Consider the following 57,671-nt stretch of genomic DNA (forward strand, 5'->3'; position numbering starts at 1 on the left):
TCACAGGGGTACTTAATTGAAATTCTAATCAATGCAGCGGATTCTCTGGTCAGACCTTGGATACGGGGGCTGGAAACCCTTCTCTCCTCAGAGCAAGTCGCCATTAATTTGGGCAAAACTTAGGTAAGTATCCATGGCAATTACCCTATCGCCAATTTTGGCCTGGTTCAAACTCCAGAAATGGAAACCCTTACCCTTTCAAAAAGAAACCTGGGAAGCTTACCTGACAGGCAAAAGTGGTCTGATTCAAGTACCTACTGGCTCCGGTAAAACCTATGCAGCCGTCATGGAACCCATTGCCGACATGCTGGTTAATCCTGGTTACGGCCTACAGCTACTCTACATCACACCCCTACGAGCTCTATCTCGCGACATTGAACAAGCCATCCAAAAGCCGATTACAGCAATGGGCTGGCCACTCCAGGTAGAGTCTCGCACTGGGAATACTAAAGAATCCCAGAAGGAGCGACAAAAGAAGAAACTGCATGAGATTTTGATTACTACACCTGAGTCTCTATCGGTGCCGCTGTCCTAAAAAGGGGCGCGTCAGCGATTTGGTAACTTACGGACCGTGATTTTGGATGAGTGGCATGAACTAAGGACAACATCTCTATGCATTCCCCTTTGAGGGAAGATTTGCTCATGAGGGCTTAGGATTTCTATGGACCCATCGTTTTGCCCAATATAAAAAAGCGACATTCACCGTCTTTGCCAATGATTACGGTTTTGAAATATTAGCTCCCAAAGGATATTCTTTTGAGTCTATCTTTCAAAACCACCAGGCTCATTTCTTTAACTTGAATAATATTGTTAAAGACATTCGAGCCAGTCTCAACATTTCAGAGTTGACCCAGCGACGCTTTCGCAGTATTGCTCAGGTGTCTAATCTGATCTTTCAAGGATATCCATCATCCCGTAAAACCGGTAGCCAACTCCAAGTCAGTGCTTCCTTAATTTACGAGGTTTTTTCTAAATACGAGGCAGATAACTTACTGCTACTCCAGGCAGAGAGGGAAGTCCTAGAACAACAACTAGAGATAGAACGTCTGAGTATAGCTTTGGCACGGCTACAGACGTTTAAGGTGGTGTGGAAAACTACACAACGACCTTCACCCTTAGCATTTCCTTTGTTAGTAGAGCATCTTAGCGCACGCCTATCTAATGAGAGTTTGCTTGAGCGTATAGAACGTTTGAAAGATCAACTTGCTAATAAATAACTATTTTTGAGAGTATGTAGTTTAGTGGATAAGCGTTAGACTTGAACCTAGAAAGTATGGTCGTGCTCGTAATCAATACATTCACCATCTCTCCACTCACGAAAGCTTGTCTCACATTGCTCTTGATCATATTTGAAAGGCACGACGGTAGGATGGATTACGTCTGATGATTTATTCAGACTAGATGCATTACGTTGATTATTGATAGCTAATATGCGTTGACTGTAAGCTAGACCAAAGATAGTTGCACAACCGAGAAGTGAAATAATAAGAAGAATAACTCTAGGGAGTACCTGAAAGTCTCTGTCAGCAAGCAGACGTTTTTTTGAACGGAGTTCTTTACCTGCAAAAAGAACAAGATAAATGCCTTTTCCAGGGAAAGGAATTGACAAACGTACATTGATGGCATGATTTCTTTTAGGTAAAGATAGAGCAGATCGATGAAGGGCTTCAATCTGATATTCGCTAAATAAGCATTGTTCTTCTGGTAATAACTGCTCTATAATTCGCTGCATCAGAGCATGTTTTTGCATTGTCATTTAAGTGTATATGATGATTAGCAAATGAAAATTGATGGGAGAAAACATTCGTTGATAGATAGCAACCTGATATATAGAAAGCTCTATAGCTGTGATTAAGCATAAACTAGAAAAAACGTAGATGCACTAACCTGAGTTTATTCATTGGTTCACTAAATAAGATATCTGTTTTGCCGAACATTGAGATGGGAAAAAACAACCAGATCTACAACAAATTGCTTACATGATTCCTCTTAACTTTTGTTGAATAACTAAGTGATCTCCCTAATAAATACAGAGAAATCTCTAGTGGATATATGCTGATTGACCAAGGTTTGATCCAGTATGGTTTGAAACGCACCACCAATATAAGGATAAGGAAATAATCTTTCAAGACTTCTTTTCTCATTCATGTCAGGAATAATAATAAGAGTAAAACCTCAGCTTAAATAATTACTGACAGAGGATTTCATGATGAACTGGGACTCATAAAAAATATAGACGTTTGATTAGATAACAGTAAGCAACAAAAAACATGAAAAAGTCTTGGGACTATTGATAAAGCATGTCTGTGCCCTTGATACTTGAGATAGTTGGCTAAGTGACTTTTCGAAATAGTGTGAATTTTGATATGAAACGATTTTAGGGGTTCTCAAAAAGGTTTGAAATGCTTGTTTAATAAAGCTGTGGATTAGTTTCGTCTCTCTTTTAATTCCGATACAGTCTAAAGGCTTAGAGTGCCCGAATTCGAAATGGCACTGCCTTAAAGTGAATTCAAACGATTACGCTGTTTGCCTGTTGCCTATGCAATTTACCTATGCAATTTGTTTTAGATAGTGTTATTTTAGTGACAGAGTATGAACAGAGAAATCCGAAAACATACGGTTTACTGTAATATTTTATTTTCTTTATAAGGTCTGGCCATTTATATAGCTTTTCAGTTCTTTTAGGCGTGATTTAGACTTGAAAACATCCGGAAATGATGATAAATCCGTATTTTCACTTCCTAAAATGTAAATACAACAGATTTTTGTGGCTTAGTTTACTGAATGACCCTTAGGTTAGTAAAACCACCATATCAATGGAGATTGCACGGACAAATATTTTTGTTAATCCTATCTACCTGTAGTAGTTTAGGATTAATACTGTTGCTGGCACCAGAATACTATGAAGTGTATTCAGTAGGTTGACTAAATATGTCAAATGACATGAAAATCGGGCATCAGGTAGATCTATTACAAGGAGAGACACTGGTATTGTTGGAACGGGCTTTGTATGTGCCTAAATATCATACTTTGCTACCATTCAGATGTGCATTTGGGTAAGGCAGAAACGTTTCAAATGGCCGGGATCCCAGTGGCGCAGCAGGTGAATGGCGAAACATTAAAGCGATTGAGATCGTACTGTAACAAAGTCTGCCCTGAACAATTTTTTGTACTCGGAGATCTATTCCACTCTCGTCAGGGCATGGTGACTGAAATAGAAATTGCCTGGTCTATATTCCTGGAAGAGGTGGATGCTAAAGTTACCCTAATTGTTGGTAATCATGACCGAATAGCGTTAAAGTCTGTTTTTAATATGAACTATATCATCCAGTTCCTCTAGGCAAGCTATTGCTCAGCCATGAGCCCGTTAGCCTGAAGCACCTACCCAAAGGCTACATGAATATTTGTGGCCATACACACCCGGTTGTGTAATTAAAATCTACTACTGATAGTCTGCGGCTGCCCTGCTTTTACCATGAGCATCAGTTCCAACGGCTAACGCTACCCTCTTTTGGTGCATTTACTGGAGGGCATGAGGTTGCTATCGGTAAAGGTCGGACAGCTTATCTAACTGTAGAAGGATGTCTGATTGTGTTAGATGTCCCAGCTTAAAGTTAATGCTTACGCATGTACTCATCAGTGTGTAAAAGATCATATTTTAGCTACCAACAGCAGCATCTAACTCTATTAGCCAGGGGCGCTTAATTGCCTTTATAGACTTGCTAGAGCCGCTTTAAAGTTGGAAAATGCTAAATTTAACTCATCAGATAGCTTTAGATCCACAACTTCCCTTTGTCTACCTGACTTTTCTAACGCTTGACATAGGTTTTGAAGAATTACACCACCCAAAGCTGCACTACTCGATTTTAATGCATGGGCATTTTGTTCTAGTTGTTCAGAATTGCCTGTTTTAATGGCTTGAATGATCTTATCGACTAATGTTGATGCTTCGGTGATAAAAAGTTGTCTAACGGAAGAAAATGCCTCTGACTCTACTCCACCTAATGCGCCTAATGTTGACTCAAGTCTTGTCATATCTAAGGCAAGAGCTTGGTGAGAGGTTTCTAAGGGTTGCACTTGTTTCAATGCCTTTACCAAATCTGGAACATGAATGGGTTTACTGATGTAGTTATTCATTCCAGCATTTAAACACCGCTCACGGTCACCTTTCATTGCATTGGCCGTTAAGGCAATAATATAAGGCCGTTTGTCGACAGACCATTGTTTACAAATTTCAGCGGTCGCTGTCAATCCATCCATCTCAGGCATATGGACATCCATTAGAACGACATCATAGGTTTGCCGTTTCAGGGCATCGATGGCTTCATAACCATTACCGACTAAATCAGGTCGGTAACCCATTTTGCCAAGCCATTGGCGGATCAGTTGCTGATTTACTAGATTGTCCTCTGCAACTAAAATTCGGAGAGGGTGTTTTTGGGCTAGCGTACTATCATATAAATCCGCCTCATTTGTCACCTCAGGTGTCTGTATCTTGACAGGCTGATCGACAAAAACCTGGTTGAGAACGTTATACAAATGAGATTGTTTAATGGGTTTATTGAGGAATGCCTGAAAGTTAGCTTTCTTCAAAGCATTTTCTGCAAGTTCTGGTTTTCCCACAGATGTTAACATTACTAGAGGGAGAGTTTTCCCATAAGGTTTAGTGCGAATCTCATTAGCAAGTGTCAGTCCATCCACTTCCGGCATTTGCATATCAAGAATAGCTACATCAAAGGAATCTTGATGACAACTTAGAATACCCAGGGCTTCATAAGCAGACTGGGCTACTGTTGATTGCATATCCCAAGATTGAGTTTGAAGAGCCAACATTTTACGATTGGTGGCATTATCATCCACAATTAGTACGCGTTTTCCTTTGAGTTGATGTGTTTCAGATTCTACGTCGAGTTCTAAGGAGGGCAGTACTTCAACAACAATCGAAAAAGAAAAGCAAGAACCTTCTCCCACAACACTCGTGACACTCATATTGCCACCCATTAGTTCACAAAGTTGTTTGCTAATAGCAAGTCCTAATCCTGTACCACCGTATTTTCGTGCAGTGGAAGAATCCACTTGACTGAAGGATTTGAAGAGACGGTTCATTTTGTCGGTAGGGATGCCAATACCTGTATCTTGCACATCAAAATGGATGGTTACATAATCCTTTTCGATATCTTGGTCTATATGTGTTTGTGAAGCAGTAGTAAAAGGCTTGGCATGAACTTTGACTAATATTTCTCCTTCGTGGGTAAACTTGATTGCGTTACCCACTAAGTTGACTAAAATTTGGCGTAATCGAGTGACATCACCCACTAGTCGGTCAGGTATACCTGGCTCTGCTAGATAAGCAAGTTCTAAGTTTTTTTCAGCTGCTTTAGTGGCAAGTAAATCTAACGATTCCTCAATACAAGTTCGAAGCTCAAATGGGCACTCTTCCATATCGAGCTTCCCTGACTCAATTTTAGAAAAATCGAGGATGTCATTAATAATAGTGATTAAGGAATTACAACAGTTCCAAATTGTTTCTGAAAAATTTCGTTGTTCCTGGGTGAGATCGGTGTCGAGTAATAGACCAGACATTCCAAGGATGCCATTCATGGGTGTACGGATTTCATGACTCATGTTAGCTAAGAAATCACTTTTTGATTGGGCAGCAGCCAATGCCTCATCACGTGCGATCGCAAGTCCAACTAAATTTTCCTGTAATTGATCAGCCATTTGATTAAGGGCTCGGCTGACCTGACCAATTTCATCCGGATATTTAATTTGAATGCGTTGTTCCAAATTCCCTTCTTCAAAGGATCGGGCAAATTTGTTTAATGCTCGAAGAGGGGTATGTACTTGCCGATGAAATAGTACTATCGTAAGTAGCCCCAATAGCAGACTTACCAATGCCGCTATTTTGACATGGAATAGGACTGCCAAGATGCTTTCTTGACGTAGTCTTTGATGTGAATAGCCCAAGCGAACTTCCCCTAAGGGCTGTTCAAGTGATTCAATGGGAATTTCTACCTGGCGTATTTGGGGTAGAGTACTGAGAGATTGTAAGACACTTAATGTATCACTAGCTTGAGTACCTGACTTATCTATTGTTGATTTGACTAAAGAATTCTTATGGTCGAGGGATTGTGTGATGATCTTGCCTTCTTGATTGATAATTACACTATAAACAATGTCGACATCTTCCGTAGTCTTTTGCATTAATGTCTCTAAGTACAAAAGATCGAGGCTCAAGATTGCTTCTGGAACAACATCGCTAAGAAAATCAGCTTTGCTTTCTACCTGATTACGTAAGCTAGTGATTTGTCGTGCTTGAGTTCGTTGGACTTGGATTAGCCCAAAAACCAGTTGCGTAGTGAGTGCACAAGACCCAGCTATGGTTAAGTAGCGTAATGCTAAACTTTGCCGAAACTGGCGCAAAAGTTTCTTTGCTACTCTTTTCATAATCTAGCAGTCCTTATAATAAAAAATTAGCGTCGCTTACTCTAGAAATAAGTTTTACTTTATGGAGCGGTAAAAAGACCTTTCTGTTGAAGTTTGAAATTAGATGCTGTAAACAGTAAATTACTGTAATGCTGCTAACGCTGTTTTAAACGTCATAAACGTTGAAGTTATTTGCTCAGTGTAACTAGTATCTATTGGGTCTTTGTAGCGACCAGTTTTTTCTAGAGTTTGGCACAACGTTTGAAGACTTACTCCACCAAGTGCTGCACTACTGGATTTTAAGGCGTGAGCAGTATGTTCTAGTTGTTCATGATTATTGGTTTGAATAGCCTCTACAATTTTTGAGACTAAGGCTGATGCTTCACTTATAAATAGTTCTTTAAAGTCTGAAAATGTATCAGACTCTAAACCTCCTAACGCTATTAAGGTGGGTTCCAGTAGGTTTCTGTCTAAGGTAGGAGCACAACTAGAGACTTCTAAAGGTATTACTTTTTTTAGTACAGCAATCAAGTCTGGAACATGAATTGGCTTACTGATGTAGTCATTCATGCCAGCAGCCATACATAGATCGCGATCACCTTTCATGGCGCTGGCGGTTAAGGCAACAATATGAGGCCGGTTAGCTGTAGACCACTGTTCACAAATTTCCTCTGTTGCAGTCAGTCCATCCATTTCAGGCATATGAACATCCATTAGAATGACATCGTAGGGCTGCCGTTTTAAGGCATCGATGGCTTCGTAACCATTGCCGACAATATCCGAACGGTAGCCTAATTTATCAAGCCATTGACGAATAAGTTGTTGATTGACCAGATTATCTTCTGCGACCAATATTCTGAGGGGGTGGCTTTGAGCCAAAGTACTATCTAGTCCAGATTGTTGATCAGATATAGACTTTTGTATTTTGATAGGCTGATCACTAAATACTTGGGCAAGCGCATCATAAAGATGAGATTGTTTAATGGGTTTGTTTAGAAAAGCACTAAATTTAGCTTGATCTAGGGCTTTAGGATCAACCTCAGGTCTACCTAAGGATGTGAGCATGATCAGAGGTAATTTCTTACCATAGGCCTGATCACGAATTTTATGAGCCAGGGTCAGGCCATCGACCTCTGGCATTTGCATATCAAGAATAGCCACATCAAAGGAAGGCTGACAACTTAAGATGCCTAAAGCTTCATAGGCTGACTGGGCAGTGGTGGGTTGCATTTCCCAGGACTGAGTTTGGAGGGTCAAAATCTCACGATTAGTAGCATTATCATCTACAATCAATACCCGTTTGTCTTTAAGTTGATGGGCGATATCAGAGACTTGCTCATTTTCTAGCGTGGGTAGAGCGTCTACTACTATCGAAAACGAGAAACACGATCCCTCTCCAACAACACTAGTTACCATCATTTTGCCACCCATTAGTTCACAGAGTTGTTTGCTAATGCTTAGCCCCAAGCCTGTACCACCATACTGACGAGTAGTAGATGCATCAACCTGACTAAATGATTTGAAAAGACGATCCATTTTATCGGTAGGAATGCCGATTCCTGTATCTTGAATATCAAAATGAAGGGTAACCAGGGATTCTTTACCCTGTGCATGACTGATGTCTTTTAGTTCGATATCTTCTATGGAAGATTGTTGGAGTGGCGTTGTGCGAACTTTAACTAATACTTCACCCTCATGGGTAAATTTCACTGCATTACCAATCAGGTTTACTAAAATCTGGCGTAGACGAGTGACATCCCCTAGGAATCTAGTAGGCGTGGAGGGGTCAGCAATATAGGCAAGTTCCAAACCCTTTTCAGCTGCTCTAGCGGCCAGTAGATCAAGGGACTCCTCAATACAGGTACGTAATTCAAAAGGGCATTCCTCTAGATCAAGCTTGCCGGACTCGATCTTGGAAAAGTCAAGAATATCGTTAATGATAGTAATCAACGAATTGCAACAATTCCAAATTGTTTCTGAAAAATTCCGCTGTTGCTGTGTGAGTTCAGTATCGAGAAGTAACCCGGACATGCCGAGAATCCCATTCATGGGCGTCCGGATCTCATGACTCATATTGGCCAAAAAATTGCTTTTAGATTCTACAGCAGCAAGGGCTTCATCTCGTGCGATCGCAATTTCTCGCTCTCGCCTTTCCAACATTTTTATTTCCAGATCTTTCAGCTGAATCACATGTTCTGAAGTTCGCTTTAACATAGCGTTAAAAGCCGTCATTACCTCTCCCAACTCATCGCGACGCTGTACAGAGAGAGAATAAAAACTAGCGTTTTTTTGCTCTAGCCCTATGCCTTGCTCAGCTGCCAACAGTAGATCATCCCGAAGACGTAAAATCGGTTGAATCACAGCTGGCCCCAAAGCCAACATGGTAGCAATTGTTACAAACAAACAAATTATCAGAACAAAAAAGACCATACGCCAAAAGTAATCTATGACTTCTGGCTGGATATTGGATGCATCCAATCTGGCGATGACAGTATACTCACCCCCTAGCCTATCGGCAGGCCACACTACATCATATCTTTGATCATTATTGCTACGTTGCTGTAGAGGAAGATTTGAGTCTATTTGGCCAAGTTCTAAAGCAGGTGCCTCTCCCACGTGCTTTAGAACTTGGCCATCAAGATCATAAAGAATAATTCCTTTGACCAAAGGGGGCAAAGCAAGATTCCCTTGAGGTATTGCTAAAGGTTGACTCTCACTATTAGCTGCATTGAACCTTGCCCAGGAATGTATAGCAACAAATCCTGTGTCCTCAAGCTGTTGTAGTAGCTCTTTCTCTTTTTTTTGCCAAGATGGAATGACAATCAAGGCTTCAATTAAGACAATACTACTAAATACCCACAAAGCAATGTGTCGGGAAAGACGTGCTTTGAAAGGACTAAGTAGTCTTTGAGGCAGAGATAGCATGGCTAAGCCTGTAGCTAGAGTTATTTTCTCAAGGTCAGCACCGTTTAAATTACCTATCTAAAAAATGAGCGTTTTCTATCTCCCATATTCCTTAAAGAGTGTGGAGTCTCAACTCACCTTAAGCAGCTAAAATCTTTGCTTCAAAGTCCTGTTGATCTATAAAAGTTTTAAATACTCGATCCATTTTTGTGAGTTCAAATAACATTTTGACCTGCTCTGTTAGCCCACAAAGATAAATTTGTTTGCCCCTAGCACGTACGATTTTTAACATAGCAACCATTGCTCCAATACCAGTGCTATTCATAAATGTCACCTGATTCATATCTAACAAAACAATGTCGATACCTTCGTGTAATAAGTCGGTGACTTGAAGCTTAAGCTCGTTAGTTGTAGCACCATCTAGGATGCCTGCGGGCTCAAGTGTTTTAAGATTTGTAGTCATGAGAATCTCCTAGAGATGATGATATAGTTCTAATCAAATTTGTCGAAGGTCGGATGTTGCTACTTGACTTATTCTGCTTTTACACAATAGCCAATGGTGTATTTTGTAAAACCATTGCAAGAACTAGAGCCTAGAAATAGATTAGGAACTTGTCTTAGGTTGCCAATAGGCTGCCCGAATGACGACCCATAATAACGCCAGGTGGTAACAACTCCACCCCACATTGACCAGGTATATTAGGGGATCTGGCCAATGACCCAAGACCAATTGGAGTAGTCCCCAGGCCATACCTGCAATAGTAAGGCCAAAAACAATTAATTGTATGCGTACAAGCTCCCAGAATACGCCAGATTGTCGTTGTTTAGGGGTGACCTTAAATGAGACGTTTTTGCCCGTTAAAACACTCCAGACGGCCTGGATTTGTAGCGGAAAAAGGGCAATGGCATATTGTTCATTACGCCATACTTCTTTTTTAGGGACTTTCCATGCTGCTGCCAACAAATTGAGGCGGTTAATTACATAGGTTGGCACAAAGTGTAATATAAACGCTGGGCCGTAGCTGCTAACAGGACTTAGACCCGTGAAAAATGAAATTATTGGACAGGCTAGAAAGACAATTACAAAGAAACCTGCAAAATAGCTGTACATCGTCTGAAAATATTGCATCCGTTGCCAGAATGTCAGGCCTGACTTGAATAGAGGATTATCTCGTACTAATACCTGTATTGTTCCTTGAGCCCAACGTAACTTTTGGGTTAAAGTTGAGCTAAGATCATCAGGTGCAAGTCCCTCTGCCAAAATTTCATGGTGATAAACGGACTGCCAACCCGCCGAGTGGAGGCGCATAGCTGTGTTCATGTCTTCTGTGATGCTAATGCTAGAGACTCCACCAATCAAATCAAATTCGTCTAAGCGACTTTCATCGGCTATAAAATCATTGGCAAAATGCTGTAAACCCATACTTACCAATGCTTCTCGTCGTAAGATCGCATTGGTTCCGGTATAAAATGCAGCATTCATCCCGTCCTTCCCTTGTTGAATAGGACCATAGAAAAAGTGAGCTTCATGGCCAAAGGGATCGCCTTTAGGTAGGTTGTAAAATGCTTGAGGTGTCTGTACAAAAGCGACTTTATTCAGCTCATAGCGCCCTTGCTCTAAGTTGAATCGGAAAAAATTAGGTAATACCCGCTGCAAAAGTTGTGGTTTAGGAATATGGTCAGCGTCTAGAGTGACAATAAAGTCACCCTGGGTTTCACCGCAGAAAATGGCATGGTTAATATTGCCTGCTTTAGCATGGTGTGGGCGATCTTTAGGTTTGTGTCGTGCGATGTAGCGGCAGCGTGCTAGATCACTTAATGCAGTGGTTTGTTTGTCAATTTGTCCTTCTAGCTTATGAACTTCAGCCTCAAACGTTGATGTGGTACTAGTGTATTCTGGCTGAGTCAGCAATAGAAGTTGTCGTGTGCTTTGTAGGTACCCTTGGCTTTGCCAATATTGATGATCTTGTATAGAACTTTGCGGTACAAATTGCTTGATCATGATCAGGCAGTTACGACCACTGGGTTCACGTACATAAGTCAGGTGATCTGCAAGCTGCTTTAAAATGCTAATGCCTCTTCCCCGTTCTGCATTTTGATCAATCTCATCAGGTAGTTTTTGTAAATGCTTCTCAAAATCAAAGGGGGCACCTTGATCCCAAATACGTATGATAATGTCGCCATTTAGAATAACAAGCTCTAAGTCAATGGGGGTGTCTGGGGGTAAATGTTTATGGGCATGGCTGACTACGTTATCAAACCCCTCACCTAATAAGGTTTGTGCTGCAAACCAATCCTTGTTGGGAATCATGGGCTGTTTCATGGTACTAAACCAATCCATGAGTGATTCCAATTCATTAAAATCGGTTTTTATTTGAATTCTCTGACAACTCAGGGTTTCTTCAATCGATTCTAAATCTTGTTGTAAATACTGTATTTGTTCTAGGCGACTACTTAAATAATAACGTTCAGCTTCTATTTGTTCAGCGGCGAGTTGTAACTTTGGTGATTGCAGATCCTGTATACAAAGTTGTTCTGCCATAGCTCGCATGTCTGGAGAATTACCGTCATCCAGTATGTAAACTCGGAGCTTATTGACAGGATAATCTATTTTTAGTGCTGCCTGTGCTGTTTCTTGAACAATATCAACAGGTTCGCTGTAGCACGTAATAAATATATCAACAGTTGGATAGTCTGTTTTTGATAACGTTGGTGTGAGTTGATCCAGGTTTTTGACCCGTCGCTCAATCGGTCGCCATAACCCAACTAAAAACAGTATGCCTCCCATAAACATATATATTTCAGCTAATACAAGGGGGACTGAAAACCAAAGGGCCTCTGTATTAAGGGATTGGGTTAAGCGCCATTGCAAATACCATGTCCCAACGATTAGATTCACTAAAACCAGGTAACGAAATAGCAAGGTGCGATCGCGCAAGCGCACTTGGATATTGTTCATCAATGGTTTCTGGTCCAGCTGACCAATTAAGCTACTCATCCGTCAATTAAAATAGTTGTAAGTGACTCTTGTTTCTCTAATCCAATTACCTTAGTATTTTCACTGAATCTCAATTTATTGAGTAAGAATAAGACTAATCCTAATCTTCTTGTCAATGGTGATAGAGTATGCTCGCTCAACTAGCAGAGATATTTGTCCTATTGAGTTTTCCCATTAACGAGACTAGATAAACAACATTACTTTGTTGGTACTTAAAACTGTTTTAGGAGCAGAACCATATTATTAGGTAAACTTAATGGATGTTAGATATGAATTGGTAAGTATCAAACCTCCGCACGTCTCATATTTAAGCATTTCCACTAATTAATAAACCAATCAACCCAATCAGCGAAGCATTATAGTCAATGGCATATTCATTGGTTGCATAGGACTTCTCATCATCCAAATAACTCAATATACCTAGACCTTTTGGTGCAATATTATCTTGGGCATCAGAATTGGGACCTCCAACAACTAAACCAGGAATCAGCAATCCTTTAGCCCGAGCAAAAAGATGATTTACATGACGTACAGGGTTTGCCCCAACTCCCGTCACAAACGTCTGATTAAAGGGGTTTCGCCCTAAGAGAAAATGAAGTTGATCCAAAGCAGCATATTGATAGCGTTGCTCCTGGCTGATTTGATACGCATAGGCTAAAGTAATACCTTCTTCTGCGGCCAGTTTATTTGAGCCCCAAATAAAGCGATGGTTGGCTAAACGGTAACCATTATTCTCTACCCTCGTTAGAATCTCATCTGCTTTTGTTAGTAGCTTTTGGTCAATGATTGCATTCAGTTCGGATGAGCTAGGCTGGCGTTTCTGCAGTCTGTAGTCTACTAAAGCTAACGGTGATAGATCTTTCCATTCAAATAGGGTGTAGGTGATTTCTAATAAATGGGTCTCTAAATATTGCTGATACTTTTTGTTGCCAGTGGAAATATATAACTCCACTGCTGCCCAGAAGCGATCATCAAGGTCAGTTTTAAGACTCTCTTCTCGATCAATATCTGAAGCTAAGTATTTCCCAGAACCACTATCATCACCTTCATACCAATCCACTTGCATGGTTGGTTGCCCTTCTAAATACTGCCAGGCTAGGTCTGCGGAAGCCTGATATTGATCGGCCAAGTTGACATCAAATGATTCAAAGACTCGGGCCGCCATGGCCATGGCACCAGCAAGCTTACCTGTTTCAGGGGTAGAAATGCCGTAGATATAGCGGGTTTGAGCATCTTCGTCAGGTGCCATCCCAATGGGCCATTCCGAGCCAGAAAGTTTGCGATAGACAGCCCCATCAGAACGCTGCATTCGTAGCATCCAATCTAGGCCAAATTTCATCTCATCTAAAACATCAGGAATGCCGTTACCGCTTTCTGGAATGGTTAGTTGACCATCCCAAAAGAGACTAGGGTGCTGTTCGTAAAGGCTAAGAATACGAGCGACTGTTGTGGCTGTTGTAGCAACATATTTGCCATAATCTCCTGCATCATGCCATCCTCCCGTAGCATTGATCTTGTCATTGACTTGGTGCAGCGTATCTGCATGAGCTAAGTTATGATCATGCAGGTGACAAGGCGCATGGTATAAACCCGTAATAGGGTCATCTAAAATTACACCACAACGCTGTAGGTAATATGATCTTAGCAGCGATATTAGCGTCGTTTGGTATGCGTTGTCAGAGATACTAAAGGGGGCTGATTCTGCTGAGCCCGCTCGAACTATGTATTTTCCAGGTTGTTGAATATGACTAAAATCAACAGGTTGTAAAACATCTCCACTGAGGCGCTCCGACTGTACTGGCTCAGAGGGATCTAACTCAACAACTTGTTGATTATCTAAGTTTATAAGCTGTATAGGAGTTCCTTTAAGAGGACTCGATATAAAGGCGACTTTAAGCCATTGTGGATAGTATCCCACTTGGTTAAGTAATACTTTCACGGAAGAGTCTGGAGCCTGAGTGTGTCCCTTAAATTGCGGGATACAAGTAGCTAGAAAGACAGCAATAGCTAATGATAGTAGAAGTCTAAAAGTTCGCTTCATAGCTTTTGTAGTAAACTACGTTACCGAGATAATCTTTATTTAAGAAACCTATATCAATCGGATGAAGATATTCATCTGATTTCATTGTCCACAGCCATCGCTATCCAAAGCTTTAGCCGATAATTCATGTGGTGGAAATGAGCACAAAGCTATAACTAAGTTCTTATGGAATCCATTGACTAAATGTTGTAGCTGCACTGCTATTAGATTCCCCAAAACAATTACTTTTTTATCGTTATCATTAATAGGAGTATTTTTAGACCTGAGAAGATTGAGATGCAATATTGTCGTTTTGATCGATGATAGCTTGAAGAAGCGTTATCCCCTCATTAAGAGCTATTTCAAGTTTGATTACAGAGCTGGCCAGGGCAATATTGCCAGCACGACTTTCATTTTCGATATATTGACACAACCGCTGAACTGTTACTAATCCTAATGCTGCACTACTTGACTTTAGGGTGTGGGCTGCATGTTGAATCTGCTGAGCATTTTGTTCATCAATAGCCTCTTTAAAGGCTTTGATTAACTGCGAACTTTCTTTCAGATATATATCGACAAATAATTTTAATTTTTCAGATGCCAAACCACCTAATGGAGCTAGTGTTTGTTCTAAGCGGACTCTATCTAGATCGGTCGTTTTTTCAGCAGTCGTTAGTTCGGCAGATGTTTTCAGAGAGTTATGAGCTAGTGGTTCTTTGATATGTGCAGCCGTACGTCTGTCAATGGGATACTCTTCTAAAGCTTTTATCAGGTTGTCAATATGAATAGGTTTACTGATATAATCATCCATCCCTGCCGCCAGAAACTTCTCTCGATCCCCTATCATAGCATTGGCTGTCACTGCAATAATGTAAGGCTGCTCATTTTCGGACCATGATTGTCGAATCATCTTTGTTGCAGCTAGGCCATCCATTTCTGGCATCTGAATATCCATCAAGATGACGTCGTATGTTTGGCGCTTTAGGCAGTCGAGAACTTCCAATCCATTACTAACCAAATCTGGACGGTATCCCAACTTGGCCAGCCATTGTTTGGCTAGTTGTTGGTTTACCATATTGTCTTCGGCTACTAAAATTCTGCATGGTAACCTTTGTGCCATTGTATTGTCTATCTTGTTATCCTTAGTCAAACCGGAGTGGTAAGTTACTTTACCCGTAATGCCATGGGTCAGGGCATTGTATAGATCATTCTGTCGGCATGGCTTATTTAAAAAAGCAACAATTCCCGCCCGTAAAGCCTTTTCCTTGAGGTCATGAGTACGAATAGATGTGAGCATTACCATTGGTAAGTTAGGACACTGAAGCTTCAGCTTTGGAGCCAACATTAAACCATCTATACCTGGCATTTGCATGTCTAGAATGGCCACATCAAAAGGCTGTTCTATTTGCCCAATTACGCCTAAGGCTTCGTAGCCTGATCGGGCAGGAAATACCTCCATTTTCCATTGCTCTGCTTGATGGGTAAGGATCTTGCGATTAGTGTCATTATCATCCACAAGCAATAACCGTTTACCTTTAAGTTCAACCTTGGGTAGTTCTAGATTATTCTCTGAAATGGACTGGGCTTTGATAGTAAAGAAGAATTTTGATCCCTTATTTAGCTCACTTTCAACCCAGATTTCTCCTCCCATAGCATGGCAAAGACGTTTGCTAATTGCCAGTCCTAGACCAGTGCCTCCATATTTACGTGTAGTGGATGAATCAACTTGCTGAAATGCATCAAAAAGAGACTCGACTCGATCTGCGGGAATTCCAATACCGGTGTCACTTACGCAACAGCGAATAAGATATAAGGGTTGATCAGATGAGTTCACATCTAATATAGGTTCCGCAATAACCCGAATAACAATTTCGCCTTCATGGGTAAATTTGACAGCATTGCCTAATAAATTCACTAGGATTTGGCGCAACCGGGTTACGTCCCCAACTAGGCTCACAGGCATATCCATGTCAATTTGGTAGGCCAATTCTAAGCGCTTTGTTGACGCCTTTGGTGCGACTAGGTCCAGACACTCTTCAATGCAAGATCTTAGATTAAAAGGGCATTCTTCTAAATCTAGCTTGCCAGATTCAATTTTAGAAAAATCAAGAATATCGTTGATAATACGAAGCAGACTATCACCGCTATGACGAATAGTAGAAACAAAACCAACTTGCTGATCATTCAGATCAGTATCTAGTAATAGTCCCGTCATACCAATCACCCCATTCATAGGCGTGCGAATTTCATGGCTCATGGTAGCCAGAAAATCACTTTTTGCCTGTGCAGCTTCTTCAGCCGTTTCCTTTGCTTGTTTGAGAGACTGCTCACGGGTAACTACTTCGTAAGCCATATGCTGAAAAGCACGGGCAAGTTCACCAGGTTCATCTGGTCGTTTAGCAATGGGGTTTAGACTAGTAAATTTCTGTTGCCAGTCGTCTAAAGTGGGAAATTCATTTCCACGAATTTGCTTTGCTAAATGAGTTAGTTTCTTGAGGGGGTGCACCACCTTCTGTTTTAGTAGGCGATTCATAAGGAATATGATGGTGGCCATCATGCCAATAATGACGGCCATGACCAGCTTCAGGTAATGGTAGCCTTGTTCTAGTAAGGTATTAGCAGGTACATAAATAGTTTGAGCAGCAACCACCTCGTTTATTTGCCAGTTATATCCTCGTTGATTACCATAGGTCGCTATCATGCTTTGGGGAGCATCTTCGACACGGCCATGACATTCTAAACAGCTACTTTTTTTTATCGCTAAAGGACGAGCAATATAAAAAAGCTTTTTACCGTCCTGTTCTCGATACCCACTGAGTTCGTCAGGGGCACTATCCTGACGGAAAGTGTTGACTATATCGGTTTCAAACTCATCAGCCTGGTCCCTAGGATTTGATGGATTTAATGTAGCCTCTTTATATAGGAAGTTACTGTACTCAGGAGATTCTCGAAAATGTTCAAATACTTCTCTAGCACCGTATGCAGGTACAGTTTCTCTAATAAACGAGCTAGATTGAGCCAACTGATCAGCTAGTTGAGGTTTGATGCTTTCGCTTGTATAGTTACGCACGGCATTCATGGTCTGAATCATCATGTGTGCTCGTGCTTTGATCTCGACTTTGGCCAGTTGTTGCATTGCATTAGAGAGTGCAATGCCGCTGATGACAGTTCCACCAATAAAAACAATCGTGAAAAAAAGTGTGAACTGTCTATTTAGCGTTTGATTTTTGGCCATTGGTTGACAAATAAGATTTTTATAAGTTCTGATAGATTTGTAATTCAGAGCGATCTTACCTATTGCATTGTTGTGAGGTTAAAGAGTTATGCATCACTTAAAGTAACTTCTTCTGGGGCTAGTAATATTTTCAATTTCACGACTGAAAATATTACTAGCTGTAGGCGAGACGATCTTAAATAATAATGAGTTATCTCCCAGGAGGTTGCCGTGACTATCTCGTAGAGCCACTATATATTCGTATCCACCTAAGGATCTGTTAAGAAACTACTTCATGGTTTAAACCGGAAAGGCTTGTTAAACCGTGATTTAAAGGATCAAAGCCATGATTTTAATTTTTAACAAGTCCTAAGTACAGTTTCGATTAGTCGTCCCCAAAGATAAGCCTGTGAATAAGACCATTAGTCACGTAAGATTTACATTATTCGATAAAAGCAGCAACTTAAGACTTTTTATAGACAATCACCTTTTCGTCTTTAGAACCTTCAGAAAAGTCATTTCTATCTATTTCTATGTATAAAAGTGAAAGAATCTTATCAGTTATAAAAATATAACTTGTTCATGTATGCTAAAGCTGGGTGGTTATTCCCAAATAACGGCAGACTTATAAGTAACATATTGTTTGGAGTGTTCAGTGGTTTAACGGGCCAACCGTAGAACAAATAGACGACAATAGTAATACTGAATGCATTCAGAAATTTGCTACGCATATAGTCATTTACCTCTAAGCCTTCTGGAGATTATCTATACCTTGAGCTATGCTATATCAAGCTATATTTATCAATCTATAGCGCAGGATTTATCATATAAAAAGTCTGCACTATAGATTTTCTATAGAAAATTAATCAACCACTATACAGCTACCGAATCAGCAATCTTGAAAAACTGATTAGATAGATTCAAGTCAGTTACATTTTCCACAATACCAATCAGTTCATTCTGTCCTGCTGTCTTCAGATAAATTCCAATACCTTGCTCTAAGTCCTCTGCAGTAGCTTCTAACAAATAGTCATCTAAAGACCCGTGTAGTTGGATTAAATCATTCTGTTTATAGTTGAAATCACTGATAAGGGCATAATCATATTCACCTAATGAAAGATTATCCCCATCATCGTAGAATGCGCTAGTTGTATCGCCTAAATAAAAGATATCAGCGCCTTCACCACCAGTCAGGATATCAATTTCATTGATACCAACCAAGGCTGTTCTAGTTGATGCATTGATATCAACGCCTATCAGGCTATCTCTCCCTTTATCACCAAATAGCTGATCGTTTCCTAGACCGCCCTGGAGATAATCATGGCCAAAATTTCCCTCTAAGAGATCATTACCTGCCCCACCATCAAGGTGGTCTTGTCCCAGTCCACCATCAAGCTCATCACCACCAGTGCCACCATTGAGGATGTCACGACCTCGATCACCAAAGAGATAGTCATCACCGTCTTCACCATTCAGCTGATCATGCCCCCACCCACCATCAAGCTTATCATCGCCAGCGCCACCATTGAGGATGTCACGACCTCGATCACCAAAGAGATAGTCATCACCGTCTTCACCATTCAGCTGATCATGCCCCCACCCACCATCAAGATGGTCATTACCTGTACCCCCATCAAGTTCGTCATGCCCTTTATAGCCAAAAAGCTGGTCATCACCAGTACCACCATCTAAGACATTCTTTCTCTCACCACCATTCAGGATGTCATTACCGTCTTCACCATATAAATTGCCTATTTTTGAGAGACTTAAGACATCGTCACCCGCTCCGCCATAAATATCGCCTCTAGTACGACTTAAGGTATCGTCACCTAGTCCACCATGTAAGATACCTCTTTTATTTTGATATACTCGGATGTAATCAATGTCATAGCTGCTAGGGAAAAGGGTTGTATGATCCGGATCTCCTGGCCAGGAACCACAAACGGCTAAATTTGCTAATAAGTACATGGCCTGTTGAGGAATGTTCCCAGTAATTGTGAAGGCTTTTTGGCCATCTACAAACCAAGTGATTCTTTCGGGAGTCCATTTCACTGCAAAGGTATGCTCTCCTTCCGAAAAATCTATTCCTGAGACAGAGTTACCTTCCATGGCATTACCGTTGGGAGCGTCAGGGTCTTGGTAATGCAGTGTCCCATAGACAGTATCTGTCTGGTGCCCTAAAAATTCCATAATGTCAATTTCAGGAGGCCATTCACCTGTGCTTGGCAACATCCAAAAGGCGGGCCAAAGGCCCTGTCCAACCGGTAGAGATGCCTTAATTTCCATATAGCCATAGGTAAAGGCAATCTTGTCATGCCCGGAAATCATTCCTGATGTATAGTCAAAGAACAAATCTTTGCCCTGCTGTGCCAGGAGATATTGATCAACCCCTTCAAAGGCCTCAAGGGGTTGATCTAATTTGTTAGCACTTATACTGAGCGTTCCATTTGCTACAGTCAGTGCTTCATCGACATAATACTGTGCTTCGTCATTAAAAGTGTTGGTGCGGCTACCATAGTAGTAGGTTGTATTCCAGTTATCCTGGTTGAGTTCTGAGCCGTCAAAGTTATCCTCAAAAACTAAATCCCAGTTGGTTAGGATAGATGGATGATTGACCACGATCGTTCTTCCTGAATGCCTTGTACTTAGAAAATGTATCTGTATGATCGATTGTGCACATAGCTGTTGCTATTTCTAGCTTTCAGCGATCACCGACGTTTTGAACCATGTGCGCCTATACGTTAACTGCACATTATTTAACCAGCCCTAATCGGGCAAGGATGCTGATAAAGAGTCAAGGAGAGCGGTGATTACAAGATTAGAAATGTTGGGGCAAATCTGATATCACCTTTCAACCTTCCTTGAGATGTCACGATTGTTGGGTGAAAATAGACATTCTTTAGGGTAGCAACTTATCGCTCCTCTATTGTTCCTTCACTCTGGGAGCAATTACCCTATGCTATGAATGAGAAACCGGTGTTAAAGTCATTAACCACTTGCTGATCTAGAACAGCAATTAACTCATCTTGGGCTGTCGCCGTTCGATACCATAGCTCAGTAGAGAAGCCATCAGACGAAACTCCTAGCTGATAATTTAAGGCATTACCAACCAACTGAATTTGATCATTCTGTGACAAGTTAAAGTCTGTAATCAACGCATAGTCAGACACACCATCCAGCAGCAGCTCACCATCATCATAAAAGACCTGACCCGCTTCACCCAGGACAAAGAGATCTGCACCACTACCACCAGTGAGGATGTCAATTTCTCCTAGACCTGCATTTACTATATCGGTGCCTGTGAGCCTATCATCGCCGCTACCGCCCAAAAGCGTATTATCTCCATAACCACCTTGCAAGACATCATTACCGGCTTCACCAGCAATGTGACCCAAGGCCTTTGAGAGAGTATCATTCTTAGACCCGCCATGAAGAGTTCCTTCTTTATCCTGATAAACGCGAATGTAGTCAATCTCAAAGGCGCTGGTTTCAGGAGTGGTCTCATCGGGACTGCCAGGCCAGTAACCACCTACAGCCATATTGGCTAATAGATACATGGAGACATCAGGAATGTCATGGTCAACACTGTACAAAGCTTGATCATCTACGAACCAGGTCAGTTCAGTGTCTGACCATTCCACACCAAATGTATGGAAGCCAGCAGAGAAGTCCATACCGCTAAAGGTTTGTTCTCCTTTCTCAGAGGCAATACTTCCATTATCGTCCGTGTAATGGAGACTGTTGAACACAGTGTCAGTACGGTGTCCCAGAGTTTCCATAATGTCGATCTCAGGGGGCCAACCGCCATGGGTAGGTAGCATCCAAAAAGCAGGCCATAAACCTTGCCCCGCAACAACTTGCGCCCGCATCTCCATATAGCCATAGGTAAAGGCATAGTTGTCGTCACTGTTTAGGATGCCGGAAGTATAGTCAAAGGTTTTAACTGGATCAAAGCCAGCAGCCGTGTCTTCAACATCAAGGGTCAGGGACTGATCAACCTTTTGACTAACGATACTCAAGACACCGTTGTTAAAATCAAAGGCATCATACTCTACGCCGTTAATAACCTCATTGTCTCCTACATAAGCCTGATGTTCACCGTTCCAGGGATTAGTGCGACCACCATAGACATTGTGACTATATTTGGTGCTCCACTTACTACTATCTAGGGTAGATAAATCAAATTCATCACTAAACACGAGTTCCCAATCACTATTGTTAGCAGGATGCCAGGGGGATTGATTAGGCTCATCGGTGTACTGGAAATAGGCAGCATCTAACACCAAGCTTTCAGGAGACAGATGCTCCACAACTGCAATCAGTTCATCCGTGTTATCCCAAGTTCCATTACCGTCAGTATCTTGATAGATACCGGCTACATTCATACCAGAAAAGGCAGCTTCCAGGCTGGATGGTAAATCCGCCATCACATAGTCACTGACCGTGCTATTTAGCTGAATCGTATCTTCGAAGCGGTTAAAGTCTTTGACCAGGGCATAGTCACTGGCTCCATTGGTGGTTGCATCGCCGTCATCGTAGAACACACCGTTTGCATCACCCAGAACAAACACATCATTACCGGCTCCTCCTACGTAGGTATCAATGCTGTTAGCGCCCATGGCACCATCGGTCTCAACCCCCACTAAGGTATCGTCACCATCTTCGCCGTATAGAATATCATTTCCTAGTCCACCGACAAGACTGTCATTTCCATTACCACCATCAAGGGTATCGTTCTCGCCACTTCCCCATAGATTGTCATCACCATCGTATCCATAGATATAGTCATTACCGGCATCACCATTAATGGTGTCGTTGCCGGTACCACCATTTAGATAATCATCTCCCTCATTACCGGAAATGGTGTCGTTATCAGCTTCACCAAAGACAGTGTCGTCACCGCTATTGCCTTCTAAGGTATCATCACCATCACCCCCAAAGATAGCGTCATTATGTTCATCTCCCTGGATAAAATCGTCACCACTATTGCCGTAGAGGGTGTCTTCATCTTCACCACCGGAGATTTCATCATTGTCGTTACCACCAAAGATGCGATCTCGACCACGACCACCCCTTAACTTATTGCGACCGCCTTCACCAAAGATTTCGTCATCACCATCATCGCCATCGATCTCATCGTCGCCATTACCACCAAAGAGTTTATCGTTACCCTTGCCACCCCGGATTCGATCACGACCATTGCCACCAAAGATTTCATCATCGCCATTATCACCGTCTATTTCATCATCACCATTGCCCCCAAAGAGTTTATCTTTGCCACGACCACCAAACAGCCTATCGTTGCCTAAACCACCATAAATCTCATCATCACCATCGTCCCCAAACAATGTGTCATTGCCGTTATAACCATAAAGTCTGTCATTTCCACCTTTACCGCGGACTTCATAGTCAACATTATCTTCCCATCCGCCCCAAACATCATCGTTATCAGTAAGATAAGAGATTATTTTTTTAATTCTGGCAGATATAGACATAGTAAGTCTTCTTTACTAATGAACATTTTAGGAACAAGTATTATTCACATACTAATAATGTAAAAAATTATACTTTCCTCTACAACACTCATTAAAAAAGGTCCTGAGCCAAATGTCTTGAGAGAGATCTTCTATATAGAAAGTTATCGATTGTTTTAAGAGTATAAACCTGCAAGTTTATACTAAACTATCTGCAAGAGACTCTAGGTGGTATTGTCTATTCGCTTGTAATTTTTCAGTTCATTCATGCCTTGCTTTCTTAAAATAACGCAGCGGCTAACTACACAGTATTCTAGACGTGATTTTCAGCGTTTCAGGCAAAATACATCAGCCTGAAGATGGTGAAAGTGAAATATAAGACCTAAAATAGATTCCTATGGGTTGGGGCTAGGATTCAACGATTTAGGGCTAATTTCATCGATTAGCCGAGGATCACTCCCTTGCTTTGAATACTTCTAGAAAGGAATTTTAAGGCTAGGACGATCAGGGAAAATACTCTATTTTTAGATTTTTTTGACATGGGATAAGCTTTTAAGCTTTCTCTAAGCAATTTAACCAAATTATTCCATCAGGTTGAACTAATATCAAAAATTGGGCACGCTAGAAGTGCTAACAAAAGTTGAATCATTTTGAAAAATGGGAATCATCTTAATATAGAATAAAGACTCTTATTTTTGAACTTGTCGCGAGGCTATTTTTAGATTTTAATTACTGTGAGTGTTAGATTTAGGCTGTCGTCTGAGAATCAGTGATTTAAAACTCACCTATTTTTGTTTGCAAGATTAAAAAGCAAGTTAATAGATTGTTTTTTCGATTACTTTGTGGATAAATAAGATTTGATGATTCTCACATTTATGTGGAGACATCATTTTATTGTTTTTAGTTCAATTATCGGTTGTCACATAGCTTAAGATGACAGAATCTTTACCACAAAAAATGTCTGGTGTTGAAGTCACTCAACTTAAAGGCATCGTTGATACAGCTAATAGCAGTACGATAAAGAATCAAATTACCGACATTGTTAATACGGGAGTCAGTACAATTTTAATTGATTGTAAAGACATAACCTTCATGAATAGTGCTGGTTTAAGCACGCTCGTAATGCTTTTAAAGTTGTCCAAACAAAAGGGAATACGTCTCTGTCTATGTAGCATTCAAGATCAAGTTGAATTACTTTTTAACTCGACAGGTATGGATCGTGTTTTCGAGATTTTTGAAGATACTCATGCCTTTTTCCAGACTCTCTAGCATCTTAGAGATTTCCCCTTCCGGGTGATAACTTGAGATTTTGAAAAGGTTACCAGTTAGTTTACTGAAGTTTATAACCCAGGTGTAATTAGTTACTACACAGCAGTCAGCATGGCATAGCTTATGCTAATTTACAAGCTATACCATGCTGCTTTTGATATATGACATGGATTTATTTTGAGATTGGTTGAATAACTATGATGTCACCGATAACGAACAAGCTGTTGATATAATCCGCAGAGACGCCTTATGAAAAGTCTAGACATCTAAAAATAAAATTCAACGAAAATCTCTTTCTAAGGAGGAGTAGACTTTTAAAAAGAGATTTTCACTATTGAGCAATCATCGGAAAAGTTATCGATATGATGATGTTGCTTTAGGTTATCTAATAGTTCAGCAACATTGTAAGCTATCTTTTTATTGTTAGTCAGTAACCAATTTTGAAAGTCTTCTACTTTCCAGATACTTCTATCATCTAGCTGTAGCTCATAAGCGCCATCACTGAATAGATATAATTCACTCATAGGCTCAATCAACTCTTTCTCACTATAATACGAGGCATCATCTATTATTCCTACTGGAAAGGTGCCCTTTTGACCGATAAGTTCTGCACTAGCACTTTCTTTACCATTGTGAGCAATTAAAATGGGAGATGGGTGTCCGGCATTAGCGTAAGTCAAGATTGAGGTTTTAGAATTATAAACGCCATACCACATAGTGAAAAAACGTGGATTGTCCAATTCCATCTGGAAAAGCTGATTTAAGGCCGTTAATACACTCTCAGGTTGGTAGAAATCTGCATTTGGTAACGCTTTAGATCTCAAAACATTATGGATTGAAACAGAGGGTAAAGCGGCACCAATACCATGGCCAGATACATCTAACAGATAGAACATAAAGTTCTCATTATCCAGCCAATAATAGTCATAAAAATCTCCACCCAAACGGCTGCAAGGCAATAAGCATGAATCAATTTCAAGCTTTCCTATACATTTTTTAGGCAATAAAGATTGTACATACGAAGCAGCCTGTGCTAATTCTTGATCAATAAAATCCTGTTGCTTCCTTAGTTTTTCAGAGTGCGCCTTTAGATCTTGTTTAGCCTGATAAAATCGTAATCCTGTTTTCATCTTTGCCTGAAGCTCAGTGGGTTCAAGAGGCTTAATCAAAACATCGTCAGCTCCGGCTTCCAGAGCTTTTATACGTTCTTCTATTCGAGCACGGACAAGCATAATAAAATGAGCATCTGAGAGTTTTTTATGCGCCTTAATATATCGACAAATTTCTGTTCCTGCTTGGTCTAGACCTGTTGATTCACAGATAATAAGCTCGGGATAATGCTCTTCTGCTAATGTGAGTGCTTCCTGGCTGCTAGAGGCAATAAATGTTTCATACCCCTGTTTCTCTAAGATAGCTCTCAGGATACATTGATTAATATGACTTTTTTCAATTAATAAAATTTTGTACGTCATGATGCCCTGATTTGCTTATGTAAAGAAGTCAAAAACCTTACTATCAAACAAGGGCTCCCATAAAATGACGGCCTAGGTTTTTAAGCATTCTTGATAGAGACACCCACACAGTGCGTTACCCCCTCTACCCCTAAGTCTACAGAGTTTTCCTGTTGGAGATACTCATATATTAAGAATGCCCGTGTATTAGTCTAAGCAACTAACTGATGGTTCATACGACTGAAATTAGAAGTTGAGCGTTGAAAATTTCGCATTTCCATAAGAACATCAAGCTCAACTGACGAAATTTTGACAAATTCTAGCCCCATTTCATAAACTGCATAGGAATGGTTTTCTGCATCGCTTACCCATACAACTTTTACAACAGGAGTAAATGTAATACAGTCAGAGACAAAAAACTGCAAATGAAAACAACTATCAATAGGTAATTTTTTATCCGCATATATCCTGACACCACCTTGACTAATATCAATCGTAGGCATCAGTCTGCTACTATAGCCTGGAAGTTGACAAAACATGGCTAACGGCTGCCGCGCAAATTGTCGACGGTTTGTGTTAGTTGTTGTTTCCAACATAATTTTAAAAGGTATGAGTGCTTGCTTATATTCCCTAAAAAGCTTCTGGGCGTTCGCCTTGAATGGCTGTTAGCCTAGGTTAACTGATTAGAAAGGAGAACGATTCTAGTGAACTGGTTACGATTATCTCTCAATAGTTTGAGAGATAATCGCATATTCAAATCTAACGACAGAAAATAATGTATCAACCTGGCATCATGCATTGTAGAAACTCAGCTAGTTTACCAAGCTCTACATGACAACTGTTTGCTGAATGATGAAGTCGAACAAGCATAATAGAGAAATAATTTAGGCTACGGCTAACAGTAGAAGATTGCTACCAACGTTTTTTATGTCGGAAATCAATTTCCGACATAAAAAACTGACGTTTTGGCTAACCAAAACTCTCAGCCTAAGCGATGATCTTTCTCTTAAATAAAATTATGAGAAATATTCCTTTTCAGGAATATTTCTCATAACGTATATAGTTGATGCTGTTGCAACATGCTTCTTTCTCAAGAACTCTCTTATAATTTTGGTTTTGGAATTCTTAGATGGCTTGATCCAGGCACTCTTAAAAATGAGACTCTTTGGGGACTCGCAATCGATATTAAGAGCTTTAGTGACATTGATCAAAAAGACTTAATCTTTCTCATATTTTCTGAAAGTTAGAGATTGGATAATGTTGGTAAATTCTCTAGTTATCCACATGACATCATAAAGAGCCAGTCTGGTTTTATTCTGCCTGTGAATATAATGCACCCATGTAAACCGATGAGCTCGGTCAGGCTATTGTATGTAGTGAGATGACTATAGTAACACCTTAGTTACTGCTAAACCCTGATAATAAATTGTCTAGCTACCGCTATCGCAAGTAGCGTAGATGCTAGGCAATTTGTAGCAATTGTCGTCATTCTAATGTATTATTCAGAAGACTTGAATCCGAAAAATCACAGATTTTTCAAGTACTTATTTATTTTCTCAACACAGAATTAGTTCTTTTCTACAGTGATTTCTTTTGTAAATGTTTTTGGCTTTGTCTTTCAAAGATCTTTTCTTTAGGGGTTACTACGAATCTTTTAAGCTTTCTACTATTCCAATTCTATGCTTAAGCTTAGCTTGGCTTTTGGGGAAAGTTAATTACAGCAAAGATCTAAGCGTTTCCAACTCTTGTTCTAAGCTAGAAAAATCTAATAATATTGTTTAAATTTCATTTAATGCTTCATTCCCTTAAACTCTTAGATTAACTTATATTATTTAGGCGCAACTAAAAGTATTTAGGATGTTATTTAGCCGTTCTTCCCTCAAAGTATTGAGATTTTATAGCTTTGCTTGGGGACGGTATTTCATGCTCTGTATGCTTTGTGTTGGTGGGATATTACCTAAATCTGTGTGGGCTAATACCTCTCATCACTCTGATATAGATCTCCGTAGCCTACAAACTCGTACGGTTTTTTTTTCTAATTCTGCGAAATCCTCGTTTTTAGAGCTAGAACCAACTCTTGAAGTTACAAGTTCCTCTGTAAATACCTTATCTATTTTAGAAATTTCAGAACATTTTCAAAGTAACTTTCTAGATACGAGTTTCGAAAATGTTCACCCTAATGTTCTATATCTGGCTGCTCCAGAAAATTTAAATCCTGGGCTGTATGTCCCATTGCCAGTTGAATCATCACCAACCCCACTGACTCCAGACTCGATTGACTCTGAACCGGTTACTCCAAGCACTGAAACAACTGAAGGTGACTCTGAACCGGTTACTCCAACCGCTGAAACAGCTACCACTGACACGACTCCCTCTGTCCCTTTTTGGGAGGTTGAGGGTTTGACAATTAATCTATCGGATGCTTTTAGTAATTTTGATCAGGGTAACCGAATTATCGAACCAACTGTGACAGGTACTTTGCCCAATGGCGATCCTCTTTCGATTACAACGGGTTTTAATAGATATGCCCAACCAGATGTCAATACCGTTTTCAATATTCCTCTCAAAGCAGCATGGACACGGGAAGTAGGTGATTTTACAACGACGACCGGAGGAGGTATTGACCTTTTTAACCGTCTGCCTGTTGCTATTAATCTGAATGCAAGTACGTCGGTCCCCATCGGTAAGAAAGCTACACTTTCGTTTTTTGCAGACTATGGGCCGTATAAGTTTAATGCCACTACCCTAAATAATCAGATCAAGGCCCTGCGATATGGCCCAAATTTATATTGGCAGATTACTCCTGATATGTACCTTTTCTCCCTAGTGCGGTGGGGTCGTTATAACGATGGTAATCATGAGCAGCAATCGTTTAGCCGACTAGAAAAGAAGTTTGGAGATTTTCATATAGCAGGTAACCTGTTTACTTGGAGATATCGAGAAGATGCTGAATTGGCTAGTGGCTACTTTTCACCTTCTGACTTTTTGGTTGCGAATGCTGAAATTGGTTGGAAAGGAGAAGTTTTTGAATGGCTAGCCTGTGGAACAGCAGCTTCTTGGGGGCAACAACGATTAGGGGGGAGTTGGTCATCAGCCTATAGCTACAATGCAAAATGCACGTTTGAAATAACAGACCATTTAGAAATGGATCTGGGCTATGCCTTTAGTAATGTAATTGGCCAGACAGGCGGCAGCGCTTTTAATAACCGTGCAGTTACTGGGCAAGTGCGTGCCAAATTTTAATTTGGAGGCTCGCACAGAATTTCATGTTTGTTGATGAGCCGATGTAAAGCTGCAAACTTTGATAGAGGGTATGTTCAGAGTTCGACCTCAGTAGATAGTCCCCTAACTGTCAGATATCGAAGGCCTCCTCCCATCCCCGAATTCTGAGGAAGACTGTACTCAAAGCCCTCAGAATTTGGAGTTTTGGGTGGATTTCAAGAAATGAAACCGTTTGTCCCTATCTTATAAAAGATTGAACTAACCCACTTATATAGCTGGGTGCACATAGTTCAAACTGTGTATGTTCGCTGAAAGCTTTAGGATATAGCGGCTGCACAGCAAACCGCTGAATGTCTTGAGCGGTTTGCCAGCGTCCGTTCGATTACGATGAACGGCTTTGAAATATCAAGTACCAATAACTCACTTTGCGTGTAATCGATGAATAGATTTCGGTTGCCAAACGCTTGATTTACAAGGTTTTATGTCAGTTGAAACACCTAACTTTTAGGGTATTCAGTAAAACTCTCATTCTCTCTGAGAATTTACTAAGCCAGTATGGTATTCAAAGACACAGTAATTTGTTTTGTGTTATTTTCTCGCTTCTACTTACTCAAAATAAAACAGCTCCTGCCTTAGGTTGAACTTTTACACAACAAAATTATTGTCATACCAAAATGCTTGCTGTTATTTGTTTTGAATTAACTGTCAGGATGATCTTTAGCTATTTCAAGTTGTTCAAGCCAGTAGTCACTAATTATGAGTTCCAATTCTAATTCTTCTGTTGTCGATAATCTTATTAAAGGAAGCACTCTGGAGGATGTGCTAATAGGTGACATCCTCAATGATGAAATTCATGGGCATGAAGGAAATGACATTTGGCTCAGTGGTAAAGCCGGTCAGGATATCGTTGTTGGTGGTTCTGGAAACGACAACTTATCAGGAGGTGAGGGCAATGATCTCCTCCACGGCGACTTCTCTGAGGGTAGCGGCTGGGAACTAAGTGATGGTGGGAACTACGTATATAATGCCCCTGAGGGAATCACAGAGTCGGTTAGTGGTCAGGGTAACCTATTCCCCCCTGGAGGCGATTCATCCGTCTACAACGATTTTATCCTTGGAGGTGATGGTAATGACATTATGCTCGGCAGCTGGGGGCATGACGCTATCTCCGGCGATGCTGGTAATGACATCATCAATGGTGGTGTAGGGAATGATTATTGGCTTGCCGGTGGAGAGGGCAATGACACCATTAATGGTGATGATGGTGACGATATTTTAGAGGGTGGAGCCGGTAATGACCTTTTAAATGGTGGTAACGATAATGATATTTTGACGGGTGGGGCTGGCCAGGATGCTCTTTATGCAGGCGATGGTGCAGATATTGCTGACGGTGGCGAGGGAGCTGACCTGGTTGACGGTGGGGCCGGACATGACCAGCTCACTGGTGGTCTTGGCGACGACAAAATTTTAGGTGGAGACGGTCATGACACTTTAGATGGTGGGGATGGCGATGACATCCTTATTGGTGGTGCTGGTGATGACTATTCCATGCTTGGCGGTAGTGGGAATGATGCCCTTTACGGTGAGGCTGGCCATGATTTTATGGATGGTGGTGCCGGTAACGATGTCATGTACGGTGGCCGTGAAGATGATGTCATGCTAGGTGGTGAGGGTACTGACTATATCTACGGTGGTGAGGGCATTGACCGTATCGATGGGGGAGCTGGGGCCGATGTGATCGAGGGTGACTCTGGAGATGATGATATCCATGGAGGAGATAACGATGATGCGATCGCAGGCGGTACCGGTCAAGACATTCTCTACGGCGATGCCGGTAATGACCTGATTGATGGCGGCGAGGGCCATGACTATATTGACGGTGGCGAGGGTAATGACACCCTGGATGGTGGCACCGGTATGGATACCATCGAAGGCGGTACTGGCAACGATGTAATTCGTGGTGGTGGTGGTAACGACGGTTGGTTATCCGGTGGAGTGGGCCAGGATGATATTTTTGGTGATGCCGGTGACGATGTCCTGTCTGGTGGGGCCGATAATGACCAGATCCAGGGCGGCACCGGTAATGACGTTCTCCTAGGAGATGCGGGCAATGACGTTCTCCTAGGTGGCGAAGGGGATGATTACTGGCTTGACGGTGGCGAAGGCAATGACACCGTCGACGCTGGCGCTGGCCATGATGTCGCCACTGGTGGAGTTGGTGACGATGTTGTTATCGGTGGTGAGGGTAATGACACCCTGCTGGGGGATGCCGGTCTCGATCAGCTCTTTGGTGACGCAGGAGATGACATTCTTGATGGCGGTGACGGTGCTGACCTTCTCGAAGGGGGCACTGGCAATGACACCCTCAAAGGGGGCGACGGTGCTGACTTAATTCGAGGCGGTGTCGGTGTTGACTACGCTGAGGGTGGCATAGGTGACGATAACATTACCGGTGGTCTCGGTGACGATAGCCTGCTGGGTGATGCTGGGGCCGACACCATTGATGGCGGCGCTGGTCATGACTACCTGGCTGGAGGTGCAGGTGACGATACTCTTATTGGCGGAGCCGACAACGATACCATTCAGGGTGGAGCTGACAACGATATCCTCGACGGTGGTAACGGCTATGACATTCTGGAAGGGGGCGACGGTAGTGACACCCTCAGTGGCGGTAAACAAGAGGATATTCTCAAGGGCGATGCCGGAGACGACAGTCTAGATGGTGGTGATGGTCACGACGTTTTAGAAGGTGGCTCGGGTAACGATTTACTCCAGGGCCAAACTGGTAATGATGCCCTATTTGGTGATGCGGGTGATGACACCCTTCAGGGTGGTCTTGGGGATGACTACCTGAGTGGCGGTACTGACAATGACGTCCTAGAAGGCGGTGACGGCGTTGATGTCCTAGAAGGCGGCGATGGAGCCGATGCGCTCTATGGTGGGGCTGGTGATGATGGCTGGCTATCTGGTCAAGCGGGTGCTGATATAGTTGATGGCGGTGCTGGCCATGATGTATTGAGCGGTGGTGCTGGTGCCGATCAACTGCAAGGGGGGGCTGGTAATGACACTGTCTTCTTTGATGCTGCTGACACTGTAGTCAAGGGAGATGCCGGCTACGATGTTGCCATTGTGGAAACCGCTGAGGGAGCCAGCTTAGACCTGAGCGCTAACAGCTTTAACGAAGCTCATGGTAATGCCGGTAACGACACCTTTACCAATACGAATGGAGCGGGTGCTGCTAGTGGTGAGAGTGTTGCCATGTTTGGTAACGCCGGACATGATTCCCTAACAGGTGGGGCTGCTAATGACTATCTAGATGCTGGTGCGGGGGATGACGTTGCCAGTGGTGGCGCTGGTGATGACTACGCTCTGGGGGGTGATGGCGCTGATGTCCTTAGTGGAGACACTGGTAACGATCTTCTAGAGGGTAATGCTGGCAACGATACCTTGGATGGCGGTGACGGTCATGACACGCTAGATGGCGGTGATGGAGCGGATACGCTGCTTGGTGGAGCAGGTCACGACACCCTGAAGTTTGATGCGGCAGATACGGTAGACGGCGGTGATGGTTACGATGTCGCCAGAGCCCAGGGAGATGTTGGTGTCACTCTGGATTTGGGTGCTAGCCAGATTGAGTTAGCCTACGGTACTGAAGCGGCTGATGTCTTTACAAACTCCAGTAATAACAGCGTCGAAATTCATGGAGAAGGTGGCAATGACACTATCATTGGCGGAACTGGCCATGAGATTCTGGATGGTGGTGCTGGGGATGATGCGATCGCAGCCAATACTGGCAATGACGTCATTTTAGGTGGTGCCGGGGACGATGTTCTCCAGGGAGAGGGTGGCAATGACACCATCACAGGTGGAGAAGGCGCTGACACTCTCTCCGGAGGCGAAGGCAATGACACCCTGAATTTTGATGCCGATGACACCCTGGACGGCGGTAGCGGCAGTGATGTTGGGGTTTACCAGGGTGCTACAGGCATTAACCTCAACATTGATGATGTAAGTCTGGAAGAAGTTCACGGTAATGTCGGTGATGACACCTTTACCTCAATCGCTGGTAATGTCGTGAAGATGTTCGGTGGAGCTGGTAGCGACACCCTAGAAACCGGCAACGGTAGCGATCAGCTCTTTGGTGGAGAAGGTGACGACACCATTACATCCACCGGGGGCCACAACTACATTGAGGGTGGTGCAGGTAGCGATACCATCACCACAGGTGGCGGTAACGACACCCTAGTGGCCGATGCCGGAGATGATGTTCTAGACGCTGGCGACGGTCATGACATCTTAAAGGGCGGCGCTGGTGCCGATAGCCTTAGTGGTGGCGCGGGTAATGACACCCTTTATTTTGATGCAGCTGATACGTTGGTAGATGCAGGTGCTGGTAATGAAGATACAGCACATTATGAGAGTAGTGATGCACTCACCATCGATTTAGATGCGACAGGTATTGAAACACTCCACAGTAATGTGGGTGACGATACTATTACCGCTAATAGCAGTCAGAACTTCACCGTTTACGGTGAGGGTGGTAATGACACCATTACCACTGGAAGCGGTGACGATACCCTTGAAGGTGGCGGTGGGGATGACATTATCGACGCCGGTAGTGGTAGCAACACGCTGCTCGGTGGAGCTGGTAATGATACCCTCATCAGTGGCAGTGGTAATGACACCCTAGAGGGAGGAACCGGAGATGACACTCTGACTAGCAGTGGTGGCAAAAACACCTTGCTCGGTGGCGACGGTAACGATGTCCTCACGACTGGTACTGGTAGCGACACGTTAGACGGCGGTGCAGGAAATGACAGTCTCATCGCAGGCAGTGGTAACGATAATCTGAAAGGAGGTACAGGAAACGACAGTCTAGATGCGGGTGCTGGTAACGATACTCTGGATGGTGGCAGCGGTGCCGACCAGTTAATCGCTGGAAGCGGTAACGACAAGCTCTATTTTGATGCTGACGATACTGTTATTGATGGTGGGGCTGGTACTGATACTGCCTATTTCCAAAGCAATACGGACCTTACCATCAATGTCACTGATGCAGGCCTCGAAAGGCTCTATGCCAACAGTGGTAACGATCAGCTTTCAGCCACCGGTAATAGTCAGGTCAAGCTGTATGGTAAGGATGGAGACGACGTCCTTACATCGGAAGGCGGTAATGACCGACTAGATGGTGGCAATGGTGACGACATTCTTACCACTACTGGTGGTAACAACACCCTGAAAGGTGGTAACAACAATGACCAGCTTACTTCCGGCAGCGGTAATGATGTCCTTGACGGCGGCAGCGGTAACGACACCCTGCTCACCACTGGTGGCAACAACACCCTAAAAGGTGGTAGCGGTAACGATACTCTGACCGCTGGAGAAGGTATAGATACTCTAGATGGCGGTGCTGGCAATGACATTCTCGATGGTGGTTCCGGCGATGATGTGCTGGTAGGGGGGAATGATACCGATATTCTCTATGGTGGTGAGGGTAATGACACCCTTTCTGGTGGGTTAGGGGATGACACCCTTTACGGGGGAGCTGGTAATGACACCCTTAATGCTGAAGTCGGTAATGATCTTCTTGATGGGGGGACTGGCAATGACCAACTTTTTGGAAGTACCGGTAACAACCGCCTTGAGGGAGGTGCTGGTAACGATGAACTCTATGGCGTAGCTGGTGAAAATGAACTCCTTGGCGGTGACGGTAGTGACCAACTCTATGGTGGTGCAGACAGCGATCAACTCCTTGGTGGCACTGGTGATGACCAACTCTATGGAGATGCTGGTAACGACTTACTAGATGGTGGTGACGGTAGCGATAACCTGGTTGGTGGTGACGGTAATGATATCCTGTTAGGCGATGGTGGAGCCGATGTCCTCAGGGGTGCTACAGATGGTTTCGGTGAGGTAGATATTCTCACCGGAGGTGGCGGTAGCGATTACTTTATTCTCGGTGAGTCAGGTCAGGTCTTCTATGATGATGGTGACCTGCTGACAGCTGGCACGTCTGATTATGCCTTAATCACGGATTTCAATGGTTCAGAGGATATTCTCCAGTTGAGTGGTTCAGCCAATGATTATGTGCTGGGTTCCTCAGGGTCAAGTACTAACATCTATCTAGATAGTGATGGTACCGGTAGCTTAAGCAGTTCGGATGAGTTGATTGCCACATTGGAGGGTACTTTAAGTATGGATCTATCCAATACATCAATTCTGTATGTGTAGTGAACAACTTTGATCTATGGAGATCCACTTAAGTTGGGAACGTTCCGTTAGATAGGATTATAGACTCTTGGAGTCAGAATTCATTAAGAACATGGATTCTGGCTCCTGACTTCTAAATGCTCTTTTATGAAACGTCCCACATATAAGTTGTTAACCAGACTACTGACCCTAGTTTGATACACAATATTGCCTTAATGCTCATTTTGAGGAAACCAACATGCTTGAATTTAAGGGCTTTCACCCTAAGGATATCTCCAATGAAATTGCACTAACGCTGACCAATTCAGGAGTGCATTATCACAATTTAAATAATGGCGCTTTTCAGTTTATTCCTTACACAGAGATCGCTGGCTTTTCTGGGTGGCGGCCCGGATATGGTTCTCTTCATATCTACAGTAGTAATCCAAATTTGATGATTCACTTAAACTTTGCAGCAGAGGTAGCAGAACAGGCTCTATCGCAAATTCAAAGTTTTCTTCAAGAGAAAATGGTAACTGTCTAGACCAATAATTATTCCATTTTTGAAACAACAAAGACCTCAGTTGCATAAGCAACTGAGGTCTTTGTCATGGTAAGACTATGGAGTTGCTATGTGGATTTTTAGAGAAAATACAGCTTCCTTATTGAAATACATAACTGCCTGTACTCCAGCCTCTTGCAAATAGGTATAGGAGCGATACGTATTAATCCTTGATTACATCTAAGATGGCTTTATTGCCAAGAGCTTTATAGTAGAGAATTTCTAAGATAAGGCCGTTAGTATTACCGGTTAAGATGGTGTTGATTTCGTCACTCTCTTCATAGAGACCAGCGTAGAACCCACCACCATCGGGATCTTGTAGTTCCTTTACAGCTTTAATTAGCTTCAACGTGTAGGGTTTCTTGGGAAATAAGTAATACCATCCAAAGGCTGCTTTTGTACTAAGTGTGCGTAGTTCTGGATAGGGCTCATTGTCTTCTGTAATCACAGCCCATGGAGTTCCATTAGCATAAAGGGTGCTATAGAGAAAATAAGGAGCTTGATCGATGTTGTCTTCAGATACTGCGGTTAGGTATCCTGTTTCTTTATATCTATTTTCCTGAGCAGTGAGTATAGTGTCTGCATACTCAGTCAAGGTTTCATCCCAGCCAAACTCAATGGCTTCTAGAATGTAGGACTCACTAACTACGTAGTTATTAGCATTAGTTTCGTCGAAATTACGCTGGTCTACAGGGATGTTTACCCCGCTCACTTCTACCAGCTTCATTGGTTCTGTTTCTAACGCCTTTGGAGCCTCAAATCCCCATAGCTCATAGCCACGGGCAGCATATTCTTCGTAACCGAGGCGACCTTCCTGTACGGGTAAAAGTTTGCCGTTAGATTTAAAGACCGCACCATAGAGTTGCCCATTTTCAATGGAGCGAGGCAGTTGCCAACCTGACATCAAACCGGAGATCCAATTCTCATACTGGGGATGGCATGTGCGAATGATATGTAGGGCTGTGAGAAAACGACCAATGTCTAGAGCCGACCAGCCCAATCCCTTTTTGGTGGGATTGTTTCCATAGTCCACCATTTCTCCAGTGGCACTGTTATATACCTTATTTGGGAGAGCTCCCTCTACCAACGGTAGCTCTCCAAGGGAGGTTAAAAATTGATTGAGTTGTAGATCAAACTCACCTTGGTCAATTAATCTCATCCATCGAACTGCATTCAAGGCCATTAAGTAATTGCCCTGATCCCAAAGGGTACCGGAGGGAAATTGGTTGGCAGAGTTGATAAATCCGGTTTCTGGTTGCCGATTATTGACAAAGTATTGCCAGGCTGTAGCCGCATATTCTTTCTCTTGCTCGGTTAGAGGGGTAGTTAACTGACCACAGAGGTTGTTGAAAGTTGCATCTGTTGTGGCCGCTTGAGAATCAGACTTAGATCCCTCGATTTCAATGGTGCCACTGGTACAAGCAGTCAGACTACCCATTGTTAAAAGACTAGCGAATAGACCCTTTAAAATCCGAGATTGATAGGAATTCATATTTTCTAAAAAGTGTGTGCAAGTGGTTGTCCGGTTTGGGTTTTGTACAACAAACTTTCCAGGATAATGGCGTTCGTGTTGATATTAATTGCCTTGTTAGGCCCCATGTCTGGGGCCTCGTAGCGTCCTGCAAGATATCCCTTCTGCTCATCGGCAAGGTTTTGCACTGCTTGTCTGAGAGTTTGGCAGTAATCATTATCAGGCCAAAGACTACTCCAAGCGAAGGCTGCTTTTGTACTCAGAAAACGTAAGTCAGGGTGAGTTTTTCCTTTTACATCTATTGCTGGCCAGAGTTGACCATCAGCATAAACGCTGTAGTAGAGAAAGTAGGGTTTGCGATCCAGTGCATCTTCGTTTACTGCGGTTAGTATGCCCGTGTCAGCATATCGATTTGCTTGAACCTGCAAAAGATTTTCGACTTGGGGTTGCATCGTCTCAGGTAGCCCCATCTCTATCCTCCATAGTAGGTAAGGATCATTAGTGAGATGATTGCTCGCCCCTGAAGAATTGAGATCACGCTGATCTACCATCAGCTCTACGCCATCCACGGTAATTCTCTGTGTGGGCGGATTATATAGTGCGTTCTCAGCTTCAATTCCCCATAGTTTGAAACCATAGGCTGCATATTGTTCATAGCCTAAGCGTCCCTCTTGCCAGTACTGCAGACCATTACGACCGGCTCCACTGCCCCATAGCCAACCGTCTTTTATAGACTTGTTTAAGTCATAGCGAGCTACGATGGTGTTGATGCGATCGCTAAACTCTGGATAATGAGTTTTAAGTGTGTATAGAGCCACCAGATATCGGCCCAAATCTAATGCAGACCAGCCACTTGTCCCGTCTGGATCAGGACGGTTACCCAATGTCCGCATTGTAGCAGTGTCAGTGCTATAGGCTTTGTTAGGTAGCTTTATTGTGGGTAAAGGTAACTGCTCTAGAGTACTTAAAAGTACCAAAAGTTTCTCATTAAATTCTGTTTCAGAAATTAGCCCCAGTTGTCGAGCAGCATGGCTTCCCAAGAGCGCACTACCCTGGTCCCACCAGGTAGCCCAGGGTAGTCCATCAACAGCATTGACCATACCGGTATCGGGATTCCAATTATTTTCGAAATACGTCCATGCTCGTTGAGCGGCTGCTCGATCTAGGGAATCTGGCATGTGTTCCACGCTGTCCAAAGGAAAAATTGAGCTACCTAACTCAGATGACTCAGAAAGTGAGGGCGCTTTTTTTTTTCCTCAAGCGGCAGAGCAAGAGGAACTTCTCTTGTCAGGTCTCCAGGCAACAGGGCTACATCTACCTCTGTATCTTTAGCAATCCAGTATGCTCCTTGCTCATTAATCACCATTTCAATCGCTGGTCGAGATCTTTCGGGAAGACCTAGCCCCAGCTCATCTCCATTACGAATTGCATCCCACCACGGAGAGTCCATATCGTCATGGGGATAGATGAGAGGTTGCTGTTGAGTATTTTTATGGAGTAAGGCTTGGAGAATTAGACTATTAGTGGAGCCGGTAAACCCAATGGCTCTGCGACCACCGCTCTCGTAAAAGCCTTCATAATAGCCTAATTGCTGATTATATAAGTCTAGCGTTGCTAGCCATAGCTCTCGACCATAGTCACTATTAGGAAAGAGTGTGTGATAGGCAAAGGCTACAGCTGTGCTAACCACACGAGAGTGTGGAATGACTTCACCTTGATCATCTACAGCAACCCAATCGCGACCATCGGACACAAGCGTACTGTGCACCACATAAGGAGCCTGATTGACTAATGTGGTTCCTGAAGCACTAAAGGTCCTTGTCCGTTTATAGCGGCTAGCTTCAGCCTGATAAATGGCTTCTACTAGAGAACTGATTTGGGGGTCAAACCCAAATTCTAGACCGTATAAGATAAATGGTGTACTGGTGGTATTTAACAGTTCATTTCGGCGGCGTTGTTCTGGTTGAGACCGATTGGTGGGAACCGCTTGTTCCTCTAGTTTAGTGGTGACATAATTGCCGCCCACCGCTGAGCGAGAAGCATCAAATCCCCACAATTGAAAAGCACGGGCGGCATATTCTTCATAGCCGAGAATTTCAGCTGGTTTAACTCGGATGCGATCTCGTCCTCGATCATCCTGAGCTAAACGGGCATTAGCAATGCGACCATTTCTAACTACCCGCAGATAAGACCAGTCCAGAGCTAACTGATCTACAACATCAGTATATTCAGGATGGCAAGTTTTAAGGGTATGCAGCGAAGCCAACAGTCGGCCAATGTCTAAACCTGACCAACCATTCCCTTGAGGCAGAGAATTACCACCATAGTCAATGGGTTCCAGAGTCAGGGTGCTATAGGAACGATGGGGCAGTTCTCCCGCAAACAGTTCAATTTCTTGCAGAGCCCCTAGCAAATGCCGAACCCGTTCATCAAACTTCTTTGCATTAATCACATCCATAGCTCGAGCCGCATGGAGTGAAGCTAGGTAGTCCCCTACACCCCAAAGTGTTACACCATCCAGGTCACTGCGATCAGGCACTAACCCTGAAGGGGCGTGATTAGCTTCAAAATACTGCCAGGCTGTTTTGGCATAGCGCATATCCGTAATATTTAAAGGAGACACCACGGATGAACACGCTGATGAGCGAGGTTTTTCTACGGGGGCAATAGCCGCAACCGTTATTCCTGCAGGGGAAGTTGGCGGTGGTGGGGCGGCTGACTCAGTCGGTGGCGGTGGGGCAGGATTACTGGCTACTTCAGTTGGTGCAGCTGGTGCTGATTCAGGAGGAGGTGCGGCTGGTGCTGATTCAGAAGGAGGAGGCTCGGAATTACTGGCTGTTTCAGGTGGTGGTGGTAAATCTCCCGTATTTTCTCCCGCTGGAACGGTTGGCACCGAAACAGGTGCACTGCCGCTCGCCAACATCGGTACATGACCTCGAGCTTTGTAGTAAAGGATCTCCAAAATTAGTCCATTACTATTCCCTGTCAAAATATCGTTAATAGGGGGCTGAGCATCGTATAGTCCCGATTCATAAATACCCGCATAGTAACCCCGACCGGAGTTAGTTGTATCCTTCACATGGTCGAAAATTTTGTGGGCATAGGGGTCATCAGGGTAGACGTAACGCCATCCAAACGCAGACTTGGCACTTAAGGTACGTAGTTCGGGATGTAGTTCGTTATTCTCGGTAATAACGGCCCAGGGCACACCATTGGAGTAAACCGTACTATAGAGAAAGTAGGGTGCCTGATTGATATTGTCTTCAGAAACAGCCGTTAACAGGCCCGTATCTTCAAAGCGACGCTTCTGAGCTTCGAAAACTCTACGGGCATAATCCGCTTGATCCCCTTCCAAACCAAATTCAATCGCATCCAGGATATAGGATTCACTTACAACATAGTTGTTGGCATTCGTTGTTTGGAAATCCCTGGTATCGTGCGGGATTTGTAAACCATAAATATCTACAAAGTCAAACGGGTCATAGGCTATGGCTTGAGGAGCATCAAATCCCCACAGTGCATAACCTCTGGCTGCATACTCCTCATATCCTAAGCGCCCTTCCTGTACAAGCAGCGTGCTGTCGTCCGGAAGGACTGCAGCTCCATAAAGCATGCCGTCTCTAACAGAAGCAGCAATATTCCAGCTGGAAAGAATGCCAGCCATCCACTCAGAATATTGGGGATGACACGTACGTAGGATGTGAAATGCTGCTAAGAGGCGGCCAATATCTAAGGCTGACCAACCAATACCTCGTTCTAAAGGATTGTTACCATAATCTACCATCTCCCCTGTAGCACTGTTATAGACCTTGTTTGGTAGCGTATCTTCAAATAGACGCAACTCTCCTAAGCTGGTAAGAAATTTATTTAATCGGCTATCAAACTCTGCTTGTTCAATTAACCCCATCCATCTGGCCGCATTCATGGCCGCCAAATAATTGCCTAAATCCCACAATGTTCCTGATGGATACCCACCAGCAGAATTAGACAGTCCACTAGATTCTTGAACATTGTCCACAAAATAATTCCAAGCCGATTGGGCATAACCCATTTCCTCTGGAGTTAGTGGCTGAGTAATGGCAGCACATTGCTCTGGACCATTTTGAGCTACAACAGGAGAGATGTGGAAAATAGAGATCCACAGAGAAATAAATACTCCTACGAGCCAATAGGCAATAAATTTGATCCAGAATCGATGACGAGATAATAATAGTATTAACACTTCTATGGGAGCAACTTACATGGACGTAGGATACAGATTAAAACTAGCTTAATGTATGAGTTGATTAATGCTCTAACAAAGAGAACAACTATGTTTATGCGAGGCCAGAATAGCGTTATGCACTTCAGGAACAAAAATGTTAGTTTAAAAACTAAAGCCAGAGAGATAGTTAATACAACGTCTATGCACTATAAAATATTAGCTAATTCATTTTGATTCCTAAATAAGAAATCAAGAATGGATAAACTCTCTCCCTAAGCATTTTCCTACAGATATGGTCAAAGATGTTTTAGTAATCGAACTAGTTTCGGGAGATAAACGTCTACTGACATACTCCAGAGTAATGATTAACCCTAACGCCGTTGCAATGCCTCCAACCACTGTCACCACAACCCAAATAGTTGGGGGGCCTATAAAATCATCTTTATTAATCATATAAGCTAACTCGTTACAATTCTCGAGCAATAGACTGGCAATAAACTTACACTTGATCACAGCAGACAGAGTGGGGCAGTTTCTAAGTTAGCTTTTGAATTTGCTATATATGATCGGTGATTATAACTATTTCTAAGATAGAATAGCGCGTCTTGTTTTGTTCTTAAATTTCATGGGTATATCTAAAGTAGCGTCTACAAAACCTGCAAATAAGAGTATTCCAAGCTTTGTGTGAGGCCAGCAAATATAGATGGAAAATAGTGCTTCTACAATTCTATTAATAGATGACGATTTATTTTCGCGTAAATTACTACAGGCAATGTTGCAAAAGGTAGGTTGCCAAGTTATAGAGGCTGATAGTGGTGAGAAGGGCCTGGAACTCTATCAGAAAATTTCTCCTGCATTAATCCTCTTAGATGCCAAGATGCCTGGCATGGACGGATTTGATTGTTGTCGAAAAATCCGTCAACTCCCTGAGGGAGAATATATTCCAATTCTGATGGTGACTGGGCTAGAGGACCAAAAATCAGTGGAGGAGGCATTTGCAGCTGGTGCCACTGACTATGTGACTAAACCTGTTCAAATGCCTATTTTATCAGGACGGGTGCGTTATTTACTTAAGGCCTGGCAGGCTGAGAAAGAAGTTCGGGAAAGCAATGAACGATTTCGACTCGAGTTGAGTCGAGCAGCTGAATATGTAGAAGCCTTGCTCCCTAAGACCGACGATTCACAAAAAATAAGGGAGAATATTCAGGCCAATATTCAGGTCAATGTTCAGTATAAACCGTCGAATACTCTGGGGGGTGATGCGTTTGACTATACCTGGTTAGATGATGAACATCTAATGTTCCATCTATTAGATGTGGCGGGGCATGGAGTAAAATCTGCACTATTATCAGTCTCTATTCTGAATATTTTACGAAAACAAACATTACAAGGCGCTGATTTTTTCAAGCCTGAAACGGTTTTGTTCGCTTTGAATGATGTTTTTCAAGTTAGTGACAATGGTGAAGATTATTTCACCTTTTGGTATGGGGTTTATAACGTTTCCACGCGGGAATTATCATTTGCTTCTGCTGGCCATCCTCCTGCTGTATTGGCTATGCCTGAGAGTGGTGATTATAAGACCTGTTATTTAGATAGTGATGGCATTGCTATTGGATTATTACCTGACTTTCCTTTTGATGTAAGGAAATTTGAAATCCCTGTTGGCAGTAGCCTTTATCTTTTTAGTGACGGAGTCTATGAGATTCCTGTGGGAGACAACCATGAAATTTGGGGGTTAGATGCTTGGGCAGATGTGCTAAGAGAGTATAAGGGAACTAACTCTTCTAACCTTCAACCTTTGCTAGATAAAGTTTGTTATGTCAATGGTGGAGCCAATCTAGAAGATGATTTTTCAGTCCTAGAAGTATGCTTTCCATGAAAATTCGGTAGATAATGTACATTCAATTATTTTCATAACTGAAGTGAATCCGCATATTCAAAGAGCATACTTGCCTTTTTAATGATCGACTTACTTTCCAAGGAATTATGTATGCAGTATGATGCTCTTCGCTCAGGAGAGGTTTTTAATGAGGTTGCGATCGCTAAGTGCAGCGGTTTTCAAATAGCCATTCCTTCAAAGACTCAGATAGTTCCTCGAAAAATCTTCTCCACTTGGGTCCCTCTACCCAAACGGGTTTACCATTCTAAGGGAGGGATAATTTGGGGTGGACAGCTAAGCTTTTCCCTGTCAGATCTTAGAATTCAAAGTCTTTTCGAAAAGTCTTCTGTTTTCCCAAAATTGAATCGTTTAGCAATAGGCATCCCCATTTCTTTTGAAATTCGAAGCGTAAAACCTTTGCCCAAAGCTATCTGTAGGCAGGCGACGTTAAATTGTCGAATACCTGGAAAAGAAAATATTTACTACAGTGTATTCCGAGAAGTTACTCCTAAATTTGTTACAATCTTTCTCTGTCATAAGATCATGCATTTAACTGATCAAATAGGCTTTACTTCAATGTTAGGAGAGGGGGAATAAAGTCATAAATCCCTTGCTACTTCAATACTCAGGAAGTAATGGTGCAAAAATCACATGTAAGTAATCAAAGATAGCAAATAATTTATTGACTTTTCATGAAAATAAGACTAACTATTCATGAGTTATTGGAGGGTTATAGGGTAGGGAAAAGAGACTTTCAATACGTTGACCTGAGCGATGTGATTCTCAGCTGGTCTGATTTGAGTAATATAGATTTAAGCGGCGCTAACCTATCTATTTCTATTATTGAAGGGATTTGTTTAGAGAATGCTAGATTGCATCAAGCCAATTTGAGTCGCTCAGATATTACAGCTGCCACTCTTTGCGGTGCTGATCTCAGTCAAGCAAATCTCTATAAAGCAGATCTACGGGGTGCAGATTTAACGGGGGCGAACTTGAGTCATGCAGATTTACGTGGTGCAGATTTAACAGGAGCCAACCTTAAAAACGCCAATTTTTTGAAGAGCAATCTTACCCATGCTCGATTCCGAAAATCAGAGTTGAATGAAGCATTTTTGTAACGATAATTTTATTTAATGCACTCTCGACCCAAAAATACAGCAAAGTCAAAACACCGTCAACATAAGGAAAATGACAATGACTACCGTCGTTAGACCCCATACTATTGAAGAACTTAAAGCAATTAATGAAGTACCGATTGTAATTGCCAATAGTCAAGGTTTAATCACTTATATTAATGACTGTTTTGAAAGGGTTTTAGAATGGTCCCAGGATGATGTCATAGGAGAACTGATTACTATGATTCTTCCTAGTAGCTTTAGAGACTCTCATAACCTGGCCTTTTCACGATTTCAAGCATCTGAAAAGGCTAATGTTTTGAACCATCCCCTGGAGTTAATGACTATTACCAAAAGTCAACAGGAAATTATGACTGAGCACTACATCATTGCAGAGAAAATCGAGGATGATTGGTTGTTTGGAGCCATGCTGACTCCCCTCAATTAGTAAGGATAGAGAGAGTTTCCCCACTTTAGAATAAATAGAGGTCCCCTAAATGTCTGTAGAGGCTGATCCCAAGGCATTAGCAAGCCAGTTGCATACACTGCGTAAAACCTTGGGTAAGATGGAGGTGGCTTTAGATGCAGTAACTGATGCTATCGTCTGGACAGATGAGCGGGGACGTATACAGTGGTGCAATGCTTTATTTGAAAAACTAGTTCAAAAGAAGCAGCTAATGCTGCTGAGTAAAAATCTAATTGACGTACTACCCTTATCCCAGGGTAATCAGGTATTAACAGTTTTTGAGCATCCAGGAAGTTTAGCCCTGTCACAACAATGTCAGGGGACTAATTTTTACGATTTCGATCACAATAGCACGTTACGAATTCTTGAGATTTCTTGGGCCTCCATTCAGTTTGAAGATTCGCATTCCATGAGTGCCGTACTGGCAATTCGTGACGTTACTGAAAAGAAACAAGCAGAAACAGAGCTTGAAAAATATCGAGAACAGCTGGAATCATTAGTTGAGCAGCGAACGGTTGAGTTAAGTAACGTTAACGAACATCTACAAGCGGAATTGCTAGAGCGCCAGCGAGTTGAACAACTTTTAGTTAAAAGCGAAGCCGCAATTCGTGCTCTTTATGAAGTAACGGCATCCCCTAAAGTAGATTTTAGTCAAACAATTGAGGAGTTACTCAATTTTGGCTGTGAACAATTTAATTTGCCAATCGGCGTTTTATCTAGGATCCAGGACGAGCAGTATGAAGTCTACCTAGCCCGACTACCGAACCGAAAATCTGTTCAAGGAGTACTTTTAAATCTTGAGAATACCTATTGCCAGGATGTGATTGCCAGTAATAAAACCCTCTGTATTCTTGCGGCAGGCAACACATCTTGGGCAAATAGTGCCTGTTACCAAAGCTTAAAGTTAGAAACTTACTTTGGCACCCCTGTCTTGGTTGATGGCCAGGTTTATGGCACCCTTAATTTTTCGAGCCAGGTAAAGCGGGACGGAGCCTTTAGTGCTCTTGATAAAGAACTTCTGTTACTTATGGCCCAATGGGTTGGACGAGAAATAGAACGTCAGCAAGCTGCAATTATTCTCGCTAAGGCAAGGGATGATGCGCTGGCAGCTACTAAGACTAAAAGTGAATTTCTGGCAACGATGAGTCATGAAATTCGTACGCCTATGAATGCCGTTATCGGTATGACCAGCCTTTTACTAGATACAGCATTAACAGATGAGCAGCGTAATTTTGTGACTACCGTTCGTAATAGTGGTAATGCATTATTAACGCTGATCAACGACATACTGGACTTCTCTAAAATTGAATCTGGTCACCTGGAACTTGAAGCTCATCCATTTGATTTACGAGCATGTATCGAAGAAGCGTTTGATCTAATTGCTGCAAAAGCGTCTGAAAAACAATTAGAGTTAGCCTTCAATATTGATTCAGCAATTTCTAATACGTTTGTGGGAGATGTTACCCGCCTCCGTCAGGTTTTGGTCAATCTTTTAGGAAATGCGGTTAAGTTCACACACCAAGGAGAGATTTCCATTTCCGTGACTAATTGGAAATCCTCATCACCAGCTGAGCCAGGATCACAATCGCTAGCTGAAACTCACCAGAGTCTCTGCTTTGCAGTTAAAGATACAGGGATTGGTATTCCTACCCAAAGAATAGCACGGTTATTTAAGGCCTTTAGTCAGGTGGATTCGTCTACTACACGTAAGTATGGTGGTACAGGTCTGGGCTTAGCTATTTGCAAGCAGTTAACCGAAATGATGGGAGGTAAGATTTGGGTTGAGAGTCAAGCAGATCAAGGTAGTACATTCTTTTTCACGATTACATTACAGACCACAGTAGAAAAAAGTAGCCGAACGAGAATATCGCCTTCATCTCAATTGGTTGGTAAACGATTGCTAATTGTTGATGATAATGCTACTAATCGACAGATTTTAGAAAAGCAAACCCAGTCTTGGGGCATGCTAACTCGGACAACTTGCTCAGGAGCAGAAGCTTTAAAGTGTTTTGAAAGAGGCGAGGTATTTGATTTAGCTATTTTGGACATGCAAATGCCTGAAATGGATGGGATGACCCTTGCTCAAGAAATCCATGATCTTCCAGACCAAAAATCATTGCCTTTGATGATGCTCACCTCGGTAGGGAAGTATCAAATCTCTCAAGTAGATATTGAGAAGCATTTTGTAGCATTCTTAAATAAGCCAATAAAGCAATCTCAACTGTTGGAGAATTTAGTTAGACTTTGTGTAGGTAAGTTCGTCAAATTTGAACAGCCTAAAAAATTAGTAACAACAATTGATCACCATCTTGCTGAAAAGCATCCGCTGCAAATTTTACTGGCTGAAGATAATGGTGTCAATCAACAACTGGCGACACAATTGCTCAAAAAAATGGGCTACCGAGCAGATGTTGTAGGTAATGGATTGGAGGCAATTAATGCTTTGGAGCGCCAATCCTATGATGTGATCTTAATGGATTTACAAATGCCTGACATGGATGGCTTAACAGCAACACAAAAGATTTGTGAGCAGTGGTCTGCTGTCAATAGGCCTTGGATTATTGCAGTTACTGCAAATGCTATGCAAGGTGATCGTGAGGCTTGTCTTAAAGCTGGGATGGACGATTATATTAGTAAGCCTATTCAGATTGAAGAGCTAGTGGCAGCATTACAGCGAGTGCCCTCTCGCAAAGCTCAAGAGAGCCGTAAAGAACAACCAGCATCAATACAGATTACGGCCAAAGATCAAGAGCAAAAAGATATTCAGATGCCTGCTCATGGAATAGAAGCACCTTTTGTAAACGAGGATATACAAACAGCAAAATCACCTGTAGATCGGCATCAACTGTGTCATTTAATATCTATGATGGGAGGAGAAATAAACGTCTTTAAGCAATTAGTTGACACCTATATCAGTGAGTCTCCTGAGCTTATTCAACAGATGGATCAAGCGTCTATACAGAAGGATGCTGCTGCCCTAGAACATAGCGCTCATACTTTGAAATCAAGTAGTCACGCTCTAGGTGCAATTGAATTGTCTAACTTGTGTGCGCGACTAGAGAAAATGGGACGTGAAAAGAAAATAGATAATGCAACAAATTTGTTGGAAGACTTACATGACGAGTATCATAAAATAGAAACTATCTTAACAAAAGATGTGGATGAATTGATTTTGTGCTGTGATATCAATTAAATCAATATCAGACATGTTCTTTCCATTGATTAGAAAATACTAGTTTTCTAGAATATTTTTCAGTGTTTTTATTAAGATGGGGAATTTTAATTGTAAGTTATCTAATTTGATCTAAAAAAATTACTGTGGTTGCAACCACAGTAACACCCAAAAATATGGACACAGTCTTCGATATAGCTCCTTCATCAGAGCATGTTCCATTAATTTTAATTGTGGACGACGATGTCGTTTCAAATTTTATGCTTTCTGAGATTTTGCACAAAGACGGTTATCGGACTGTAGTTGTTGAAGATGGTCAAGCTGCTTTATCTGCATGTCAACAAGAATTGCCAGATATTATTTTAATGGATGCCATTATGCCTGTCATGAATGGCTTTGACTGTTGTCGGTCACTACATATAGTGTATGGTGACAATTGTCCTCCTACACTTATGATTACGGGTTTAAATGATACTGAGTCAGTGGAACAGGCTTATAAGGTAGGAGCAGTAGATTATGTAACAAAACCGTTTCACTGGGCTGTGCTTCGCGGTCGTGTCCGTCAGGCAATTAGTGCACATCTAGCTCACCAAAAGCTCAAACAGTCATTGGCAAAAGAAAGATTACTTTTGCAAGAGCTTAAGCTTGCTAATCAGCAACTTCATCGTCTTGCCTCTCTTGATGGTCTGACAAATATTGCTAATCGTCGTGTATTTAATGAAAGACTTGAGAACGAGTGGAAGAGACTATGTCGAGAGCAAGCACCACTAGGGCTTATTTTAATTGATGTTGACTGCTTTAAAGCCTATAACGACACGTATGGGCATCTAAATGGGGATAAGTGCTTACGTCAAGTTGCTAATATAATTCATACCTGTGCCCGTCGTCCTGCCGACATAGCAGCCCGTTATGGAGGAGAAGAATTTGCTTTAATTTTACCTAATACGAATCTTGAAGGTGTTATGCATGTTTGTAAATCAGTACAGCAAAGGCTTCATGAACTATCTATTCCTCATACTTCATCTGTAGCAGAATCTATAGTTACTGTTAGTATTGGTGCAGTATCTATTGTGCCAACCCATGCTAACTCACCTCAAATTTTAATTGATTGGGCTGATCAAGCATTATATACGGCTAAAAATAATGGTCGAAACTGCATTGTGTCTGCTTCCAACCCTACAGCAGTAGTCCCATTTCAAAAAAATAGGACTTATGAGGAAAGGGGAAGATAAACATCTTTAAACACTTACAAGCAAGCTTAATGGGCTTTAACTGGAACGAATTGAAGTCTGAGATTAGCTTATTTTCTAGATCATGAACTTGTTAGCCCAGGTAGTTTATGTTTATCCAAAGGTCATTTAAATATCCTTGTGTCTGTAATGCTTTTCTAATTAATCATAGGTTTTAAGTTCTGTTAGAGTGACAACTCGGTAGCCTCGCTGCTGAATTTTGGGTAATAGTTTATCTAATATCTGAGCTGTGCGCTCTCCCCGATTTTTAGGACCGTCATGGAGTACCAATATGTCGCCTGGGTCAAGATTATTCAACACAAACCATTGAGCAAACTGTATTGAAGGTAAGTGGGTGTCGTAGGGAAAAAGAGATCCTAAAACTAATTGATAGCCTTGTTTTTCAATGAAATCGAGCATGCGGTTATTATACCAACCCATACCAGGACGAAACCAACTGATGTTGCCATAGGGGGATAATGTCTGGTCAGCCCTCAAAAACTTTGTCTCAAAGTCTGTTGGTGAGAGTCGAATGCTGGATTCATCAGTCGTCATGTGATTACCTAGTTCATGCCCCTTTGCAATAATTTCCTGGAGAAGTGCTTCATTACTGGGTAGTTCATTACTCAACATAAAAAATGTTGCCTGTACTTCATGGCGCTCTAGTACTTGTAAGATTGCTGCAGTGGTCTCAGCCTGGGGACCATCATCAATCGTCAGGGCAATTACCGGTTCTTCCGTACTGACAAAAAATAGTGCTCCTGGTCTGATTTGGGACACCATCTGAAATATCCATTGGGGTTGCCTTAGACAGAGATAGGCAAGGAATACCCCCCCTATACTAACCAAGCTCAGGATAATCTTTTGCCAACGCTTCATGGTGAAATTCTATAAAAAAAGGTGCTGCGGGCACTCTGTCATCGACGCCCTAAGCAACACCTAGTAAAAATCGAAAATATTGTTAGCGTCTCTAGACTAGTAGCACTACCAATATTATTAAGATTGAAGCTTTTTAGCCCCCTGCAACAGCAGGTACAATACTTACTTCGTCACCGTCTTTAAGGGCTGTTTCTTTGCCATCTAAGAAACGAATATCTTCGCTGTTAACGTAGAAATTAACGAAGCGACGCAGTTCACCACTATCGTCACACAGACGACCTTTAATGCCAGGAAACTTACTTTCTAAAGAGTCCAATAAGGCAACAATGTTGTCGCCACCGATATCAACAGTGGCTTCGTTATTAGTGAATTTTTGCAGTGGAGTGGGAATGAGAACTTTAACAGCCATGAAAACAACAACTCAAAAAATAAAACAGAAATCAGTTTAACAGGGGAGTGTAATGATTTGTTGCATGTAGGGGCGTTGCATGTAACGCCCCTACATGCATCTTGTCTAAACTTGGGTTTGCTGCCAATCTAAACGGTTTAGCGTATTTGCCCGCTCCCAAGCACGCTCAAAGCTGTCTAGCTTAGGATCGATAAACAAGGGCTCACCGGCAGAACCGCTAACGGCTTCCTGAGTCTTGAGACCATTACCAGTAATGTAAGCAACGGTGCGCTCATCAGAATTAATCTTGCCGGCTTCCGCTAACTTTTTGAGGACGGCAATTGTTGTACCACCAGCAGTTTCAGTGAAGATACCCTCAGTTTCAGCAAGGAGCTTCATCCCTTCAACGATTTCAGCATCGGTAACATCTTCAATATTGCCGTTGGTCTTCTTAGCAATCTCTAGGGCGTAGATACCGTCAGCAGGATTACCAATGGCAATGGACTTAGCGATAGTGTTGGGCTTAACAGGGGTGATAAAGTCACGACCTTCTTTGAAGGCTTGGGAAATAGGAGAGCAACCCTCAGCCTGAGCACCGCTAAAGCGAACGTGCTTCTCTTCAACTAAACCAGTTTTCACTAGCTCATTAAACCCCTTATAAATCTTGCCATAAAGAGAACCAGAAGCTAAGGGCGCAACAATATGATCGGGCAGTTCCCAACCCAATTGCTCAGCTACTTCAAAGCCTAGGGTTTTAGAGCCTTCAGAATAGTAAGGACGTAGGTTGATATTTACAAAGCCCCAACCGTGAGTGTTGGCCACTTCCGAACAGAGGCGGTTGACCTGGTCGTAGTTGCCATGAACGGCCATGACTGTGGGGTCATAAATCAGTGTGCCTAGTACCTTGCCAGCCTCAAGATCAGAAGGGATAAATACGCAGCAGTCTAAGCCCGCATGGGCAGCAATGGCCGCAGTAGAGTTGGCCAGGTTACCCGTACTTGCACAGGAGACAGTGGTGAAGCCAAGCTCACGGGCGCGGGTCAGGGCCACAGAAACGACCCGATCCTTAAAGCTCAGGGTGGGCATGTTGACCGCATCGTTCTTGATGTAAAGCTCTTTTAGACCCAGGCGACGAGCCAGACGATTGGCCTTGAGCAGAGGCGTCATACCAGTACCCACATCAATGGGATTATCGCTGGCAACGGGCAAAAATGCTTTGTAGCGCCAAATGGAGTTAGGACCTGCTGCAATACTTTCGCGACTGACCTGACGACGAATTGCATCGTAGTCGTAGGTGACTTCCAAGGGGCCAAAGCACTCTTCACATACGTGCTTAGCTGCGGGCTCATAGGTGGTACCGCACTCTTTGCACTTGAGATTGGTAAATGTGGCGGATTGGAGTGTCTGAGTGAGTGGACGGTCGATGGCCTGGGTCATGGGACTTATTGATGTATGACAGATTAATTTGAAAGTATCACGGTGCTGAAAACAGCGTCAAACAATCCCGACTATTTTAGTCGGGTATTTTTAAAGTCAATTAAACCAATGCTTTTGGCCGAACACTTGGACAGATCGGTAAAAGTCTATGGATAAAAAGTTGATTTTTCTATGGTTGCGATCGCTGCACGCTAAAATCCCAAATCGGCCCTGGCCATTTCAGCAGCTTTAAAGACTTGCTCATCAGGCAGTTCATCCCAGGCCGTGGCACCGATCTCAGCATAGAAACTGGCATCATAGGGGCGTGTCCTGACTACCACGGGCATGGGAACGGCATGACCTAATAGGAGAGCTTGCTGTTTAGAGTCGAGTTTGGCCAGCACTGATCGGAGATTCTGACCACCGGAAACACCGGTAAAAATGGCGTCAATGTCTTTCTCATCGTTGAGCAGTGCGGTGATGCGAGTACCAATTTGTGACATTACCTCGTTGTCGATGCCAGACGGACGCTGATCGACCACTAACAAAGTGACAAAGTACTTCCTCATCTCTCGGGCAATGGTGCCAAAGATAGTTTGTTTAGCAGTGGCTGGGTCGAGGAAGCGATGGGCTTCTTCAATGGTGATAACCAACTGAGTGGGGCGATCGCTGGGGTTTTTAGTTTGTAAAAAGCGCTCGGCTTTGCGCACGTAGCTAGCGTGAATGCGGCGAGCAATCACATTAGTGGCCAACATGTAAGAGAGCATATTGGACTGGGAGCCAAACTCTACAACCACGTGTTTGCCAGCATCCAGGGTATCCAAAATCTGTTTTACATAGTTGTGGGGGCAGGTGTTGCGGATATATTTCAGCTCGGTCAGCCGTGTCAGCTTTCGCTGTAGCGCCATGATTGATGATTTGCTACCCATTTTGACTTCGCAAAATTCCTGAATCTCTTCGTTACTCATGGTGAGTAAGCGGTTAATCCAAGACTTGCCAAATTCATTGCGCAGAATGATGGCATTTTCTAAACTAGCTTCCGATAGATTCAGCTCACGGCCAATTAGAGCTAAATCTTCCACATCAATCTGGTCAAAGCTGATGTATAGCTCCTGGGCATCGCGCACGCCGCGGCGTTTGGTTGCTTCTGGGTCTAGAGTAAAGATTTGCACATGACCTGGAAACAACTGGCGCAGCCCCTTGACGGTGCTGAAGTTAGCCCCCTCACTAACAGCTTCCCAGCCATATTCCGAGTGCATATCAAAAATGAGATTGACAGCAGCGCGCTGTTTGATAATGCCTGAGAGCAATAGTCGGGTGAGAAAAGACTTGCCAGTACCTGATTTACCAAAAATGCCGTTACTGCGCTCTACAAAGCGATTTAGATCGATACAGATGGGGACATCCATGTCGATGGGTTGACCAATGGCAAAATTGCGTCGATGGGGATCATCTTCCCAACCAAAGACAGAGCGAAAGTCTCGTTCGCTGGCATCGTAAGCCTGGCTAAAGTGCCCTGGAATGGTTTTAACGGGCAACAGTTGGGTGTTGTCCACCGTATCTCCATCGTCTTCTGGAGTGAACATCAACATGGGGGCCAGGTCAATGGTGCCGTAGGTGCCGCCACCTGCGAGGACTTCTTGTAGGAACAGTTCGGTAGGGTGGGGGGGATTGGCCAGGATGCGTTGACTGGCGGTGCCCAGGGAGACGTCAGTGAGCATGCAGAAAAATCGAGATCGCACCCCCTGCACCACTAAAAACTTGCCCACCCGCATATCCTCCACACTCACATCAGCATGGAGACGCACTTCCAGCCCCTGACTCAGGGAGCCTTGAATAACTGAACCTAAAGGCGTTTCGTTGTTCATGCCAGGATTGACGTGGGTGGCCACTGCCCATCCTAGCTTGAGAATCGTATTTTAATACATGCGTTCTACGAAAAAATGTCTCTAAACAACAACGAGCAGCTTTGCCTACACAGCACGCTGCTCGCTATTGGGTATTCCTCCCTGCCTTCAGATATCTAACGAAGTACCAGGCGCTTAGCTATACTTCGATAGCTGCTAGTTGCCAAAATTCCAACCCACACCAGCTTGAACGGCTGTAGCTGTGCCACCGCCATCATCAAAGGCATCAAAGGCGAAAATCGCGTTACCAAAGACAACAAGATTACTGCCAGGCACTGCAAAGTCTATACCCGGCTGCAACACAAAGGCTGTTTCATCTCCTACCGGCGAGGCATCATCGCCAGTGGGTATGGATACCCCTGCGCCCAAATATACATCGGTTTGAAAACTCACTGGAAAGTCGTAGGACACCGTTGGCACCAGTGCCAGATCGCCATTTAGCAAAAACGCTTGAGCTCGAAGAGAAATCGGAACTGCTAACAGCTTATAGCGCCCCGAAATAACCAGCCCCAAGCCATCACCATCGCCGTCGTCATCATCGTTTAAGCCTAGGGTACCACCAGCACCCACGTAGCTACCGTAGGCTGCTTGGGCCTGAACCGGTTTTACATCCAACGCAGCCAACAGTGCTGCTGTGACCACAGTAGCTAAACCCAAACGCCCCAGCATAGTTTTAAGCAGGCTGATCATCGTTACTCACTCCTTAAACAATGTCCCTAACAATTTCTGAAGACTGTTTTTTGAAGACTGCGCCTGGTTAGCCCAAAACAGGGTCTAACCTGTAATTAGCAGGATTATGCCTACAGACAAAATATGAGAGCGCCACAAAGTTAACCCGTTGTTGGGAAAATGTCAAAGGTTTTTTTGACTTAGCCCGTATTCCGCATGCCAGCAGCGATGCCATTAATGGTTAACATTGCTCCACGTAGCAGTTCACCTCGGCTGTAGCGTGACTGAATGACACCGGTTGCCAGAGCCGCAGCGTCACGATGCTGTCGCAAACGCTTCAGAAGTGAAACCTGTAAGAAACCGAGTGGGACAATCGTGCCGTTGCGCAGCTGGACTGAACGCTGTAGGTTAGGATCGCCGTCTAACAAAGCCTGATTATCAGTGACCTGTAAGACCATTTGGGTGGTCAGATAAAATTCTTGAGCAATCTGATCAAATACTGCTTGGAAGCTATCTTGCCGTTCCCCTGCGCCCAGTTCATTGACATAATGCTGGGCAATTTGTAGGTCCACCTTGGCCAAGGTCATTTCCACCTTGGAAATAGCCATTTTAAAGAAAGGCCATTTGGTGTAGAACGAGCGCAACAGTTTGATATTCTCTTCGGGAGCCTCGCCAATGAACTCCTCTAGAGCTGTGCCAACGCCATACCAGGAGGGCAATAGGAAGCGAGCCTGGGTCCAACTAAATACCCAAGGAATCGCCCGTAGACTGGGTAAATCCTTCTTGCCGCCACGACGAGATGGACGAGAACTAATTTGCAACTGGCTAATTTCTTGAATCGGGGTGACATGGTGGAAAAATTCCACCAGCTCAGCATCTTCGTAGATCAGGGCGCGATAGTGCTGTCTGGAGCGTACGGCCAGCTTTTCCATAATTTCTTGCCAAGGGGCAATTTCATCGAAGCTATTGCTCAACAGACTGGCCTGCACCACAGCAGTAGTGACTGTTTCCAAATTATACAGGGCTAAATCCTTAAGGTTATATTTCGACGCTAAAACCTCTCCTTGCTCTGTAATTTTGATACGGCCATTAATACTACGACCAGGCTGAGCCAAAATTGCTTCATAGGCCGGGCCGCCACCACGGCCCACTGAGCCACCGCGACCGTGGAAAATTCTGAGGGAAACCCCGTACTTCTCAGTAACTTTCTGCAAAGACTGTTGCGCTTTATGGATTTCCCAATTGCTACTGAGGAAACCAGAGTCTTTATTGCTGTCAGAATAGCCCAGCATGACTTCTTGCAAAGCCACTTCTGAGGAGTTGTCTGCTGTGTAGCCTCCTTGCAACATCGATAGGTACAGGGGAAGTTCAAACAGCTCTTCCATAACCGCTGTGGAACGGCGCAGGTCGGCTACGGTCTCAAATAATGGAACAATGTGCAGATTGCCGACACCGGTGGCTGGGTCGTATAGTCCTGCTTCTTTACCGAGTAGCAAGACTTCTAAAATATCGCTGGCATGGTCGCTCATGCTAATCACGTAGCTGCGACAGATGTCCTGGCCAAACTCCTGGTGTAGTTTGCGCACCATATGGAAGGTGGCAATGGTTTCTCTTGCCTTTTCTGAAATTGGCAGCTCGGTGGGGATTAGTGGACGTCGCGTACTGAGTTCTGCGGTCAACCACTCAACTTTTTCAGTTTCAGAAAGGTCATTGTAGAGCTTGGGCAGTTGCAAGTACTCGGTAATTTCGTGAATTGTGTCCGAGTGGCGGGTGCTTTCTTGGCGCATATCCAGTTGAGCCAAACTGAAGCCGTAGATTTCCACCTGACTCAGTAACATATCCAATTCTCGACATACGAGACCCGTATCTTTCAAGCTCTTATGGATGAGTTTCAGCTCTGCTAAAAATGCTTCTCCAGATTCATATAAGGTGCCTGGAGAAACAACTACGTCTTCTTCCTGTAGATAATCGCCGTTGTAGAGCTTTTTGCTACGTACATGGGTGTTTGCTAAGCGTTTTTCAACGTAGGCCAGCTTGAGTCGATAGGGCTCCTGGCGATAGCGAATTGCAAATTCCTCATAGACATCGGGCATTTGCAAGCGATCCTGCTCTAAGGACTCCAGCAGGTCGGGCAATACTTCGCTCCAATGGAGTGATGGGCTTAGTAAACCTGTAAGTTTTTGGATGGACGCCATGTATTTATCCAACACTAAGTTGCGTTGGTAACAGGCTGTTTTCCAGGTGACTTGGGGGGTGACTGAGGGGTTGCCATCGCGATCGCTACCTACCCAGGAGCCAAAGCGACAGAACCGATGGCGTGGCGGTTTCAGGCCTGGAAATGTCTTGGTTAGGGCTCGATTAAACCGCTGGTATAGTTCAGGGATGGCATCAAACAGCACAACATCAAAGTAGTGCAGGGTGAAGTCCACTTCGTCTAAAACCGATGGCTTAAACTGGTGCAATTCATCTGTTCGCCACCACAGTCGAATCTCTTCCGTCAGTTCTTCCTGTAGCTGAGTTATTTCCCAGGATGATGTTTGTTCACGGATGCCAGCCTGTTCTTCAGCCAAATCCAAACGGCGGAATATATTTGAAATACGCCGCTGTTTATCACGAATGGTATGACGAACAATTTCAGTGGGGTGAGCCGTAAATACCAAACGCACATCCAACTGATTGATCAGTTGTTGAATATGTCTAGGGGGAACATTTAGCTGGTTAAGAAGAGGAAACAGCCAGTGAAACGTGCCTGTGCCTTGCTGCTTTGGGGCACCTTTGCCGATGTCGGTACTGACTAAGTTTTGTAAGAACGTATCGTTGTTTTCAGTAGGATTTTGGGAATTACGGCTGGAACCATTACCGATGCCATCTACAAAGGTCCGGTAATGCTTCCGCTGATCCTGCTGTTCATAGTGTTGCTCAACAATGTTGATCAGCTGGAAGTAAAGAGCAAAGGCCCGAGCCATACGAATAGCGTCTTCCAGGCTTAGCTGTTCGATCAGCTGTAGAGCATTGGCATTATCCAGGGCCGGATCAGCCTGACCATCTGGAGTACACATGCGGCGAATATGTTTGAGTAAACTGACCAGGTCTGCACCGCATTCAGCCTCTAATACTGATTCCCAGATGCTTTCAACCGTGGTTAGT

At 43.1% G+C, this 57,671-nt stretch carries 32 protein-coding genes and 1 pseudogene (1 of these 33 running past the window's edge); 13 read left to right on the forward strand and 20 right to left on the reverse strand.

The window, feature by feature from the left end; genetic code table 11:
• The first annotated feature begins 133 nt into the window (after window positions 1-133).
• Window positions 134-535: a DEAD/DEAH box helicase gene (locus QGP82_RS21280; RefSeq protein WP_499060936.1), complete on the forward strand. Its 402-nt coding sequence runs from the start codon at window positions 134-136 to the stop codon at window positions 533-535.
• Between the two features lie 127 nt (window positions 536-662).
• Window positions 663-1,217 (forward strand): annotated as a pseudogene (locus tag QGP82_RS21285) (DNA ligase-associated DEXH box helicase); the annotation flags it as partial.
• Between the two features lie 47 nt (window positions 1,218-1,264).
• Here the strand turns inward: QGP82_RS21285 and QGP82_RS21290 are convergent.
• A complete protein-coding gene (locus tag QGP82_RS21290) occupies window positions 1,265-1,750 on the reverse strand; it encodes a hypothetical protein (protein ID WP_499060937.1) in 486 nt (161 codons plus the stop codon).
• A gap of 1,326 nt (window positions 1,751-3,076) precedes the next feature.
• On the opposite strand from QGP82_RS21290, the gene QGP82_RS21295 reads away from it, so the two are divergent.
• Entirely contained in the window at window positions 3,077-3,340 is a 264-nt protein-coding gene (locus tag QGP82_RS21295; protein ID WP_163665148.1) for a metallophosphoesterase, read from the forward strand.
• A gap of 371 nt (window positions 3,341-3,711) precedes the next feature.
• Here QGP82_RS21295 and QGP82_RS21300 read toward each other — a convergent pair whose 3' ends face one another.
• The 8 genes from QGP82_RS21300 to QGP82_RS21335 all read right to left on the reverse strand — a co-directional run bounded on the left by QGP82_RS21300 (window position 3,712) and on the right by QGP82_RS21335 (window position 23,057).
• A complete protein-coding gene (locus QGP82_RS21300) occupies window positions 3,712-6,447 on the reverse strand; it encodes a response regulator (protein WP_499060938.1) in 2,736 nt (911 codons plus the stop codon).
• A gap of 120 nt (window positions 6,448-6,567) precedes the next feature.
• Window positions 6,568-9,351 carry a response regulator gene (locus QGP82_RS21305; RefSeq protein WP_499060939.1) on the reverse strand — a complete coding sequence of 928 codons (2,784 nt, stop codon included), beginning with the start codon at window positions 9,349-9,351 and terminating at the stop codon, window positions 6,568-6,570.
• A 118-nt stretch (window positions 9,352-9,469) separates the two neighbouring features.
• Entirely contained in the window at window positions 9,470-9,793 is a 324-nt protein-coding gene (locus QGP82_RS21310; RefSeq protein ID WP_163665154.1) for an STAS domain-containing protein, read from the reverse strand.
• A 141-nt stretch (window positions 9,794-9,934) separates the two neighbouring features.
• Window positions 9,935-12,328 carry a glycosyltransferase family 2 protein gene (locus QGP82_RS21315; RefSeq protein WP_163665156.1) on the reverse strand — a complete coding sequence of 798 codons (2,394 nt, stop codon included), beginning with the start codon at window positions 12,326-12,328 and terminating at the stop codon, window positions 9,935-9,937.
• Window positions 12,329-12,635: 307 nt separating this feature from the next.
• Window positions 12,636-14,267 (reverse strand): glycoside hydrolase family 9 protein, encoded by a 1,632-nt coding sequence (locus QGP82_RS21320; RefSeq protein WP_499060940.1) that lies wholly within the window; start codon window positions 14,265-14,267, stop codon window positions 12,636-12,638.
• Between the two features lie 358 nt (window positions 14,268-14,625).
• Window positions 14,626-17,583: a response regulator gene (locus QGP82_RS21325; RefSeq protein WP_499060941.1), complete on the reverse strand. Its 2,958-nt coding sequence runs from the start codon at window positions 17,581-17,583 to the stop codon at window positions 14,626-14,628.
• 852 nt (window positions 17,584-18,435) lie between these two features.
• Complete coding sequence (locus QGP82_RS21330) at window positions 18,436-20,181, reverse strand: family 16 glycosylhydrolase (protein WP_499060942.1); 1,746 nt, start codon at window positions 20,179-20,181, stop codon at window positions 18,436-18,438.
• Window positions 20,182-20,516: 335 nt separating this feature from the next.
• Window positions 20,517-23,057, reverse strand: coding sequence for a family 16 glycosylhydrolase (locus QGP82_RS21335; RefSeq protein ID WP_499060943.1), 2,541 nt, complete (start codon window positions 23,055-23,057; stop codon window positions 20,517-20,519).
• A 912-nt stretch (window positions 23,058-23,969) separates the two neighbouring features.
• Here QGP82_RS21335 and QGP82_RS21340 point away from each other — a divergent pair.
• Complete coding sequence (locus tag QGP82_RS21340; protein WP_499060944.1) at window positions 23,970-24,305, forward strand: STAS domain-containing protein; 336 nt, start codon at window positions 23,970-23,972, stop codon at window positions 24,303-24,305.
• Window positions 24,306-24,619: 314 nt separating this feature from the next.
• Here the strand turns inward: QGP82_RS21340 and QGP82_RS21345 are convergent, their stop codons facing one another.
• Together QGP82_RS21345 and QGP82_RS21350 are read right to left on the reverse strand one after the other, a co-directional pair.
• Window positions 24,620-25,777: a SpoIIE family protein phosphatase gene (locus tag QGP82_RS21345; protein ID WP_163665166.1), complete on the reverse strand. Its 1,158-nt coding sequence runs from the start codon at window positions 25,775-25,777 to the stop codon at window positions 24,620-24,622.
• A gap of 191 nt (window positions 25,778-25,968) precedes the next feature.
• Entirely contained in the window at window positions 25,969-26,352 is a 384-nt protein-coding gene (locus tag QGP82_RS21350; RefSeq protein WP_163665168.1) for a PilZ domain-containing protein, read from the reverse strand.
• A gap of 1,369 nt (window positions 26,353-27,721) precedes the next feature.
• On the opposite strand from QGP82_RS21350, the gene QGP82_RS21355 reads away from it, so the two are divergent.
• From QGP82_RS21355 to QGP82_RS21365, 3 genes are all read left to right on the forward strand, one after another.
• The gene (locus QGP82_RS21355) at window positions 27,722-28,999 is read left to right on the forward strand and encodes a hypothetical protein (RefSeq protein WP_499060945.1); all 1,278 of its coding nucleotides are present in this window, start codon (window positions 27,722-27,724) and stop codon (window positions 28,997-28,999) included.
• A 735-nt stretch (window positions 29,000-29,734) separates the two neighbouring features.
• Window positions 29,735-35,209: a beta strand repeat-containing protein gene (locus QGP82_RS21360; protein WP_499060946.1), complete on the forward strand. Its 5,475-nt coding sequence runs from the start codon at window positions 29,735-29,737 to the stop codon at window positions 35,207-35,209.
• A 217-nt stretch (window positions 35,210-35,426) separates the two neighbouring features.
• Window positions 35,427-35,711 carry a hypothetical protein gene (locus tag QGP82_RS21365; protein ID WP_163665178.1) on the forward strand — a complete coding sequence of 95 codons (285 nt, stop codon included), beginning with the start codon at window positions 35,427-35,429 and terminating at the stop codon, window positions 35,709-35,711.
• A 181-nt stretch (window positions 35,712-35,892) separates the two neighbouring features.
• Here the strand turns inward: QGP82_RS21365 and QGP82_RS21370 are convergent, their stop codons facing one another.
• Genes QGP82_RS21370 through QGP82_RS21380 form a run of 3 tightly spaced genes read right to left on the reverse strand, consistent with a single transcriptional unit; the run spans window position 35,893 to window position 41,422 of the window.
• Window positions 35,893-37,167: a DUF3131 domain-containing protein gene (locus QGP82_RS21370; RefSeq protein ID WP_499060947.1), complete on the reverse strand. Its 1,275-nt coding sequence runs from the start codon at window positions 37,165-37,167 to the stop codon at window positions 35,893-35,895.
• A 59-nt stretch (window positions 37,168-37,226) separates the two neighbouring features.
• Entirely contained in the window at window positions 37,227-38,378 is a 1,152-nt protein-coding gene (locus QGP82_RS21375; protein ID WP_499060948.1) for a DUF3131 domain-containing protein, read from the reverse strand.
• Between the two features lie 35 nt (window positions 38,379-38,413).
• Window positions 38,414-41,422 carry a DUF3131 domain-containing protein gene (locus QGP82_RS21380; RefSeq protein ID WP_499060949.1) on the reverse strand — a complete coding sequence of 1,003 codons (3,009 nt, stop codon included), beginning with the start codon at window positions 41,420-41,422 and terminating at the stop codon, window positions 38,414-38,416.
• Window positions 41,423-42,107: 685 nt separating this feature from the next.
• Here QGP82_RS21380 and QGP82_RS21385 point away from each other — a divergent pair.
• The 6 genes from QGP82_RS21385 (at window position 42,108) to QGP82_RS21410 (ending at window position 49,268) form a co-directional block, all read left to right on the forward strand.
• Window positions 42,108-43,283, forward strand: coding sequence for a PP2C family protein-serine/threonine phosphatase (locus QGP82_RS21385; protein ID WP_163665187.1), 1,176 nt, complete (start codon window positions 42,108-42,110; stop codon window positions 43,281-43,283).
• Between the two features lie 111 nt (window positions 43,284-43,394).
• On the forward strand, window positions 43,395-43,880 hold the full coding sequence (locus tag QGP82_RS21390) for a hypothetical protein (protein WP_499060950.1): 486 nt from the start codon (window positions 43,395-43,397) through the stop codon (window positions 43,878-43,880).
• Window positions 43,881-43,975: 95 nt separating this feature from the next.
• Window positions 43,976-44,401: a pentapeptide repeat-containing protein gene (locus QGP82_RS21395; protein ID WP_163702152.1), complete on the forward strand. Its 426-nt coding sequence runs from the start codon at window positions 43,976-43,978 to the stop codon at window positions 44,399-44,401.
• A 76-nt stretch (window positions 44,402-44,477) separates the two neighbouring features.
• Window positions 44,478-44,846: a PAS domain-containing protein gene (locus QGP82_RS21400; protein WP_163665193.1), complete on the forward strand. Its 369-nt coding sequence runs from the start codon at window positions 44,478-44,480 to the stop codon at window positions 44,844-44,846.
• 49 nt (window positions 44,847-44,895) lie between these two features.
• Window positions 44,896-48,057 (forward strand): response regulator, encoded by a 3,162-nt coding sequence (locus QGP82_RS21405; RefSeq protein WP_499060951.1) that lies wholly within the window; start codon window positions 44,896-44,898, stop codon window positions 48,055-48,057.
• A gap of 125 nt (window positions 48,058-48,182) precedes the next feature.
• Complete coding sequence (locus QGP82_RS21410) at window positions 48,183-49,268, forward strand: diguanylate cyclase domain-containing protein (protein WP_348917989.1); 1,086 nt, start codon at window positions 48,183-48,185, stop codon at window positions 49,266-49,268.
• 159 nt (window positions 49,269-49,427) lie between these two features.
• Here the strand turns inward: QGP82_RS21410 and QGP82_RS21415 are convergent, their stop codons facing one another.
• The 6 genes from QGP82_RS21415 to ppc all read right to left on the reverse strand — a co-directional run.
• The gene (locus tag QGP82_RS21415; RefSeq protein WP_250564974.1) at window positions 49,428-50,048 is read right to left on the reverse strand and encodes a chitin deacetylase family protein; all 621 of its coding nucleotides are present in this window, start codon (window positions 50,046-50,048) and stop codon (window positions 49,428-49,430) included.
• Between the two features lie 229 nt (window positions 50,049-50,277).
• The gene (locus QGP82_RS21420; protein ID WP_006519047.1) at window positions 50,278-50,553 is read right to left on the reverse strand and encodes a MoaD/ThiS family protein; all 276 of its coding nucleotides are present in this window, start codon (window positions 50,551-50,553) and stop codon (window positions 50,278-50,280) included.
• A 105-nt stretch (window positions 50,554-50,658) separates the two neighbouring features.
• Window positions 50,659-51,969, reverse strand: a complete 1,311-nt coding sequence (gene thrC / locus QGP82_RS21425) for a threonine synthase (protein ID WP_163665201.1) — start codon at window positions 51,967-51,969, stop codon at window positions 50,659-50,661.
• 191 nt (window positions 51,970-52,160) lie between these two features.
• Window positions 52,161-53,816: a helicase HerA domain-containing protein gene (locus QGP82_RS21430; RefSeq protein WP_163665203.1), complete on the reverse strand. Its 1,656-nt coding sequence runs from the start codon at window positions 53,814-53,816 to the stop codon at window positions 52,161-52,163.
• A gap of 195 nt (window positions 53,817-54,011) precedes the next feature.
• The gene (locus QGP82_RS21435; RefSeq protein WP_163665205.1) at window positions 54,012-54,545 is read right to left on the reverse strand and encodes a hypothetical protein; all 534 of its coding nucleotides are present in this window, start codon (window positions 54,543-54,545) and stop codon (window positions 54,012-54,014) included.
• A gap of 179 nt (window positions 54,546-54,724) precedes the next feature.
• Window positions 54,725-57,671: the 3' portion of a phosphoenolpyruvate carboxylase gene (ppc, locus tag QGP82_RS21440; protein ID WP_163665207.1), read on the reverse strand. The gene runs 98 nt beyond the window's last position; the window shows 2,947 of its 3,045 coding nt (coding positions 99-3,045); its start codon lies beyond the right edge, outside the window; its stop codon occupies window positions 54,725-54,727.

It is taken from the genome of Leptothoe sp. LEGE 181152, from assembly GCF_032906605.1.
Classification (GTDB): Bacteria; Cyanobacteriota; Cyanobacteriia; order Phormidesmidales; family Phormidesmidaceae; genus Leptothoe; species Leptothoe turfae.

Bases quoted from the DNA above. Each gene is read 5' to 3' on its own strand.
- QGP82_RS21370 (WP_499060947.1), bottom strand. From the start codon at position 37,167: ATGGGTAGTCTGACTGCTTGTACCAGTGGCACCATTGAAATCGAGGGA.
- QGP82_RS21400 (WP_163665193.1), top strand. From the start codon at position 44,478: ATGACTACCGTCGTTAGACCCCATACTATTGAAGAACTTAAAGCAATT.
- QGP82_RS21415 (WP_250564974.1), bottom strand. From the start codon at position 50,048: ATGGTGTCCCAAATCAGACCAGGAGCACTATTTTTTGTCAGTACGGAA.
- QGP82_RS21280 (WP_499060936.1), top strand. From the start codon at position 134: ATGGCAATTACCCTATCGCCAATTTTGGCCTGGTTCAAACTCCAGAAA.
- QGP82_RS21305 (WP_499060939.1), bottom strand. From the start codon at position 9,351: ATGCTATCTCTGCCTCAAAGACTACTTAGTCCTTTCAAAGCACGTCTT.
- QGP82_RS21345 (WP_163665166.1), bottom strand. From the start codon at position 25,777: ATGACGTACAAAATTTTATTAATTGAAAAAAGTCATATTAATCAATGT.
- QGP82_RS21365 (WP_163665178.1), top strand. From the start codon at position 35,427: ATGCTTGAATTTAAGGGCTTTCACCCTAAGGATATCTCCAATGAAATT.
- QGP82_RS21325 (WP_499060941.1), bottom strand. From the start codon at position 17,583: ATGGCCAAAAATCAAACGCTAAATAGACAGTTCACACTTTTTTTCACG.
- QGP82_RS21290 (WP_499060937.1), bottom strand. From the start codon at position 1,750: ATGCAAAAACATGCTCTGATGCAGCGAATTATAGAGCAGTTATTACCA.
- QGP82_RS21435 (WP_163665205.1), bottom strand. From the start codon at position 54,545: ATGATCAGCCTGCTTAAAACTATGCTGGGGCGTTTGGGTTTAGCTACT.
- thrC (WP_163665201.1), bottom strand. From the start codon at position 51,969: ATGACCCAGGCCATCGACCGTCCACTCACTCAGACACTCCAATCCGCC.
- QGP82_RS21420 (WP_006519047.1), bottom strand. From the start codon at position 50,553: ATGGCTGTTAAAGTTCTCATTCCCACTCCACTGCAAAAATTCACTAAT.
- QGP82_RS21395 (WP_163702152.1), top strand. From the start codon at position 43,976: ATGAAAATAAGACTAACTATTCATGAGTTATTGGAGGGTTATAGGGTA.
- QGP82_RS21405 (WP_499060951.1), top strand. From the start codon at position 44,896: ATGTCTGTAGAGGCTGATCCCAAGGCATTAGCAAGCCAGTTGCATACA.
- QGP82_RS21430 (WP_163665203.1), bottom strand. From the start codon at position 53,816: ATGAACAACGAAACGCCTTTAGGTTCAGTTATTCAAGGCTCCCTGAGT.
- QGP82_RS21350 (WP_163665168.1), bottom strand. From the start codon at position 26,352: ATGTTGGAAACAACAACTAACACAAACCGTCGACAATTTGCGCGGCAG.
- QGP82_RS21315 (WP_163665156.1), bottom strand. From the start codon at position 12,328: ATGAGTAGCTTAATTGGTCAGCTGGACCAGAAACCATTGATGAACAAT.
- QGP82_RS21300 (WP_499060938.1), bottom strand. From the start codon at position 6,447: ATGAAAAGAGTAGCAAAGAAACTTTTGCGCCAGTTTCGGCAAAGTTTA.
- QGP82_RS21360 (WP_499060946.1), top strand. From the start codon at position 29,735: ATGAGTTCCAATTCTAATTCTTCTGTTGTCGATAATCTTATTAAAGGA.
- QGP82_RS21335 (WP_499060943.1), bottom strand. From the start codon at position 23,057: ATGTCTATATCTGCCAGAATTAAAAAAATAATCTCTTATCTTACTGAT.
- QGP82_RS21295 (WP_163665148.1), top strand. From the start codon at position 3,077: ATGGCCGGGATCCCAGTGGCGCAGCAGGTGAATGGCGAAACATTAAAG.
- QGP82_RS21375 (WP_499060948.1), bottom strand. From the start codon at position 38,378: ATGCCAGATTCCCTAGATCGAGCAGCCGCTCAACGAGCATGGACGTAT.
- QGP82_RS21385 (WP_163665187.1), top strand. From the start codon at position 42,108: ATGGAAAATAGTGCTTCTACAATTCTATTAATAGATGACGATTTATTT.
- QGP82_RS21340 (WP_499060944.1), top strand. From the start codon at position 23,970: ATGACAGAATCTTTACCACAAAAAATGTCTGGTGTTGAAGTCACTCAA.
- QGP82_RS21390 (WP_499060950.1), top strand. From the start codon at position 43,395: ATGCAGTATGATGCTCTTCGCTCAGGAGAGGTTTTTAATGAGGTTGCG.
- QGP82_RS21310 (WP_163665154.1), bottom strand. From the start codon at position 9,793: ATGACTACAAATCTTAAAACACTTGAGCCCGCAGGCATCCTAGATGGT.